Consider the following 41408-nt stretch of genomic DNA (forward strand, 5'->3'; position numbering starts at 1 on the left):
TTCTGCTGCACGCTGCTCGGCGGGTGGATGGCGTCGACGGGCGCGGGCGGCTGAGGGCGCTCGCCGGTGCGTTGGGCCGAGGACGCTCGCGTCGGTGACGAGGTGGGCACGATCGTCGACGCTGACGCCGGAACGCGGTCGCCCGCGCCGGCGCCCGCCTCCGTCGCGGGCGGTGAACCGCGCGCCTCAGCGACGGATCAGTAGCTGTCCCAGCCGGGCTCCCAGTCGGGCTCGTCCGGCGGCACCCAGTCGTCCTCCGGCGGCTGCGCGGCGGACACCGGCGGACCGGACGACTCGCGGCCGAACGAGGGCTTCGCCCCTTGCGAGCGGGACGACCCGCCACGGGCGGCCGGCGCGCGGCGGGGAGCGGGAGCCTCCTCACCGGGTTCCGGGACGGCGATCTCGGGGCTCTCCCCCGCGACGACGGCGAGAACGGCCTCGCCGTAGGTGAGCAGCTTCTTCTGGCCGACGCCGCCGATGATGCTGAGCGCGTCCATCGTCGCCGGCTCGGCGGTCGCGATCTCGCGGAGGGTTGCGTCGTTGAAGACGATGTAGGCCGGGACCGCCTGCGCTCGGGCCTGCGCGGCGCGCCACTCCCGGAGCCGCTCGAACAGCGGCTGAGCCTCGCCCGACAGCTCGGCGACGGTGGACCGCCCGGAGCGGGAGGATCCGCTGGAGCGGGCCGGCTTCTCCGGCTCCTGCCGCAGCTCGACCTTCCGCTCGCCGCTGAGGACGGAGCCGGACGCGGGCGTGAGCACGAGCGTGCCGAAGCCGTCGTCGTTCACGCCGAGAAGGCCCTGCGCGAGGAGCTGGCGGGCGACTCCGCGCCACTGGGTGTCGCTGAGCTCGGCGCCGATGCCCCAGGTGGCGAGGCCGTCGTGCTGGTGCTGGGTGGTGCGCGGCGTGGTCTTGCCGCGGAGGACGTCGATGATGTGTCCGGCGCCGAACTGCTGATTGCGCTCGCGCTTGAGGCGGACGACCGTCGACAGGAACTTCTGCGCCGCGACCGTGCCGTCCCAGGAGGCGGGCGGCTCGAGGCAGGTGTCGCAGTTGCCGCAGGCGGTGCTCTCCTGGCCGAAGTAGGCGAGCAGGTTCACCCGGCGGCACTGGACCGTCTCGGAGAGCGCGAGCATCGCGTCCAGGTGCGCGGACATCCGCCGACGGTGCGCCAGGTCTCCCGGCGACTCGTCGATCATCCGGCGCTGCTGCACCACGTCCTGCAGGCCGTAGGCGAGCCAGGCGGTGGACGGCAGTCCGTCGCGGCCGGCGCGACCCGTCTCCTGGTAGTAGCCCTCGACCGACTTGGGCAGGTCGATGTGCGCGACGAACCGCACGTCCGGCTTGTCGATCCCCATGCCGAAGGCGATGGTCGCGCAGACGATGACGCCCTCCTCGCGCAGGAACCGCGACTGGGCGGCGGCGCGTACCCGCGAGTCGAGGCCCGCGTGGTACGCGACGGCGTCGAAGCCCGCCGAGCGCAGCGCCTCGGCCGTCGCCTCGACGCTCTTGCGGGAGAGGGCGTAGACGATGCCCGCGTCGTGCGCGTGCTCGCGCCGCAGGAAGTCGATCAGCTGCTTGCGCGGCTCGACCTTGTTGACGATCCGGTACTGGATGTTCGGGCGGTCGAAGCTCGAGACGAAGTGGCGGGCGGCGCCGAGGTGCAGGCGCGAGGTGATCTCGCGGTGCGTCGCCTCGGTGGCGGTCGCGGTGAGGGCGATGCGCGGGACGTCGGGCCAGCGCTCGGCGAGCTCGCCCAGTGCGAGGTAGTCGGGGCGGAAGTCGTGGCCCCACTGGCTGACGCAGTGGGCCTCGTCGATCGCGAAGAGGGCGATCCGGCCGCGGGCGAGGAACTGCTTCATGCCCTCGTTGCCCAGGCGCTCCGGAGCGACGTAGAGCAGGTCGAGCTCGCCGTCGAGGTAGGCGCGCTCGACGCGGCTGCGCTCGCCCGCGTCCTGGGTGGAGTTGAGGAACTCGGCGCGGACGCCGTTCGCGCGGAGGGCGTCGACCTGGTCCTGCATCAGCGCGATGAGCGGGGACACGACCACGCCGGTGCCGGGGCGCACGATGGCGGGGATCTGGTAGCAGAGCGACTTGCCGCCGCCGGTGGGCATCAGGACGACGGCGTCGCCGCCTCCGATGACCTGCTCGACGATGGCCTGCTGCTCGCCGCGGAAGGAGCCGTAGCCGAAGACCTTCTCGAGGATCGCCTGCGCCTCGGAGGATCCGGAGCCCGCAGCGCCGCTCGCCGCGTCGCTCCGGACGCCGCCGCGGGACTCCGCCGAGGGGTCGGCGAGCGGCGGGGCGGGGAGGGCTGTCGCGGTGGGCTCTGTCACCCGGGGAACTCTACCCGCCGCCTCCGACGCCGCCCCGGGGGTCCGGGGAACTGTGGAGAAGGGCCGCAGGGAGGGACCTGGGGAGGCGGCTGCAAGGAGCGTCGGGGGGCTTCTGCGGCGCCCGGATCAGAGGTCGGTGAGGGTTCGGGTGTCGCCGTCCCAGAAGCGGACGCCCGCGAGGCCGACGGCGAACGGCTCGCCGAGGAGGGGGACGGCGTCGCCGAGCTGCTCGGCGCGGAGGCGGCGCGAGACACTGATGTGCGGCGTCCAGGCGTCCCGGAGCGAGGTGTCGACGCCGCCCGGCACGAGGCGCGTGGCCCGGTCGTGCAGCGCGTCGAGGGCGGGCGAGCGGACCACTCCCCAGGCGAGGACGAAGCGCCCGGCGTGCGGGAAGAGGAGGACGGCGCCCAGGTCGGCCGTCGCCGGAAGCGGACCGAGCGCGCCCGGCTCCGGGGCGGTCAGCTCGGGCCCGGCGACCAGGGTGAGGTGCGGGCGGTTGCTGGCGGACGTGTGCAGCGCGAGGCTCGGGACGCCGGCCGCCTCGAGCGCCTCCCACTGGCCGCGGACGCGAGCCTCCGACTCCGGATCGAGGAGGACTTCGAGGCTGCGCATGTCCACATTCTGCCGCGGCTCCCGTGTGCGGGCCTTCGCGGGCGCGCGGCCACTCGCGGGCGCGCGGTCCTCGTCGGCTCCCGCGAGTGCGCAGGAGTCGTCGCACTCGCAAGCACGCAGGAGTCGTCGCACTCGCAAGCACGCAGGAGTTGTCGCACTCGCCCTCGACTGCGACGACTCTTGGAGACTCGACACTCGTCCACTCGAGCGACCCTCGAGTGCGCAGAAGTCATCGTGCTCGCGCTCGACTACGACGACTCTTGAGTGCTTGGCACTCGGCACTCGGCGCTCCCGCGAGTGTGCAGGAGTTGTCGCACTCGAGCTCGAGTGCGACAACTTTCGCGCACTCGCGGGGGCGAGGAGCGGGGCGGTGACGGGGAGCGGGGCGGGCACCGCCGGCCCCGCGCCCCGCCCCCGCGTCAGCCGATCGTCACGAGGGCGGCGAACAGCTCCGGCGCTCGGCGGTCGACGATCCGACCGCCGACGCGGATGCCCACCAGCGCGAAGACGGTGCCCAGCACGAGGGCGGCCGCCAGTCCGATCAGGCCGAAGGCCGGGTCGCCGCCGATGAGCGAGATCGCGCCGAGGACGATCGACGGGAGCGCCAGCAGGCCGGTCGCGGCCATGCTCCCCAGCATCACGACGCTCGAGATCATCCCGGAGCCCGGCGGCGTCTTCAGCGGGCTGTCCCCCGGCCCGGGCACGGGGTAGACGACGAGCGACGAGGCGACGCTCGACACTCCGAACCCGCTGAGCACGAGGGCCAGCGCCATGCCCAGCACGGCCGGGATCGCGTCGGCGCGTCCCGCGTACAGCGCGGTGCCCACCGCCACGACGACCACCGCAGGGACGCCGATGATCGCGGCGGCGACGACGCGACCGGCGCGGTCGGCCGACCCCGTCACTCCGGAGCTGACGTGCGCCGCCCAGGCGGTGCCGTCGTACGACACGTCGGCGCAGAGGGTCACGCCGAAGATCAGGCCGACGAGCACGGCCGAGAGCAGCACGAAGGTATCGCCGCCGCTGCCGATCGCGGAGTAGAACACCGCGAGGACGACGACGGCGGGGATGACGAGGAGCCCGCGGCTGTAGCGCGGGTCGCGCCACCAGTATCCGAGGGCACGCGCGGCGACGGCGCCGGTCGGGGTGCCGGGGAAGCGCCCGAACAGGCCGAGGCCCGCGGATCCGGAGGCGGAGTGCGCGCCGGACGCGGCGGGCTCCGCGAGCGCGTGCCGCAGCGCCCGGGCCCACGCCCAGACGAGGACGGCCAGCGTCGCGAGCCCGATCAGCAGGCGCGCGATCGCCGCGACCCAGTCGCCCGCGACGACGGATCCGGGGACGGCCCAGATCGCGCCGAGCGGCGACCAGCCGAGGGCGCCCGCGATCACGGGCAGGACGTCCAGGCCGTCGCGGATCACGTTGGTCAGGCCGAAGAAGAGCGGTCCGAGCAGGATGACGACGACGAGCACGACGCCGCCGATCACCTCGCGGTAGCGGCGGCTCGAGCCCAGGCCCGTGGTGAGCGCGCCGATCAGGCGGGACGCGACCACGCAGGTCGCGACGCCGATCACCGCGGCGACGAGGCCGGGCAGGATCCCGATCGGACGGCTCCACCAGGCGGCGGCGGAGGCGAGCGCCCCGAGCGTGGTCACCACGCCGGGGATGCCCGCGAGGCCCGCGGCGGCGAGCCCGAGGAGGAGGGTCCGCAGCGGGATCGGGAACGTCGCGAGGGTGGGCAGGTCGAGGCTCTGGTCGGAGCCGGACAGGAAGATCGGCCCGAGCACCCAGCCGAGGATCAGAGCGGATCCGCCGAGGACGATCGCGACGTTCGCGAACGCCGGGTCCGTGCCTCCGAGCGCGACCAGGCCGGCCGCGACCAGGCCGAGCACCGCGATCGCGTAGAGACCGCCGAGGATCACGCCGATCAGCTGCCACACGTTCCGCGTCAGCGAGTTGCGGAGCAGGAGCAGCCGCAGCCTCAGGAGATGCGCAACCATGCCGGTCCCTCCTGGTGGGTGCGGCCGCCGACCAGCTCGACGAAGCGCTCCTCGAGGCTGGAGCCGGCGCGGACCTCCTCGAGGGTGCCGGAGGCGAGCACGCGGCCGTCGGCGATGACGGCGACCCGGTCGCACATCCGCTCGACGAGGTCCATGGAGTGGGACGACACGATGACCGTGCCGCCCGACGCGACGAAGCCGGTGAGGATGTCGCGGATGTTCGCCGCCGAGACCGGGTCGACCGACTCGAACGGCTCGTCGAGCACCAGGAGGCGCGGGGCGCGCACGAGCGCGCAGGCGAGCGCGATCTTCTTGGTCATGCCCGCGGAGTAGTCCACGACGAGCGTGCGGTCGGCCGGATCGAGGCCGAGCAGGGCGAGGAGGTCGTCGGTCCGCTCGACGACGACGGAGCGCTCGAGCCCGCAGAGCAGACCGTAGTAGGTGACGAGCTGGAGACCGGTGAGGCGGTCGAACAGCTTGACGCCGTCGGCGAGGACGCCGATCAGCCGCTTCGCCTCGAGGGTGTCCTTCCAGACGTCGACCTCGTGGATCGTGACGACGCCGCTGTCGGGGCGGAGCAGGGCCGTGGCCATCGAGAGGGTCGTCGTCTTGCCCGCGCCGTTGGGGCCGACGAGCCCGAAGAAGGACCCGGCGGGGACGTCGAGGTCGATGTCCTTCACGGCCTCCTTGTCGCCGAAGCGCTTGCGGAGGCCGCGGATCCGCAGGGCGACCTCGCCGTGGCGGCCGGAGGCCTCGGGGGCGGCCCACGCGGGGGTCGCGGAGTCGGTGTGCGCGGAGTCGGTGTGCGCGGAGTCGGTGCCGTCGGCGGCGGTGCGCGCGGCGGGGCTCTCGGTGTCCGTGCCGTCCTGGGGAATGCCGGGGGGCGTCGTCCCGTCCATGTGTGTCCCTTCCGGGCCGCGGTGGGCGGCCGCTCCTCCACCCTAGGCAGGCGCTGCGGTCGGGGCATCCGTCCCGCGATGGAGTCGCGCGGAACGCACCGGCGCGGCCCCGGCGGCTCGACGGGGCGGGGCGGAGCACGGCCGCCTACGCTGGCCCCATGCCCACGCTCCTCCTCGTCCGGCACGGACGCACCACCGCGAACACCGCGGGGATCCTCGCCGGACGCACCGCCGGAGTGCGGCTCGACGACGTCGGACGCACGCAGGCGGCGCGCACCGGGGAGCGGCTGGCGGCGGTCGAGCTCGCGACCGTGGTGTCGAGCCCGCTCGAGCGGTGCCGGCAGACCACGCGCTTCGTCCTCGAGCGGCAGACGGGATCGCCGGCGACGGTGATCGACAAGGGCATCACCGAGTGCGACTACGGCGACTGGTCGGGGCGCTCGCTGCGGGATCTCGCGACGGAGCCGCTCTGGGCGACGGTGCAGAACCAGCCCTCCGCGGTGGTCTTCCCCGGCGGCGAGGGGATGCTCGCGATGCAGGCCCGGGCCGTGTCGGCGATCCGCCGGCACGACGCGGCGGTGGCGGAGGAGCACGGGGCCGGCGCGGTGTGGGCGGCGGTCAGCCACGGAGACACGATCAAGGCGATCCTCGCGGACGCGCTCGGCATGCACCTCGACCTGTTCCAGAGGCTCAGCGTCGGACCGGCGTCGGTGTCGATCATCCGCTACGGCGCGGGGCGGCCGGAGGTCGTCTCGATGAACACGGACGCCGGGGACCTGGGCTGGCTGCGGAAGGCGGCCCCCGTGGCGGACGCCGCCGTGGGGGGCGGGGCGGGGCACGAGTAGGCGGGGTTCCGGAGGGCCGCTTCAGGGCTCGATCGAGCGGCAGGGACGCGGGTGCTCGGCGGCGGTGGATCTCGATGCGCCCGCTCCGCGGGGGGCTCGGTCAGCAGAAGAGACGGCTGCTCGATCAGCAGGCCGCCCGAGCCCGACGCGCAGCCACCGCGGAGGCGGGCGCTCGTAGACTGGGGGCATGCCTCCGATCGTGCACGGATTCGACTGGCCCGATCGCGTCGTCGTGGGGACCGTCGGCTCACCCGGCTCGCGCTCCTTCTACCTCCAGGCCAAGACCGGGCCCCGCGTAGTCAGCGTCGGCCTCGAGAAGCAGCAGTCGGCCCTCCTCGCCGAGAAGATCGACGAGATCCTCGACCAGCTGATGACCGCCCAGGGCAACCCGGTCAGCGTCCCCGCCGGCACTCCCCCGGAGCTCGTCGACAACGACCCGCTCGACCAGCCCGTGGAGCCCGAGTTCCGCGTCGGCGGTCTCAGCCTCGGCTGGGACCCGTCCACCGCGCAGATCGTGATCGAGGCCTACCCGCTGACCGAGGCGGAGGACGACTCCGAGGAGGAGCCCGAGCCCACCGAGATGCTGCAGGTGAAGATCCCGGTCGGCACGGCGCGCGCCTTCGCGAAGCGCACCCTCGAGGTCGTCGGCGCCGGACGTCCGCTCTGCCCCCGCTGCGGCGAGCCGATGGATCCCGACGGGCACGACTGCCCGCTCGCATGAGCGACCCGGGCGGGCTCGACGGCGAGCTGGAGCTGGCCGGCCGGATCACGATCGCCTCGAACGCGACGTTCCTCGCGCAGCTCGGCGAGACGTCCGTCGTCTACAAGCCGATCTCGGGCGAGAAGCCGCTGTGGGACTTCCCGGACGGCGTGCTCGCGGGCCGCGAGGTCGCCGCGTACCTCGTCTCGGAGGCGCTCGGCTGGAACGTGGTGCCGCGCACGTGGCTCCGCGACGGTCCGCTCGGGCCGGGCATGGTCCAGCTCTGGCAGGACATCGATCCGGACCAGGACGCGGTCGACCTGGTGCCCGCCGACGCCGTGCCCGACGGATGGCGGCACGTCCTCGACGGCAGCGACGAGGAGGACCGGGACATCTCCCTCGTGCACGAGGACTCGGCGGCGCTGCGCCGGATGGCCGTGTTCGACGTGGTCGCCAACAACGCGGACCGGAAGGGCGGGCACGTGCTCGCGCTGCCCGACGGCCACCGCTACGGGGTCGACCACGGCCTCACCTTCCACTCCGAGCACAAGCTGCGCACGGTCCTCTGGGGCTGGATCGGCGAACCGCTGCTCGAGGAGGAGCTGACGGCGCTGGCGCTCCTGCGCGCGCAGGTCGACGGACCGCTCGGCGAGGCGCTCTCGGAGCTGCTCACCGAGGACGAGGTCGCCGCGTTCGCGAAGCGCTGCGAGCGGCTCGGCTCCTTCGGCCGCTTCCCGGGCCCGCGGGGCGGGATGCCCGCGGTGCCCTGGCCGCTGTTCTGAGCCGGGCGCGGTCGGAGGTCAGGACGAACGCCGCAGGAGCGACGGGGACGCGCTGATCCTCAGCCGCGGGAGCGGATCCCTCCTGCCTCCTGAACCGCTCAGAAGCTCCAGCCGCGGCCGAACAGCTCCTCGCCCGGCGCTCCGCCGCCTCCCGGACCCGCGCCGCGAGCGCCGAGGTAGGAGGAGACGACGGCCGCTCCCAGGTCCTCCGCCTCCGGGTTCACCACCGAGCCGCCGACCCGGCGGGCGAGCGAGTCGATGAAGCGCGCGAGGCCCGAGTCGTCACCCAGGCGGAAGAACGTGGTGTGCGCGCCGAGGCGGAGCGACGCGTCGAGCTCGCGGACCGAGACGGCGACGGTCAGCGGGTCCGGCGGGTAGTCGAAGAAGACGCCGCCGTCGGGCTCGAGGTGCGCGGTCGGCTCGCCGTCGGTGACGATGAGCAGCACCGGCTGCGCGTTCGGGTGCTTGCGGAAGTGCCGGTTGGCCAGCAGCAGCGCGTGGTGCAGGTTCGTGCCCTTGTCCCATTCCGCGTCCAGGCCGACCAGCTGCTCGACGTCCATCACCTCGGCGCGTCGGCCGAAGGCGACGAGCTGCAGCGCGTCGTTGCGGAACCGGCTGCTGATCAGGGTGTGCAGGGCGAGCGCGGTGCGCTTCATCGGCACCCAGCGGCCGTCCATCGCCATCGAGAACGACGTGTCGACGAGGAGCGCGACGCAGGCCTGCGTCCGCGCCTCCGTCTCCTGCACCTCGACGTCGTCGATCCGGATGCGCACACCGGAGCCGACCGGTCGGCCCTCGCCGGCGGTGCGGGTGAGGGCGTTGGTCACCGTGCGGGGGATGTCCCAGGCCTCGGTGTCGCCGAACTCCCACGAGCGCGTCGCTCCGGAGCGCTCGCCCGCCGCGCCCGCGCGCCGGACGTCGCGGGCGCCCTGACGGCCGGAGACGGTCTCGGCGATGTCGCGCAGGAGCGCCTTCCCGAGCTGGCGCATGGCCTTCGGGCTGAGGGCGAGGCGGCCGTCGGAGCCGCGGCGCAGGGTCCCGGAGTCGCGCAGGGCCCGCTCCAGGCGCTTCAGCGTCTGCGCGTCGACCGAGGCGTCCTCGCCGAGGCGCTTCGCCAGCAGGTCGAGGTCGAGGTCGTCGAGGGAGGAGCGGTCCGTCTGCGCGAGCTGGTCGGCGAGGGCGTCGAGGTCGGCCAGCTCCTGGAACACGCCCGTCCCGTCGCCGAGGCCGAGCCCCTGCTCGCCGTCCATCCGCGCGGAGCCGCCCCAGTCCTCGCCGGGACGGAGCCCCCGCAGGGTCTCGTCGAGGCGGCCGAGGGACTGCATGAGCTCCGGCGTGCCGAAGGCCTCCTGGGCGAGGGCGTCGAGCTCGGCGCGCTGCTCGGCGGTCATCGAGTTGCGCATCCGCTGGGCCGCCGCCGCGCGGGCGGCGAGCGCGTCGATCAGCTCGTCCACCGATTCCGGGCCCTCGGGGAAGTACTCGCCGTGCTGCTCCATGAAGGCGTCGAACTGCTCGGGGGTGTCCTCGCCGCGCGCGTGCGCCTCGAGCAGCTCGTTCAGGTCGCGGAGCATCGCGTCGATCGCGGCGCGGTCCTCGTCGCTCGCGTTCTCGAGGGCCTGCTTCATCCCCTCGAAGCGCTGATCGAGCATCTCGCGGCCCAGGAGCTCGCGGATCCGCTCGAAGTCGGCGCGCGCCTCGGGGCTCTGCCAGCGGTAGTCGCGGAGCTCCGAGACGGCCGCGGCCGGCGAGGGCGGGAGGCTGTCGAGCTGGATCTCGGCGAGCGCGCGGTCGCCGTCGTCCATCTGCGTGTCGCGGGCGAGCTGCTTGCGCTCGGCGAGGACGGCCCTGTCGAGGAGCTCGCGGATCTCGCGGAGCGTGCCGTCGAGGTTGTTCCTCTGTGTGAGTTCGCGACGCCGCTCGGCGACGCGGGCGGCCAGGTCGTCCAGGCCCTCGCGGTCGCGGGTGCCCCGGCGGAGGAACTCGCGCAGGGCGCGCTCGGGCGAGGTGCCGCCCATCACGTCCTCGCCGATCGCGTCGAGGGCCTCCTTCAGGTCGACCGGAGGAGCGAGCGGATCGGGTCCCCCGTCGTACTTCGCGTAGCGCGCGTCGCGCTTCAGCCGCCGGTTGCCGCGCGGAGCATCAGCCATAGACGGCCTCGCCCCCGCCCGTCTCCTTGCTCAGCTTGCGCGAGAGGTAGAGGCCCTCGAGGGCGAGCTCGACCGCTCCGGCGCGGCGCCCCTCCCCCACGGCGTCGAGGCGCTCGGCGACCTCGTCGTACACGCGGGCCTCGCCCAGCAGCGGCAGGCCGGCCAGGAACTCGCGGGCGGTCACCTGCTCGCCGGTCGTGATCATCGCGCCGTTCTCGACCGCCTCGACGAGCGGCCCGAGGTCGACGCCGCGCAGGTGGGCGCGGACGGTCTCGGCGGTGGCCTGACGGAGCAGGTGGTCGAGGATCTCGTCCTCGCGGCCCTCCTCCCCCGACTCGAACTCGATCTTGCCGCCGAGCACGTCGACGGCGGTCTCGAGGTCGATGGGGCGGGCGACCGCCTCCTCCTCGCCGCGGCGGGTGGCGCGGTGCAGGGCGGCGGCGGCGATGGTCTCGGCGCCGGCGATGGCGAAGCGGGCGCTGACACCGCTGCGCTGGTCGACGTAGCTCGACTCGCGCAGGGCCCGCGTGAAGCGGGCGAGGATCTCGATGAGCGCATCGGGCACGGTCGCGACGAGGTCCGCCTCCTGACGGATGACGGCGACCTCGTCGACGAGGGCGGTCGGGTAGTGGGTGCGGATCTCGGCGCCGAAGCGGTCCTTCAGCGGCGTGATGATCCGGCCGCGGTTCGTGTAGTCCTCCGGGTTCGCGCTCGCGACGACGAGGACGTCGAGGGGGAGGCGGAGGACGTAGCCGCGGATCTGGATGTCGCGCTCCTCCATCACGTTGAGCATGGCGACCTGGATCCGCTCGGCGAGGTCCGGCAGCTCGTTGATCGCGACGATGCCGCGGTGGCTGCGCGGGATGAGGCCGAAGTGGATGGTCTCCGGGTCGCCCAGGCTGCGGCCCTCGGCCACCTTCATCGGGTCGACGTCGCCGATGAGGTCGGCGACGCTGGTGTCGGGCGTGGCCAGCTTCTCGACGTAGCGCTCCTCGCGGGGCTTCCAGGCGACGGGCAGGTCCTCGCCCAGCTCCTCCGCTCGGCGGCGGCTCTCCGTGGTGATCGGCTCGTAGGGGTGCTCGCCGAGCTCGGACCCCGCGATGACGGGCGTCCACTCGTCGAGCAGGCCGACGAGGGTGCGCAGGAGGCGGGTCTTGCCCTGGCCGCGCTCGCCCAGCAGGACGATGTCGTGGCCGGCGATGACGGCGCGCTCGACCTGCGGGATGACCGTCTCGGCGAAGCCGTGCAGGCCCGGCCAGGGGTCGCGGCCCTCGCGCAGAGCATCGAGCAGGTTGTCGCGGATCTCGGTGCGGAGGCTCTTCTGCACGTGCCCGGAGGCACGGAGCTGGCCGAGGGTCTGGGTCGTCGGGCGCATCACCTCGGCAACGCTACGCCGCAGGTCCGACACGTGGTGGAGGTGCGGCGGATTCGCGGCGCGGGCTTGCGCGGGGGCCGCGCCGCGGACGGCTCAGCGCTCGAGGCGAGGGGCGGCGGCGAGCAGGCGGCGCGTGTACTCCTCCTGCGGTACGGCGAGGAGCGACGTGGCCGGCCCCGCCTCGACGATCCGACCCTCGCGCATCACGGCGATGCGATCGCTCATGTGGGCGATCACGCCGAGGTCGTGCGAGATGAGGAGGAGGGCGAGGCCGTGACGGCGCTGCAGGTCGTCGAGCAGGTCGAGGATCTGCGCCTGCACCGACACGTCGAGGGCCGAGACGGGCTCGTCGCAGATCAGCACGTCGGGGCGCGTCGCCAGGGCCCGGGCGATCGAGACGCGCTGGCGCTGACCGCCGGAGAGGGTCCGCGGCGAGCGCCGCTCCAGGGCGGGGTCGAGCCCCACGCTCTCGAGCAGCGCGGGCACGGAGGCTGTGCCGGCGTCGCGGAGGAGGCGGCCGACGCTCCAGCGCGGGTCGAACGAGGAGAGGCTGTCCTGGTAGACGGCGCCGATCCGCGGGCGGCGGGGACGGCGGGAGCGCTCGGTCGCTGCCGACCACGGCTCGCCGAACAGCTCGACGGCGCCCGCGTCCGGACGCCGCAGCGCCAGCACGAGCCGGGCCACCGTGCTCTTGCCCGACCCGGACTCGCCGACGAGCCCCACGGTCTCGCCGCGCCGCAGCCGGAGGTCGACGTCGTCGACCGCGACCCTCACTCCTCCGCCGGGCAGCGGGAAGCGGGCGGCGAGTCCGCGGGCCGCGACCACGACCTCCCCGGGGGTCTCGGGCGGAGTCGCCGGTGCGGTCGGGTCGGTGAGCCGGGAGCCGCGCGGTCGCCCGGCGGGGACGGCGGCCACGAGCGCGCGGGCCTCGGGGCTGCGGGGCGCGCGCAGCACCTCGGCCGCGGTCCCCTCCTCCACCACGCGGCCGTCGGCCAGCACGAGGATGCGGTCGGCGAGGCCCGCCACCACCGCGAGGTCGTGCGAGACCAGGACGAGCGCCCGGCCGCGCGCCTTCTGCTCGGCGAAGAGCTCGAGCACGCGGGCCTGGACGGTGACGTCGAGCGCGGTGGTCGGCTCGTCGGCGACGAGCAGCGGCGGATCGAGCGCCACGGCCGCCGCGAGGAGGGCGCGCTGGCGGAGCCCGCCGGAGAGGTCGCCCGAGCGCTCCCGCATCCGCTCGGCCGGCTCCGGCATGCCGACGCTCGCCAGGGCCTCGACCGTCCGCTGCGCGCGCTCGGCCGCGGGGAGGCGGCCGTGGAGGCGGAGCACGTCGCCGATCTCGCGGCCGATCGGGCGCAGCGGGTCGAGCGAGAGCAGCGCGTCCTGCGGGACGAAGCCGACGGATCCGCCGCGCAGCCGCCGCAGCTCCCGCTCGCCCGCTCCGACCACCTCGGTACCGCCGACGCGGACGCTCCCGGTCACGGCGCCTCCGCTCAGCCCCAGCAGCGCTCGCGCGGTGACGCTCTTGCCGGACCCGGACTCGCCGACGATCGCGACGCACTCCCCCGGGTCCACGCGGAACGAGACCCCGTGCACCACCTCGACTCCGTCGAAGGCGACCCGGAGCCCCTCGACGACGACCGCGCTCACCGCGCACCCCGCAGACGCCCGCCGAGGATCGTCGTCGCGATCGTGGTCAGCACGATCGCCAGTCCTGGGAACACGGTCAGCCACCACGCGCTCGCGAGGTAGGTGCGGCCCGCCGAGAGCATCGCGCCCCACTCCGGCGCGGGCGGCTCGGCGCCCAGGCCCAGGTAGCTGAGGGCCGAGGCCCAGACGATCGCCTGGCCGACGCCGAGGGTCGCCAGCACGGCGAGCGGCCCGAAGGTGTTGGGGAGGACGTGCCGGACGAGGATGCGGACGGGTCCGTGCCCCAGCACGCGCGCCGCCTCGACGTAGCCGGAGTCGCGGATGCCGAGCAGCTGCGTGCGCAGGATGCGGGCGTACCCCGGCGCGGTCGAGAGGCCGACCGCGATGGTGGCGGGGACGACTCCGGGACCCGTGACCACGATCACGAGCAGCGCGAGCAGGAGCGCGGGGAAGGCGAAGAGCACCTCGAGTACGCGGCCGATCACGCCGTCGACGACGCGGCCGCCGAACGCCGCGACCACCCCGAGCACCGCGCCGAGGACGAGGCCGATCGCGGTGGCGCTGGCGCCGATCAGGAGGGATGCGCCGGCCCCCGCGATGAGGCGGCTGAGGACGTCGCGACCGGACTCGTCGGTGCCGAGCAGGTGCGCGGCACCCGGTGGGGTGAAGGCGTCGCGCGGGGCGACGGCGAGCGGATCGGAGGGGGCGAGCAGCCCGGGCGCGACGGCGGCGAGCAGGAGCAGCACGACGAAGAACGCGGCCAGCACCTCGCCGGCGCGGAGGCGGGAGGGACCCCGGCGGAGCGGGCGGGCGGCGCGCAGCTCGAGCTCGCTCACGCGACCGCCTCCCGCCGGGCCAGCCGCGGGTCGATCACGCGCGTCAGCAGATCGGTGGCGAGGGTCACGACGATGTACGCCAGCGCCGTGACCAGCACGACACCCGTCACCACCGGCACGTCACGGACGGTCACCGCCGCGAGCAGAGTCCGGCCGAGCCCCGGCCTCGCGAAGATCGTCTCGACCACCACGGCCCCGCCGATCAGGTAGCCGAACGCCCAGCCCGAGAGCGAGACCCCTGGCAGCACCGCGTGGCGCAGCGCGTGGCGGGCGCGGACGCCGAGCTCGCCCTCGCCGCGCGCCCGAGCGGCGAGCACGAACGGCGACTCCAGCGCGTCGAGGAGGGAGCGGCGCATCACCTGGCCGAGGAAGCCCGCCAGCGGGATCGCGAGGGTGAGCGTCGGCAGCACCAGCCCGACGGGCGACCCTGTGCTGACCGGGGGCAGCCAGCGCAGCGCGGTCGCGAAGACGGCGATCAGCACGGTCGCCAGCCAGAAGTGCGGGAGCGCGGCTGCCGTGAGCTCGAGGCCGGACCCGACCGCGGCGGCGAGGCGGCCGCCCTGGGTCGACCAGAGGGCGGTCGCGAGCGCCAGGATCCATGCGGCGGTGAGCGCGAGCACGGCGAGCAGGAGGGTGCCGGGCAGCTGCTCGCCGAGGATCTGCGCGACGGGAGTGCGCAGGGAGTAGGAGGTGCCGAGGTCGCCGCGCGCGAGCCTGCCGAGCTGCACCAGGTACTGCACGAGGAGCGGCTGGTCGAGGCCGTACTGCTCCCGCACCGCGGCGAGCGCCTCGGGCGACGCCTGCGAGCCCGGACCGCCGAGGATCGCCTGCGCCGGATCGCCGGGGACGAGGCGGATGAGGACGAAGACGGCGGTCGCGACGGCCCACAGCACCACGAGGGCGCCGCCGAGGCGGAGGAGCACGCGGCGGATCATGCGGGCGGGCGTCCTCTCTGGTCGGGGCGGTGGAGGGGGGCGTCGTCGAGGTCCCTTCCCTCCGGAGCACGCGATGCGCGACCGACGGCGGCTACTCGACCAGCATGGAGGACGGATCCCTGCTGATCGAGCAGCCCGCGGAGCGGGCGCATCGAGATCTGCCCATCCCGATCGCGGGGTCTCGGTGCGCCGCCGCGGCGGCTACTCGACCGCCATGCGTCCGCTCATCGATCGGTGCAGGCGGCTCTGCGGAGCCGGGTCAGACCCAGGCGTCGGCGAACCAGGGGGTCGACACGGTGTCGAGGGCGACGAGGCCCTGGACGGCCGACCGGTGCAGGTAGTGGTTCTGCTGGTCGTAGAGCGGCAGGATCCAGTAGCCCTCGAGGACGATCCGCTGGGCCTGCTCGTACAGGTCGGCGCGGGCGTCCTCGTCGGTCGTGGCGCTCGCCTGCTCGAGCAGCGAGTCGAGCGCGGGGTCGGCGATCTGCGCGTGGTTGGCGAAGTAGCCGCTCGGCGCGGGGGTGATGCCCGAGGAGGAGTAGAGGATCCGCAGCACGTCGGGTCCGACCTTCGTGTACGGGGCGCTCACCAGCTCGTACTCGTTCGACGCGAGCGCGGTGTACCAGCTCGACAGGTCGAGCAGGCTGATCCGCACGTCGAAGCCGAGGGTCTTCGCCGAGGCCTGGATCTGCTCGAACAGCGACTGCTCGGCCGGGATCGACTGGTTGGTGCTGACGGGGAAGCGCAGCGTCAGCGGCGTGCCGTCCTTCTCGCGGATGCCGTCGCCGTCCGAGTCCACCCAGCCGGCCTTCTCGAGCAGGTCCTCGGCGGCGGCCGTCTCGGAGTCGGACCCGGCGTCCTCGAAGAGCGACGGGTCGGAGTACGCGGTCGCCTCGCGGCTGGACAGCGGGGAGTAGGAGCGCTCGGCGGTGCCGAAGAAGAGCGAGTCGATCGCGTCGTTCACGCCGACGCCGCGGACGAACGCCTCGCGGACGGACTCGTCGTCGAACGGCGCCTGGCCGGAGTTGAGCTCGAGGCGGTTGACCGAGCCGGGCCGGGGCGCGTCGAGCTCGACGAGGTCCGTGGCTCCGGTCGCGGCCTTCAGAGTGTCGGGCTGGGCGTTGTCGAGCACGTCGACCTCGCCCGACTGCAGCGCCGCGTAGCGGGTGGCGGAGTCGGGGATGAAGCGCCAGGTGATGCTCGCCAGGTGCGCGGGGCCCTCGTGGCCGTCCCCGGTCGGGCCGGTCGACGCGTCGTAGGCCTCATTGCGGGTGAGGGTCACGTGGTCCTGCTTGACCCACTCCGAGACGGTGAAGGGGCCGGTGCCGACGGGCGCCTCGCAGTTGGCCGCCTCGCCGCGGGCGATGCCGGCGGGCGACTCGATCGCGGTCCACGGCTGCGCGAGCGACTCGAGCAGCGCACTGTCCGGCGCGGTCAGGGTGAAGCGGGCGACGGTCGGCGAGACCGCGGTGACGGAGGCGACCTTCGCCACGGCGAGGTAGCCGGTGGAGGACTTGGTCGCCGGGTCCTGCAGGTGCGCGATGTTCGAGGCGACCGCCTCCGCGTCGAGGGCGGTGCCGTCGGTGAAGGTCACACCCTCGCGCAGGGTGAAGTCGTAGCTGAGCGCGTCGTCCGAGACGGTCCACGACTCGGCCAGCCACGGCGTGATGGTGCCGTCGGCGTCGCGCGAGACGAGCGACTCGAGCACCTGCGTCGCGAGGAGCGCCTGCGGGTAGTTGCCGCCGACGTGCGGGTCGAGGCAGGTGGGCTCGGCGTCGCCGGACGCGTAGGTCAGGGTCCCGCCGTCGACGGGGGTGCTGGAGGCGTCGGACGTCTCGGCGGTGCAGCCGCTGAGCAGGAGCGCGGCGGCCGCGACGGCGGCGGGGAGGGCGAGGAGGCGGGAGCGCAGCGGCATGACGTCTTTCGTGGAGGGGTCGGGGGTGCACGCGTTTCTTGGACGCGACCCAGGAAACGCTAGCAGGGCGTGGAGGCGGCGGGCGGGGATCGCTCGGATCCGTGGAGGACCGCCCGGATCCCGCGCTGGGGAGGGACGAATCGCGCTGGCGGAGATCCCCGACGCGCCTGTCGGTGGGGATCGGCCTCCGCTCTCCTACTGTCGACGCATGACCTCCGCCGTGCTCGCCCTCCTGTTCGGCTCCGCCGTCGCCCTCGTGGGCCTCGTGCCCTGGGCCGCCCTGCAGTACCGGCGCCGCGGCGTCCTCGGGATCGGCAACGCGGTGCTGGCCTTCGCCGCTGTGGTCTACGCGCTCGCCCTCGTCACCTACACGCTCCTCCCCCTGCCCGACGAGGCGACGGTCGCCGCCGCCTGCCGCACCGGATCGGGTCCGCAGCTGCGCCTGTTCGCCTTCGTCGGCGACATCGCGAAGGAGGGCGGGATCGACGGGCCCCGCGCGCTGCTGACGAACCCCGCGTCCGCGCAGGTGCTCCTGAACGTGGTCTTCTTCGTCCCCCTCGGGATGCTCGTCCGCCACCTCGCTCTGCGCGGGCGCCTCGTCGCCGGGCTGATCGGCGGCACCGTCGTCGGCTTCGCCGTCTCGCTCCTCATCGAGGTCACGCAGCTCACGGGCGACTGGTTCCTCTACCCGTGCGCCTACCGGCTCTTCGACGTCGACGACCTGCTGGCCAACACGGCCGGCGCCCTGCTCGGCACCCTCCTCTCCCCCGTCCTCCTCCTCTTCACCCGCCGGACCGAGGGCGCGGTGCCGGAGCTGGCCCGCCCGGTCACGATCCGCCGCCGCGCGTTCGGCATGTTCTGCGACGTTCTCGCGCTGAGCCTCATCACGGGCACGCTCGTCTCGATCACCGGGGTCGGCCTCGTGCTCGCGGGGGTGGACACGCGCTCGAGCCCCGGGGACGTGGTTGTCGGAGCCCTGCCGTTCGTCGCTCCGCTGCTCCAGCTGGTGATCGTGCTGCGGTCCGGACGGACCCTCGGCGAGACGGTGGTGCGCCTGCGTCCCGAGCCGCGACCGCTCCTCTGGCAGCGGCTCGTGCGCTGGGCGGCGGGATCGGGCGGCTGGTCGACCCTGCTCGCCGTCGAGGGCGGGTTCTGGTCGCTGCTCGCCTTCGTCCTCGCGGCGGCCGCGATGATCGGCCTGGTCGCGACACGGGGCCGCCGAGGGACGGCGAACGCGCTGGCTCGCCTCGACGTCGTGGACGAGCGGGCGGCGGCGCCGTCCGCCGTCCGGAAGACGGACTGAGAGGAGCCTGCCGGACGCCCGGGCGAGCCTCCGATCAGACCGCCGCGCGGAGCCCCTCGACCAGGTCGTGCTGCGCCTCGCGGCCGGCCCGCGTGGGCACGAGCGGGTACACGTGGACCTGCCCGACGGCCTCGTGGAGCTCGAACGGGACCCCGGCGGCCGCCGCCCGCTCGGCCAGCACGTGGGCGTCCGGATTGAGGACGTCACGCGTGCCCGTGAAGACGGTGAGGGGGCCGAGGCCCGCCAGGTCGCCGAACAGCGGGCTGACCACGGGATCGAGCAGGTCGAGGGCGCCGCGCCAGCTCTCGGCGAGGACGCGACCGCCCGGGGTGCCGAGCCAGGGATCGGTCGGCTGCACCTCGGGGATCCGCGGGTTGCTCCAGGAGAGGTCGAGCGCGGGCGAGACGAGGGTCGTGCGCGGCAGGACCACCCCCTCGTCGCGCAGGGCGAGGGCCGTCGAGAGGGCGATCTGGCCGCCCGCAGAGTCGCCGGCGAGGCAGGTCGCCCCGTGCCGCTCCAGACTCCGCAGCACCAGGGCGCGGACACCATCGCGCGCCTCGAGCGCCGTGCCGAAGGGCACGAGCGGGTAGATCGGGAGGGTCACCGCGACGGAGGCCTCGTCGGCGATGCGGGCGGCGAGCCACCAGTGCTGGGGCGCGATCTCGTTCACCCAGCCGCCGCCGTGGACGTAGACGACGCCGCCGCGGATCACCCGCGGGCGGATCGTGTAGACCGTCCAGGAGCCGACCTGCTCCACGTCGACGCGCACGCCGGGCCGGAGGCGGGGCGGCGGGCCGTAGGAGGCGGGACGGAGCGCACGCTCCCGGATGCGGCGACGGGCTCCCTCCGCGCTGACGAAGGTGCGGTTCGCACGGGCGAGCCGGAGCGCGAGCGGGACGAGGGCATCGGGGACGACGAGCGGCATCGCCCGAGCATCGCGCACCCCGGTGCGCAGCGGCTGGGCGGCGACGGACTGCGCGGCTGCGGACTCTGCGGCGACGGCCTCGGCAGCCACCGACGCGACAGCCACGGACTCCGCCGCTGATCCGCGGAGGTCGGAGGACGCGGCGCGGGCTCCGCGGACGGAGCGTCGGAACCCGCGGACGCCGCGTCGGAGACCGCGGTCGACGCCCGGGCACCCCGCGGACAGCACGACGGCCCGGCCCGTGGAGGGAGCCGGGCCGGGGCCGCCGGTCAGCGTGGTGCCTGCACGCCCGCGGAGCGCGGGTCGGCAGCGACCTCGCTGTCGCCGTGCGCTGCGGGTCAGCGGCGCGCGGCGGAGCGGCCGGCGAAGCGGGTGTAGACGAGCAGGACGATGATCGCTCCGATGATCGAGCCGATGATGCCGGCGGGCTGGAAGAAGCCGTCCATCGGGTCGTGCTGGAAGATCAGGAAGCCGAGGAAGCCGCCGACGAACGAGCCGACGATGCCGAGCACGATGGTCATGCCGATGCTGATGCTCTGCTTCCCGGGCACGATGAGGCGGGCCAGCGCTCCTGCGATGAGTCCGACGACGATGAGGCTGATGATGAGACCGAGCATGGCGGTCGTCCTTCCGTTGTGCGGGCGGGGGCCCGCTGATCGGTTCCGCGGTTGCGGGACCGGTGGCTACGCAACCACCCCGGAGGAGGCGGCGGTACACCCCTGGGGGTGTGCTCGCCCCGACGAGCCGTGCGGTAGCGTCCGACCATGACCCGCCGTGCGCCCCTCACCGTCGCGCTCGTCGACGACTACGACGTCGTCCTCACGGGCCTCGCGCACATGTTCGACCACTACCGCGACCGGGTGGTCGTCGCCGAGATCGACGCGAACGCCTCCCTCTCCGACCGGATCGACGTCGTCCTCTACGACTCGTTCGCCCAGCCGGAGTCGGACCACCACGAGATCGCGGAGCTGGTGCGCAACGAGCGGGCCGAGCACGTGGTCGTCTACACCTGGAACTTCGCGCCGACGCTCGTCGCGGACGCCCTCGAGCAGGGCGTCCACGGCTACCTCTCCAAGACCCTGCCGGCGCGGGAGCTGGTGGCCGCGCTCGAGCGGGTGGCGGCGGGCGAGGTCGTCGTCAGCGATCCTCCGCGGCGGGCGGGCAGCGCACCGGGCCTCGACTGGCCGGGCCGCCACGAGGGCATCACCGACCGGGAGTCGGAGATCCTCGCGCTCATCACGCAGGGCAAGAGCAACGCCGACGTCGCCGCGCTCACCTACCTCAGCCCCAACACGGTGAAGTCCTACATCCGCAGCGTCTACGGCAAGATCGGCGCGACCAGCCGCACGCAGGCCGTCCTCTGGGGCGTCGACCACGGCTTCACCCCGGACCACCACCGCATCGACCACTGGCTCGGCGGCCCCTGACCCGCGCCCGCGGGACGCCGCTCCGGTACGCGACCCGCCGACGAACGCGCACCCGGGAGGCGTCTCGCGGGAGGGGGCGGGGTCGCACGCACCGCTACGGTGTGGCCATGCCCCTCGACCGCGCGCCGACCATCCGCGACGTCGCGGTGCGGGCCGGAGTGTCGTACCAGACGGTCTCGCGCGTGCTCAACGACAGCCCCCAGCTGCGGCCGCGCACCCGGGAGCGCGTGCTCGCCGCGATCGAGGACCTCGGCTTCCGCCCCAGCGCCGCCGCTCGCGCCCTGGCGACGAGCCGCTCCGGCCTGATCGGGATCCTCGCCGCCGAGAGCCACAGCTTCTACGGCACCGCCACCGCGATGGCCGCGATCGAGCAGGCGGCGCGCGACGCGGGCTACCGGGTCCCGGTCGTGAACGCGGCGCCGGACGCGGAGTCGCTGGCCGACGGCCTCGCCCACCTGCAGCGGGAGTCGGTGGAGGCGATCGTGGTCCTCGCCCCGCAGGAGCGCGCGCTGGAGGCGATCGAGAGCCTCGCGATCGGCGTCCCCTCGGTGACGCTCGGCGCGACGGACCGCGGCGCCGACTCCCTGCTCCTCGTCGACCAGGCGGCCGGAGCGCGACTGGCCACCGAGCACCTCGTCGGCCTCGGCCACACCCGCATCGCGCACCTCGCCGGTCCGCAGCACTGGGTGGAGGCGCAGGCGCGGCTCGAGGGCTTCGGCGCCGGGATGAGCGCGGCCGGCCTCGACCCTGTCGCCGTCGTGGAGGGCGACTGGAGCGCCGAGTCCGGCTACCGCGCCGGCCTCCGCCTCCTCGACTCCTCGCCCCGGCCGACCGCGGTGTTCGCCGGCAACGACCAGATGGCCCTCGGACTCCTGCACGCCTGCACCGAGCGGGGACTGCGCGTGCCCGAGGACCTCAGCGTCGTCGGCTTCGACGACGTGCCCGAGGCGGCGCACTACCAGCCGCCGCTGACGACCATCCGCCAGGACTTCGCGGAGGTCGGCCGCCGCACGATCGGGGTCGTGCTCGCGGAGCTGCGCGGCGAGGAGCCCGCCGTCGACCGCCCGGTGCCGCCGGTGCTGGTGGAGCGGGCGTCGACGGCTCAGGCCTGAGCAGCACCGGCCCCCGCCTCACCCCGCGTGCGGCAGCAGCACCTCCACGCGCCCCTCGCGCACCCGCGTCTCGAACCGCGGCTGCGGCGAGGTGGCCGGCCCCCGCAGCACCTCGCCGGTCTCGAGCGAGAAGGCGCTGCCGTGCCACGGGCAGGCGACGCACGCCTCCCCCGAGCCGTCCGCCGAGACCTCGCCCTCGTCGAGCGGGCCCGAGAGGTGGCTGCAGACGTTCGAGAGCACGTCGATCCGCTCGCCCCGCCGGAAGGCGAGCAGGGGGAGGCCCGCGACCTCCCTCCTCACCGGCGTGCGCTCCGGCAGGTCCGCCAGGGCGCCGAGCTCCTGCCAGCCCGAGGGGAAGCGGTGCGGCACGTCCTCCGCGTGGTTCGCCCCCGCCGCCTGCCGGTAGCTGAGGTGGCCGCCCAGGTAGCCGCCGCCCGAGACGACGGCGAGCCCGAGCATCCCGAGCACCTTCCCGCTCGTGGTGCGCCCGCGGCGGCGCTGCACCCACGACGCGGCGTAGAGGCCCGTCGCGACCACGTTGGCCGCCGAGTGCACCAGCCCGACGCGGGTCTGCTGCTCGTGCAGCTCCGACCAGTCGGTGAAGCCGGAGGCGGCGGTCGGCAGGACGCTGATCACGCCGACGCCGACGAGGGTCCGCGCCGCCCGCTGGTTCCCCGGCAGCAGGTCGAGCACCGCCGCCGACACCCAGGCGCCGGTGGGCACGAGGACGAGCAGCGGATGGACGGGGTGGCCGACCGGGACGCCGTGCAGCACGTCCCGCACCGGCTGCGGCCGGACCACGGCGTTCACGGCCCGCTTCACCCGGCCGACGAGCGGATCGAGGGCGGCGGCGTTCTCGAGGCGGGTGACGAGTCTGACGAGTCTGATCTCACGCATGCCTCATGCGACCAAGCGGGCGGCCCCGGCGGAAGGGGCTTGCGGCGGAGGAGGAGCAGTCGGACCCCGTCGGGCGGCCCCTCGCTTGCCGACCCCGAGCCGTTTCGCCTACGCTGACCCGGGGCTTTGTGAACGGTCACATCGCCCGAGCGAGGAGCATGATGGACCAGCGCAGGCCCACCCCCGCCGACGTGATCACGAGCGGCGCCACCGCCCTCGGCATCGAGCTCGGCTCCACCCGGATCAAGGCGTGCCTGGTCGACGCGGCCGACCCGTCCGTGGTCCTGGCCGTCGGCAGCCACGAGTGGGAGAACCAGTTCGTCGACCGCCGCTGGACCTACTCCCTCGACGCCGTCCACGCGGGCCTCCAGGCCGCCTACGCGGACCTCGTCGCCGACGCCTCGTCGCGACACGGCGTGCAGCTCTCCTCCGTCGGGGCGCTCGGCGTCTCGGCGATGATGCACGGCTACCTCCCCTTCGATGCGGACGGCGGGCTGCTCGTCCCCTTCCGCACCTGGCGCAACACCAGCACCGGGCCCGCGTCGGCCGAGCTCACCGAGCTGTTCGGCGCCAACATCCCCCTGCGCTGGTCGCTCGCGCACCTGCACCAGGCGGTCCTCGACTCCGAGCCGCACGTCGAGCGGATCGACTTCCTCACCACCCTCGCCGGATACGTGCACTGGCGCCTCACCGGCGAGAAGGTCCTCGGAGTCGGCGACGCCTCCGGCATGGTCCCGACCGACCCGGCGACCCGCGACTACGACCAGCGCGTCGTCGACCTCTACGACGAGCGCGCGGCCGGCGCCGTGAAGCCGCTGCGCGAGCTGCTGCCCGCCGTGCTCCCCGCGGGCGCCGACGCCGGCTCGCTCACCGCCGAGGGCGCGCTTCTGCTCGACCCCACCGGCTCCCTCCGGCCCGGCGCCCCGGCCTGCCCGCCCGAGGGCGACGCCGGCACCGGCATGGTGGCGACCAACTCCGTCGCCCCGCGCACCGGCAACGTCAGCGCCGGCACCAGCATCTTCGCCATGGTCGTCCTCGAGGGCCCGCTCGAGAGCGTGCACCACGAGCTCGACCTCGTCGCGACCCCCGCCGGCGACCTCGTCGCGATGGTCCACTGCAACAACGGAGCCAGCGAGCTCGCCGGCTGGGTCGGCCTGTTCTCGCGGTTCGCCGCCGCGTCCGGCGGACCCTCCGACAGCGACGCCGTCTACGGCACCCTCTTCGCCGAGGCGCTCGAGGGCGAGGCGGACGCGGGCGGACTGCTCGCCTACAACCACCTCGCGGGCGAGCCGATCGCCGGGCTCGTCGAGGGCCGCCCGCTCGTCGTGCGCACCCCCGACTCGCGCCTCACGCTCGCCAACTTCATGCGCGCGCAGCTCTACGGCGTGTTCGGCACCCTGGCGCTGGGCATGCGCGTCCTCGCGGGCGAGGGCGTCCGGATCGACGAGATGTTCGCGCACGGAGGCATGTTCCGCACCGCAGGGGTCGCCCAGCGCTTCCTCGCCGGCGCGCTCGACGCCCCCGTCTCGGTCGCCGCGACCGCCTCCGAGGGCGGCCCGTGGGGCATGGCGGTGCTCGCCGCCTACCGCCTGCAGAGCGGCGTCGCGCTCGACGCGTACCTCACCGATCAGGTCTTCGGCGACTCCGGCTTCGAGACCGTCGCCCCCGACGCGGACGACGTCGCCGGCTTCTCCGCCTACCTCGAGCGCTACCGCGCCGGCCTCGCCGTCGAGCAGACCGCCGTCGAGACCCTCACCGACCCGCAGAACCAGGGAGCCACCGCATGACCACCCAGACCCCCGCCGTCGAGGAGGCGATCGCCCGCGTCCGCGAGGACGTCGCGCGGCTGCACTCCGAGCTCGTCCGCTACGGCCTCGTCATCTGGACCGGCGGCAACATCTCGGGCCGCGTGCCCGGCGCCGACCTCTTCGTGATCAAGCCCAGCGGCGTCTCCTACGACGACCTCGCGCCCGAGAACATGATCCTCTGCGACCTCGACGGCAACGTCGTCCCCGGCACCCCCGGCAGCGACCGCAGCCCCTCCAGCGACACCGCGGCGCACGCCTACGTGTACCGCGAGATGCCCGAGGTCGGCGGAGTCGTGCACACGCACTCCACCTATGCGACCGCGTGGGCGGCCCGCGCCGAGTCGATCCCCTGCGTCATCACCGCGATGGCCGACGAGTTCGGCGGGGAGATCCCCATCGGCCCGTTCGCGATCATCGGCGACGACTCCATCGGCCGCGGCATCGTCGCGACCCTCAGCGGCCACCGCTCGCGCGCGGTCCTGATGCAGAACCACGGCGTCTTCACCATCGGCAAGGACGCGAAGGACGCCGTCAAGGCGGCCGTCATGGCCGAGGACGTCGCCCGCACCGTGCACCTCGCGCGCCAGGGCGGCGAGCTCGTCCCCATCCCGCAGGAGTCGATCGACGCCCTGTTCGACCGCTACCAGAACGTCTACGGACAGAACCCCACCGGAGCCATCGCATGAGCGTGTACCAGAGCATCATCCCCGACCTCGCCACCCGCACCGTCTGGTTCCTGACCGGCAGCCAGGACCTCTACGGCGAGGACACCCTCCGCCAGGTCGCCGAGCAGTCGCAGGCCGTCGTCGCGCAGCTGAACGAGGCGGGCGCGATCCCCGTGACCGTCGAGTGGAAGCCGGTGCTGAAGAGCTCCGACGCCATCCGCCGCACCATGATCGAGGCGAACTCCGACGACTCCGTGGTGGGCGTCATCACCTGGATGCACACCTTCAGCCCCTCGAAGATGTGGATCCACGGCTTCGACGCGCTCGCCAAGCCGCTGCTGCACTTCCACACCCAGGCGAACGTCGCCCTGCCGTGGCAGGACATCGACTTCGACTTCATGAACCTCAACCAGGCCGCGCACGGCGACCGCGAGCACGGCTACATCCTCAGCCGGATGAGCGTGCCCCGGAAGACCGTCGTCGGCCACGCGAGCGACGCCCGCGTCACCGAGGCCATCGGCACCTGGTCGCGCGCGGCCGCCGGCTGGTCCGCCTCGCAGAGCATGAAGGTCGCCCGTTTCGGCGACAACATGCGCAACGTCGCCGTCACCGAGGGCGACAAGACCGAGGCCGAGATCCGCCTCGGCGTCAGCGTCAACACCTGGGGCGTGAACGAGCTCGTCGAGCGCGTCGACGCCGCCACCTCCGAGCAGATCGACGCCCTCGTCGCCGAGTACCTCGAGAGCTACGACGTGGTCCCCGAGCTGCTCCCCGGCGGCGAGCGCCACGAGTCGCTCCGCTACGGCGCCGCGGTCGAGATCGGCCTGCGCTCGTTCCTGGAGGAGGGCGGCTTCGAGGCGTTCACCGACAGCTTCGAGGACCTCGGCGGGCTCCGCCAGCTCCCCGGACTCGCCGTGCAGCGCCTCATGGCCGACGGCTACGGCTTCGGCGGAGAGGGCGACTGGAAGACGGCCGTCCTCATCCGCATCGCCGCCGTCATGGGCGCCGGCCTCCCCGGCGGCACCAGCCTGATGGAGGACTACACCTACGACATGACGCCCGGCGAGGAGCTCATCCTCGGCGCGCACATGCTCGAGGTGTCGCCGTCCCTGTCGTCGAAGCGCGCCTCGCTCGAGATCCACCCGCTGGGCATCGGCGGCCGCGAGGACCCGGTGCGCCTGGTCTTCACCGCCGACGCCGGCCCCGCCGTGGTGGTCGCCCTGAGCGACGTCCGCGAGCGCTTCCGCCTGGTCGCGAACAAGGTCCAGAACGTCGAGCCGCCCCAGACGCTGCCGCACCTGCCCGTCGGCCGCGCCGTCTGGCAGCCGGCCCCGGACTTCGGCACCAGCGCCGCCGCCTGGATCACCGCCGGTGCCGCGCACCACACGGTGATGACGACGCAGATCGGCCTGGAGGCGTGGGAGGACTTCGCCCGCATCGCCGGCGTCGAGCTCCTGGTGATCGACGAGTCGACCACCCTCCGCGGCTTCGAGTCCGACATCCGCTCGAACGCGGCGTACTACCGCCTCTCCCAGGGCCTGTAGATCCTGCGAGGCCGGACGGCCGGCTCCCTGCGGGGGGCCGGCCGTTCCGTCGTTCCCGGCGAGCCGCCGGGTCGGGGCGGGGGGCCCGCCGCCGAGACCGACCTGGATCACGTCCGCGATCGAGGGCGGATCGCCCGCTCCGGCCCGTTCGGCGCCCGCTGCAGCGTCCCGGCCCCGGTTGCGGACGCGCTCGCAGCACGACGGAGGCAGGGAGGCCCGGACGGCCCTCGCGGGCAGTCGGTCCTTCCGGCCTCCGGGATGCAGGCGTGCGGCGGGCGGTCAGTCGCGCGAGGTCGAGAACGCCGCGTCGAAGGCGTCGGCCGGCGGCGTGATCGCGTTGAGCTTCCGCACGAAGGCCAGGGCCTCGGGGGCGCCGTCGAGGCGGTCCATGCCGGCGTCCTCCCACTCGACGCTGGTCGGGCCGGTGTAGCCGATCGCGTTGAGCGCGCGGAACACCGGCTCCCACGGGACGGCGCCGTGCCCGGTCGAGACGAAGGTCCACCCGCGGCGCGGGTTCGCCCACGGCAGGTGCGAGCCGAGGACGCCGTTGCGGCCGTCGAGGTTGGTGACCGACTCCTTCACGTGAACGTGGAAGATGTGGTCGGCGAAGTCGAGCACGAACGCGACGCTGTCGAGCTGCTGCCAGACGAAGTGCGACGGGTCGAAGTTGAAGCCGAACGAGGCGCGGTGGCCGATCGCCTCGAGGGTGCGCTTGGCGGTCCAGTAGTCGTAGGCGATCTCGCTCGGGTGCACCTCGAGCGCGTAGCGGACGCCGACCTCCTCGAAGACGTCGAGGATCGGATTCCAGCGGTCGGCGAAGTCCTGGTAGCCGGCGGCGATCCACTCGTCGGAGGCGGGCGGGAACATGGCCACGCCCTTCCAGATCGACGAGCCGGAGAAGCCGTTGACCTGCGTCACGCCGAGCGCGGCGGCGAAGCGGGCGGTGTCCTTGAGGTCCTGGGCGGCGCGCTGCCGGACGCCCTCGGGGTCGCCGTCGCCCCAGACGCGGTCGCTGAGGATGTCGCGGTGGCGCTCGTCGATCGGGTCGTCGCAGACCGCCTGGCCGGTGAGGTGGTTCGAGATCGCGAAGACCTGGAGGCCGTTGCGCTCGAGGATGTCCTTCCGGCTCTGCACGTACTCCGCGTCGTCCCAGCGCGCCACGTCGATGTGGTCGCCCCAGCAGGCGATCTCGAGGCCGTCGTAGCCCCACTCCCCCGCGAGGCGCGCCACCTCCTCGAAGGGGAGGTCCGCCCACTGGCCGGTGAAGAGGGTGATCGGTCGCGTCATCGCGGATTCCTAACTCTCGACTCCCGCGCGCCGTCGCACCGGGAGAGGTAATTTGAGGGTTCACGCAACATATCAGGCACTCCCGCGAGCCCGAAAGGAACCGATCATCGCCCCGATCGCCGGCGCACTGTCGCGCACGCCCACCCTCGTCACCGCCACTGCGGCCCCGACCTGGGAGGAGGGCCTGATCGTCGGCAGCGGCCGCGTCGGCGCCGTGGTGCACGGCCCGGCCGACGCGCTCACCGTCTCGCTGGCGCACGAGCGCTACTTCCTCCCCGTCAATGCGCGGCCCGCCGCCCCGGACCTCGCTCCGGTGCGGGACGAGCTGCGGAGCGCCCTGCTGACCGGGGACGCCGATGCGGCGAGCCACCTGCTCGAGCACGGGGCGCGGGCGAGCGGCTACGACGGCGGCCTGATCTGGACCGATCCGCTCGGGCTGTGCGCGACGCTGTCGATCCGCACGGCCGGCGGGGTCGCGTCGAGCCGGCGCCTGCTCGACCCGCTGCTGGGCGAGGTCGCGGTCGAGTGGACCGACCTCGACGGCGGGCGGCACGCGGTGCGACTGATCGCTCCGCACGGGGGCGAGAGCGTCCGGCTGCGGGTGGAGTCGGAGCGCGACGGCGAGAGCACGGTCGAGCTCGGGCTGGGCGCCGGGGACGCGACCTCGTTCGACACGGGCGTGCCGGACGCGTCGGCCGTGGTCGAGGCGACGGTCGAGGGCGGTGCGGTCGGGCGACTGCTGGCCGTCGCCGGGACCGGGAGCGCCGAGACCGGGGGCGAGCGGATCCGCGCGACGGTCACCGCGGCGACCGGGGCGCCGTGGGACGTGGAGGGCGTCGTGACCCGCTCGACGGTGCCGGTCGCGGCGGGGGCGGGCGCGCTCCTCCGCGTCAATCTGTCGCTGGCGGGCGACGAGCCGGGGGGCCGGGAGCGTGCGGGCGGCGAGCCGACGGGCGGCGACGCCTCGTGGGCGGAGCTGCGCGAGGCCCAGCGCCACGGGCACGGCCGGCTGGTCGGCGCCTCCTCCCTCGATCTCGCCGGAGCCTCCTCCGCGGTGCTCACCGAGGGCCTCTGGGAGGAGGCCCGCGCCGGCGACGAGGGCGCGCGCCGCCGCGTCGTCGAGCTCGCGTACCTCAGCGGCCGCGCGAACATCGTCGCGTCGACCGGCGAGCTGCCGCCGACGCTGCAGGGCGTCTGGCAGGGCACCTGGCGGCCGGCCTGGTCGGCCGACTACACGCTGAACGGCAACGTGCAGAACGGCGCGATGGCGGGGATGATCCCGACCGGCACGCCCGAGCTGGCGCTGTCGATCCTGGAGCTGGTGCTGCCGCACCTCGACGACTACCGCGAGAACGCGCGCCTCGTCTACGGGGCGGAGGGGATGCTCCTGCCGTCGCGGATGTCGACGCACGGCCGCGCCGACCACTTCGCGGCGAGCTTCCCGCACCTGTTCTGGACCGGCTGCGGCGGCTGGGTGCTGCGCCTCGCCGCCGACGCCGTCGCCGCCACGGGAGACCGCGGCATCGTCGACGACCGGCTGTGGGAGCTGGCCGAGGGCGTGCTGCGCTTCGCCGAGACCGGGACGACCGTGGTCGACGGGGTGCGCCGGATCGTCCCCTCCTACTCCCCCGAGAACACACCGGGTGGTGCGCGCTCGCCGATAGCGGTCGATGCGACGATCGACGTCGCCGTGCTGCGGGACGCCGCGCGGGCGACGGCGCTGCTCGGCCGGGCCCGCGGCGACGACTCGCTCGACGAGCGCTGGGCGCGGGTGGTCGCGGAGCTGCCGGAGTACCGGGTCGCCGAGGACGGCACGCTGGCGGAGTGGATCGACCCGCGGTTCGCGGAGGAGATCGCGCACCGGCACGCGTCGCAGCTGTACCCGCTCTGGTACGCGGGCGACGCGGCCTTCGAGGGCCCCGGCGCCTCCGCGGTGCGGATGCGGGCCGCCGCGGCGGCGACGGTGGCGGCGAAGATCGCGTGGCGGGCCGAGGCGCCGACCGCTCCTCCCGGGCGGATGGAGATGGCGTTCGGGCTGGTGCAGGTGGGCGTCGCGGCGGCGGCGCTGGGTGACGGGGAGGCGGCGCTGACCTGCGCGGAGTGGCTCGCGGTCGAGCACTGGTCACCGACGCTGACGACCCTGCACGACGCGGGGCGGATCTTCAACCTCGACGCCAGTGGCGGACTGCCGGGGCTCGTGGCGGCGATGCTGCTGGGATCGGATGACGAGACGCTGACGGTGCTGCCGGCACTGCCGTCCGCGTGGGCGCGGGGTGCCGTGACGGGGCTGCGCGCGCGCGGCGGGGTGGTCGTGGACCGGCTGGAGTGGTCGCCGGGGCGGGCGACGCTGTGGGTGCGGCGGGTGCCGAGCGCGGAGTGGCTGGCACCGGCGGGCGGGACGCGGGTGCGCACGCTGCGCGACGCGGTGCTGCGCGTCGACGGGCGCGAGGTGTCGGGCGGGCTGGAGCTCGGTGCGGAGGCGGTGCGCGTCGACGTGGAGTGGCGCGGCTGAGGGCGCTGCGGAGGGTCCGGCTGCGGCACGCGGAACGAGCTCCGGTCCGCCGACGGAGGCGGAGCAGCGCACCGGGTGTCGTCCCCGCAGGCCGGCGGACCCGCCGTGTGGCCGCGTCGACGTGAGAACGAGACGCGAGCAGGATGCGGTGGGGGTCGGGTCAGCTCCGCGAGTGCCCGTAGCGGTCGTAGACGCGATTGCGGGCCGCCCGCTCGGCGGCGGGCAGGCGCTGCGCGTCGGCGATCTCGTAGACGCCGAAGGTGTCGCGCAGGCGCGAGGCCGGGTCGACCTCGACGAAGGTGCACCAGGGCAGCCAGTGGTGGTGGCTGCCCAGGGTCTGGGTCGCGAAGTCGCCGCTCTCGTGGCCGAGGCCGGGCATCGCGTAGCCGATGCTGCCGTCGACGTCGGTCGACTGGCGGGTGTTGCGGTGCAGGAACTCGGCGAAATCGAGGTAGTGCTCGTCGCCCGTTATCAGGTGCAGTCGGTAGTAGCTGTACGAGCAGGCCGCCATGTAGACGTCGGCGCCGCCGCCGAGGGTGATGATGCTCTGTCCGCTGATCGAGTACCGGTTGAAGGGATGCGCCCAGGGCGCGCGGACCGGGAAGGACCACGCGTAGGTCCAGGTCTCCGTGTAGTCGGCGGCGCGGACGGCGCCCTCCAGCCAGCGCGGCTCCTCCGTCAGGTCGTACAGCGCGAGGAAGCCGAACAGCCCGTAGATGCCCGCCTCCTTGTCCTGGATGTCGGCGCTGTCGCAGGTGCCGCCGCGGTACTCCAGCGTGCGGTGGATGTTCGCGAACGACCACTCGCCGGCGCGCACGGCGGACGCGCGGTAGCGCCCCTCCCCCGTCACGAGGTGCAGCTGCACGAGGAAGCGGATCACGCTCGGGGTGTTCGAGCGCGAGTCCATCCGCACCGAGCCGTCGGCGTTGTAGGCGCGGTGGAAGCTGCCGTCGGCGTCCTGCACCTCAAGCAGCCAGTCGGCGGTCCGCCGGCAGAACTCGAGCCAGAGCGGGCGCTCGTCGCCGAGGTCGCGCAGGTGCAGGTAGGCGTCGAGGATCGCCTCGACGCCGTCGGCGAGCATCCGCAGGTAGTGCGGGTACGGCTCGAAGCCGCCGAGCGAGGGGTTGAAGCACATCCGCGGCGGGCCCGACTCGGGCAGCGCGGTCCGCGCCCAGAAGTCGACGATGCCGACGCCCTGCTCGAACGCCTCCGGCACGCCCTCGCGGTCGCCATAGCGCAGCAGCTGGTAGCCGATGCCCGGCTGCTGCCCGACGAAGCCGAACTGGAAGGAGACGCTCGAGACGTCGAGGTCCGGCAGCTGACAGGCGAACGGCAGGCCCCAGGAGTCGCCGTAGCGGCGGGTGAGCCGCTGGAGGATCGCCATGCCGTGGTGGAAGTGCCGCTCGTTGTCGACCTCGAACAGGTCGTCGCGGAGCCGGGCGTAGGTGCTGCGCCAGGTGGCGCGCATCATCGTTGCGAAGTCGTCGTACCGACCGAGGTCGACCGCGACGGCGTAGCGCTGGCGGAAGCCGACCTCGACCGGGTGGTTCACCCGCTGCAGGGCCTTCGGGGCGGCGTCGTAGTCGAGGCCGGAGTAGGGGTTGTCGATCGTGCGCTCGCCGTCGGCGCCCGGGTGGACGTAGTCGATCGACAGGCCCGCGGGCGGCACGTCGAGCGGGGTCCGCACGCCGAAGCCGTAGTAGAGGTAGTTCAGCGTCGTGCCCTGCGGGCGGCTCAGGCCGATCGAGCCGACGGTGCACTCCGGGTCGGTGAAGTTCTCCGAGCGGACCACGTCCAGGCGCGGCAGCGTCGCGTCGGCCGCCCAGCGCGAGAGCGCCACGGTCTCGCCGGTCGCGAGGCTCTGCGCGGCGAACAGCGGCAGCGCGTAGTGCGTCTCGGTGCGCCAGAAGTACTCGCTGCCGGGGTCGCGGCCCATCGCGTCCGCGGGCCCGAAGGCGTTGTCGCGGTACCAGGCGCCGGGGGCGAAGCACTCGTAGTCGCGGAGGTCGTCGGACCCGGTCAGCCCGAGCGAGACGGCGGTGGAGAAGCCGAGGTCACCGCCGGCCGCCAGCACCTCGACGTCGCGGTGCACGGAGAAGCCGTCGCCCGCGACGCGCCAGACGTCGGTGACGGCGAAGGCCGACCCGGAGCGGACGGTGATCGTCCCGCTCGCGGTGATCGCCCCCTCCGACAGCGAGACGTCATCGTAGGGCGCGCCGGAGTACTCGCTGATCGCGGCGACGGTCTTGACCGTGACGCGCAGCGGCCGGTCGTTCGCATAGAGGACGCGCTCGCCCGCGAGCACCTCGAGGCCGCCCGCCTCGACGCGGAGGGTGTAGTCGCCGGAGCGCAGTTCCACGGTGGTCCCTTCCCGGAGGGTCATCTCAGCTCTTCTCGTCGTGCGCGCGGGGGCCGGCCGATGGGGCGGCCCCCGCCCGCTCGTCCTCGAGCCGCTGCGCCCCGGGATCGAAGCGCCGCGAGCCCGACCGGAACAGCAGCGCCACGCCGCCCTCGACCAGCCCCGCGAGCAGCAGCAGGATCGCGAACGGGATCAGCGAGATCTCGGCCCACGCGCCCATCACCGGCATCACCAGTCCGGCCGCTGTGAAGCTGACCGTGCCGAGGATCGCCGTGACGCTGCCCGCCTCGCTCGACGGGCCCTGCAGCGAGAGGTACTGCACCGGGGCGAAGCCGAGCGAGCGGCCGGCCAGCGCGAACGTCAGCGCGCCGACGACGACGAGCAGCGGCTGCGTGCCGGTGAGCGCGAGCACCGCGACCACGACGGCGCCGAGCGCCGTGACGATCGCCGAGGCGGACATCGCGAACCGGGGTCCGAACCGCGGCACGATCACCCGTCCCGTCGTCTGCCCGACCGCGATCGTCACGAGCGAGGTGACCAGGAACAGCAGCCCGTACAGGTCGGGCCCGACCGCGTAGACGTTCGTGTAGAGGAAGGGAGCGGTCGCGAGATACGCGAAGCCGACCGACCAGCCCGCGGCCGAGGCGGCGGCGAGCGCCAGCACGCGCGGCCGGCGGAGCATCCCGAAGGAGTTGCGCAGCGACGGGCCGAGCCCGCCCTGGTGCCGCCGCTCGCGGGGCAGCGTCTCGGGCAGCACCAGGAGCGCGATCACGGTCGCGAGCGCTCCCCAGGCGGCGACCGCGAGGAAGGAGCCGCGCCAGTCGATCACCTTGGTCAGCTGCGCGCCGACGGAGGGCACCAGGATCGGGAAGACCGAGACGATCACGGCGAGGTTCGCGAGCATCGTGACGAGCCGCTTGCCGCTGTAGAGGTCGCGGACGATGGCGGTGACGACGACGCCCGCAGCGGTGCAGGCGGCGCCCTGGACGAAGCGGGCCGAGAGCAGCACGGCGGTGTCGGAGGTCATCGCCGCGACGAGGCTCGCCGCGATGTGCAGCGCCGCCGAGACGCCGAGCGGCCACTTGCGGCCGACCGCGTCGCTGAGCGGTCCTGAGATGAGCTGGCCGGCCGCGAAGCCGAAGGTGGCGCCGGTGACGACCAGCTGGGCGGTCGCCACCGAGACGCCGAGATCGTCCTGCAGCGTCGGCAGGAACGGCAGCACCAGGTCGATGGTGAGCGGCCCGAAGCCGACGAGCATCGCGAAGATCGGCAGCAGGAGGCGGCCGCGGGGCATCGCTTGGACGGCGGGGGAGGCGGTGGAGGCGGTCATGAGCGCGGAGCGCAGGTCACGGAGGGGATCCTGTCCATCAGCTCCCGGCCGAGACCGGGAAGTAGAGCGAGAAGGGTTCGTCGACGACCTCGTGCAGAGGCCGGAAGCGGACGGCGGCGGGCTGGCCGACGGCGCGGTATCCGCGCAGCCACTGGGTCCACTGCCGCTCGTTGTCGGGGGCGAGCAGGGCGGGGGCGTCCTCGAGGCGCCCCCGCAGCGCGATCTCGCGGTCGACGATGCCTGCCAGCACGATCGGGCCCTCGACGAAGGCGACCGTGCCCGGCTCGTCCGGGATCGGCACGGCGCGGATCTCGGTGCCGAAGGCGAGGTCGACGCTCGTGCGGCCGCCGGGGTGCTCGATCAGGAGCGCGCCGTCGCCCGCCCGGACGCGCTCGGCGTCGCCCGCGACCCCCGGCTCGCCGACGGTCCACTCCGGCACCCGCAGCCGCACGTGCAGCGCGACCCCCTCCTCCGAGACGATCTCGACCCGGATCCGCGAGGCGGTGGGGCGGTGCACGTCGCCCGCGTCACCCGCGTTGGCGTCCGGGCCGACGTAGCCGGCGGTGTCGAGCACCTCGACCCGCACCGCCGCGTCGCCGGCGGCGGACGGCAGGCGCAGGCTCGCGTCGACGTGCTGCGCGATCGTCAGCTCGGCGTCGCCGCCGCGGTAGAAGACGAGCCCGGAGTGGCGCGTGTGCGCCTGCACCAGCGTGCCGTGGCAGCACCAGAAGTCCTCGGTCGGGCTGCCCCAGTCCTTGCGGGCGCCGCCCTCGAGCGGCAGGAAGTAGGCGACCATCCCGGTCCGCGGGTTCTGCTGGGCGAGGAGGCCGTTCCAGAGGTTCCGCTCGATGTAGTCGGCGTAGGCGAGGTCGCCGGTCCAGCGCAGCAGCACGTCGGCCAGCCGGATCATGTTGTAGACGACGCAGTGCTCCTGCGTCTTCTCGCCGCGGCGAGCGGCGAACGCGAAGGGCGGCGTCCAGATCTCGCCGGAGGTCTGACCGCCCGTGCAGAAGGTGCCGCGGAGGGTGACCGCCTGCTCCCAGTAGGCCTCGACGATCCTCCGCCAGCGCTCGTCGCCGGTGACCTCGTAGGCGCGGGCGGCACCGAGCACCTCGGGGATCGTGGTGTTGGCGTGCATGTTGGTCAGCACGTCGCGGCCCTCGAGCAGGCCCTCGAAGAGGGAGCGGCGGTCGTAGCGGCCGAGCAGCTCGGTGTAGACGGGGTCGCCGGTGATCGCGAGGAGGTCGGCCCAGACCTCGAGCATGCCGCCGGTCTCGACCTCGAGGATCTCCTGGAACGCGGCGTCGTCGAATCCGCGGACCCACTCCAGCAGCGGGACCGTGGCGGCCCGCGCCATCCGCAGCGCCCGCTCGTCGCCGAGGTCGAGGTGCAGGTCGACGAGGCCCATCAGCAGCTTGTGCATCGCGTACTGCGGCGCCCAGATGGGGCGGCCGGTCGCGAGGCGGTCGAGGTAGCCGCGCGGGATCGCCCAGATCCAGCCGCCGCCGTTCTCCTCCTGGCAGCGCTCGAGTCCGTCGAGCACGGAGTCGATCCGGACGCGCAGCAGCGGGTCGCCGGTGACCGCGACCTCGCGGGCCGCGGCGGAGAGCCAGTGGCCGAGGAAGTGCCCGCGCAGCTGGGAGCCCGGCGTCTCCCAGCCCCAGTGCCGGTCGAGGCCGCGGGCCTCGCGCGAGTCCTGCGAGGGGTGCAGGTGCCAGCCCTGGTCGCCGATCCCGGCCTCGATCAGGAAGTTCTGCAGCAGCCCCTCGTCGGTGAGCGAGAGGAGGTAGTCGCGGTTGAGCCGCCGTCGCGCGTCGAGCACCCCGCGCTCCAGGCGGGTCTCGTGCGGGGCCGGGTGGGTCAGCGGCATGGGTGCTCCTCGTCGAGGCCGTGGGTGGTGGGGGTGAGCGGTGCGAGCGGTGGTCGATCGGCGCGGGTCGATCCGCGCGGTGGTCCATCCGACCGAGGGTCGAGATCGATCTCTCGCTGTACTCAGACCAGGATCGACGATAGGAATGGGGACATGCAATCCCCGAGAGTGATCCATCTCGTCGCCGATGACGTGTCCGCCCTCCTCACTCAGTCGGGAGGCGACCTGCCCGTGCTGCTGCACTGGGGTCCGCGACTCGACGCGAGCGACGACGATCTCGCAGCTTTCGCAAGAACTCCCGTGCGGACGGGGATCGAGGGCTCCTCCGACGTCCCCTACGAGCCCGGGATCCTGCCCGAGCACACCTTCGGCTGGGCCGGCCTGCCGGGTCTCCGGGTGCACCGGGAGGGCGCCGGCTGGTCGCCGAGGCTGACCGTGGACACCGTCTCGGTGGACGGGGAGGCCCTCGCGGAGGGCGCGGTCGCGCAGGCCGGCAGCGCCGCCGTGACCGTCGAGGCGCACGACGCGCAGGCCCGGATCGGGGTCGTCCTAGAGATCGTTCTCTCCCCTGCCGGACTGCTCAGGACCCGCGTCTCTGTCCGCAACGACGGCGCCGGGCACCTCGAGGTGATCGGCGTCGACCCCGCCCTCCGGATCCCGACCGAGGCCCGCGAGATCCTGGACTTCTCCGGCCGCTGGGGCACCGAGAAGATCCCCCAGCGCCACCCCGTCGTCACCGGCACCCACTCCCGCTCCTCGCGGCGCGGCCGCACCGGCCTGGACGCGACGACGGTCGTCGCGGTCGGCACCCCCGGCTTCGACTCCGCCGACGGGCGGGTCTGGCTCTGCCACGTCGGCATCGGCGGCAACCACGAGCACGCGGTGGAGCGCGGCGACGGCTGGCTCGCCTTCCGGGGCGGCGAGCTGCTCCTGCCCGGCGAGGTGCGCCTCGCGAGCGGCGAGAGCTACTCCTCCCCCTGGATCTCCGGCAGCTTCGGCCACGGCCTCGACGCCGCGGCCGCGCGCTTCCACGCCCACCTCCGCGGGGTCTCCCGCTCCTCGCGCCGGCCGCGCCCGGTGACGCTCAACGTCTGGGAGGCGGTCTACTTCGACCAGGACCTCGCCGTCCTCGCCGAGCTGGCCGACCGCGCCGCCGCCCTCGGGGTCGAGCGCTACGTGCTCGACGACGGCTGGTTCCTCGGCCGCAGCGACGACCGCGCCGGCCTCGGCGACTGGACGCCCGACCCCGTCGCCTGGCCCGACGGCCTCCTCCCCCTCGCCGAGCACGTCCGCGGCCTGGGCATGGAGTTCGGCCTCTGGGTCGAGCCCGAGATGATCAACGAGGACTCCGACCTCGCCCGCGCGCACCCCGACTGGATCCTGCGGGCCCGCGAGGAGCTGCCGCCGCGGTTCCGCTTCCAGCAGGTGCTCGACCTGACGAACCCCGACGCGTTCGCGCACATCCTCGGCGTGCTCGACGGCCTGGTCGCCGACCTCGGCGTCGCGTACCTCAAGTGGGACCACAACCGCGACCTGATCGACGCGGGCCACCCCGCCACCGGGACGGCCGCGGTGCACGAGCAGACGCTCGCGCTGTACCGGCTGATCGACGAGCTGCGCGCCCGGCACCCGGAGCTCGAGATCGAGAGCTGTGCCTCCGGCGGCGGCCGGGTCGACCTGGGGATCCTCGAGCGCACCGACCGCGTGCACACCTCCGACAACCAGGACCCGCTGGACCGCTCGCGGATGCTGCGCTGGACCGGGCTGCTCGTGCCGCCGGAGATGCTCGGCTCGCACGTCGCCTCGCCGGTCAACTCCGTCACCGGTCGCACCAGCGACCTGCACACCCGCTGCGCGATCGCCTTCCTCGGCCACTTCGGGATCGAGTGGGACCTCCGCGAGCTGGACGCGGAGGAGGAGCCCGTGCTGGCGGGCTGGATCGCGGCGTACCGCGAGCACCGCGGCCTGATCGCGACCGGCCGGGTCGTCGGGGGCGACGACTCCGACCCCGACGCGCCGTCGCTGCGCGGCGTCGTCGCGCCGGACGGCTCGGAGGCGCTGTACACGCTGGTCACGCCCGCGCTGACCGCGGACTCGCGCCGCCGCACCCGCCTCCCGGGCCTGGATCCGCGGGCGCGCTACCGGATCGAGACCGCGCGCCCCGGCTCGCTCGGCCCGCCCTGGCAGAGCCCGCACTGGCTGGAGTCGACGGTGCCGCTGGACTCCGACGCCCCGGCCCCCGCCTACCCGGGGAGCCTGCTGGGCGAGGCGGGCCTGGACCTGCCGACCTTCCACGCCGACCGCGCGATCGTCCTGCGGCTCGTCCGCGAGACCGCGTGAGCACCGCCGCCGACCCCGGCGTCCTCGACACCGCCGCCGCCGGAACCACCGCCGCCGACCCGTCCGCCACCACCCCGGAGCACCCCGTGAACAGCACCGTCACCGTCGACCTCGACCGCCCCGGCGCCACCATCAGCCGCCACCTCTACGGCCACTTCGCCGAGCACCTCGGCCGGTGCATCTACGACGGCTTCTGGGTCGGCGAGGACTCGCCCGTCCCGAACGAGGGCGGGATCCGCCTGGACGTCGTCGAGGCCCTCCGCGCCCTCGACATCCCCAACCTCCGCTGGCCCGGCGGCTGCTTCGCCGACCGCTACCACTGGACCAACGGCATCGGCCCGCGCGAGGAGCGCCCCGGCCTGATCAACACCCAGTGGGGCGGAGTCGCGGAGGACAACTCCTTCGGCACCCACGAGTTCATGGCGCTCTGCGAGCTGCTCGGCGCCGACGCCTACATCTCGGGCAACATCGGATCCGGCACCGTGCAGGAGATGGCGGACTGGGCCGAGTACCTCACCGGCGCGGGCAAGTCGCCGATGGCCGATCTGCGCCGCTCCCACGGCCGGGAGGAGCCGTGGACCGTCCGCTTCTGGGGGCTCGGCAACGAGACCTGGGGCTGCGGCGGCAACATGCGCGCCGGCGCCTACGCCGACCTGGCGCGGCAGTTCGGGACCTTCGTGCAGAGCGGCAACGACACTCCGCTCTACCGCGTGGCCGCCGGAGCCGACGGCGCCGACACCCACTGGACGCAGACGCTGATGGAGGTGATCCCCGAGATCGAGGGGCACCCCTTCTCCTCCGTGCCGTGGGAGTCGGTCTCGGTGCACTACTACACGATCGGCGGCAGCTGGCACGCGAAGGGCAGCGCGACCGACTTCGACGCCGACACCTACTGGAGCACGATCGTGGCCGCGCAGGGGATCGAGGAGCTGCTCCGCTCGCACGCCGCGGTGATGGACGTCCACGACCCCGAGAAGAAGTACGGGATGGTGCTCGACGAGTGGGGCACCTGGTGGGACGTGGAGCCGGGGACCCACCCGGGCTTCCTCTTCCAGCAGAACACGATCCGCGACGCGATGGTCGCGGCCTGGCACTTCGACGTCTTCCACGGCTTCGCCGACCGCCTGACGATGGCGAACATCGCGCAGACGGTGAACGTGCTGCAGGCGATGCTGCTGACGGACCCGGACGGCGGCGAGATGGTCCGCACGCCGACCTACCACGTGTTCGAGATGAACAAGGGGCACCACGACGCGACGGTGCTGCCGACCACGGTCGCCGGCCCGACGCACGCGGTCGACGGCCGCGAGATCCCCGTCGCCTCCGCCTCCGCCTCCACGAAGGACGGCCGCGTCCTGGTCTCGCTGACGAACGTCGACCTGGAGGAGCCGCTCGAGGTCTCCCTCGACTTCCGCGGTGGGACCGTGACCGGCGCGACCGGCCGCCTCCTCACCGCCGACCGCCCCGACGCGCACAACCGGCCCGGCGCCGCCGACGAGGTGAGCCCCGTCGCCCTCGAGGGCATCGAGACCACGGCGACAGGCCTGCGCGTCACGCTGCCCCCGCACTCCTTCGCGACCGTGACGCTGGAGCTGTCGTGATCGCCGCGCGCACGGAGGCCGCCCGCCGCCCGCCGATGGGCTGGAACAGCTGGGACTGCTTCGGCGCCTCGGTGACGGAGGAGGAGGTGCTCGCGAACGCCGAGTACCTCGCCGAGCACCTCCTGCCGCACGGCTGGGACACGGTCGTCGTCGACATCCAGTGGTACGAGCCCGATCCCGGCACGAGCGACTACCAGGAGGTGTCGGAGCCGGTGCTCGACGACTGGGGACGCCCGCAGCCCGCCGTCGGCCGCTTCCCCTCCGCGGCGACGGGCGGATTCACGGCGCTGGCCGCGCGCGTGCACGCCCTCGGCCTCCGCTTCGGCGTGCACCTGATGCGCGGCGTCCCCCGCCGAGCGGCCGAGCTCGGCCTGCCGGTGCTCGGGGCGGAGGCGACCTGCGCCGACATCGCCGACCGCGGGAACGTCTGCCCGTGGAACCCCGACAACTACGGAGTCGACATGAGCGCGCCCGGCGCGCAGCAGTACTGCGACTCCGTGATGGCGCAGCTGGCCTCGTGGGGCGTCGACTTCGTGAAGCTCGACGACGTGCTCTACCCGCCGATCCAGGCGGAGGAGATCGCCGCCCTCTCCCGCGCGATCGACGCGACCGGCCGCCCGATGGTGCTGAGCCTCTCCCCCGGCAAGCAGCTCTCGCTCGAGAACCTCGAGCTGCTGCGCTCGACCGCGCAGATGTGGCGGATCTCGGACGACTTCTGGGACGACTGGGCGCACCTGCACGAGCAGTTCCAGCGGGCCGCGCGCTGGGCGCCGCACCAGCGCCCCGGCGCGTGGGCCGACGCCGACATGCTGCCGCTGGGGCGGATCGGCGTGCGCGCGCACGTGGGCGAGGACCGGCTCTCGCGGTTCACGCCCGCGGAGCAGCGGACGCTCGTGACGCTGTGGTGCCTGCTCCGCTCGCCGCTGATCATGGGCGGGCACCTCCCGGACACGCCCGCCGACACCCTGGCGCTGCTGACGAACGACGACGTCCTCGCGCTGCTCGGCAGCGACGGCAGCCGCGAGATCGTCCGCGACGGCGACCTGGTGGTGTGGTCGGCGTGGCGCGGCGACGAGCAGTGGCGCGGAGTGTTCTGGCTGGGCTCGTCGGCGCGGTCCTACTCCGCTCATCTGGCCGACCTGGGCTGCTCCGGCGCGACCTCGGCCGTCGATGTGTGGAGCGGCGCCGAGCTGCCGATCGTCGGCGGCGCCGTCGAACTCGAGCTCGAGCCGCACGGCTGCCGCCTGCTGCGCCTGGCCTGACGCGCGGGCGCCGGGCGGGGCGGGCGGCAGGGAGGTGAGGGCGGCGGGCAGCGTGTCGGTGAGGGAGAACGTCGCCAGCGGGTCACCGGCGGCGAGCACCGGCACGTCCGAGGCGATGGCGCAGCGGATGAGGTCGGGGT

The 41408-nt window shown here is 74.0% G+C and carries 31 protein-coding genes (1 of these 31 cut by a window edge); 14 read left to right on the forward strand and 17 right to left on the reverse strand.

Annotation, left to right across the window (positions count from 1 at the left end; all coding sequences use genetic code 11):
- On the forward strand, positions 1 to 54 hold the 3' end of the coding sequence (locus C5C63_RS17260) for a DUF6264 family protein (protein ID WP_219812269.1). It extends 447 nt beyond the left edge of the window; only the last 54 of its 501 coding nucleotides appear in the window; the start codon falls outside the window, past its left edge; its stop codon occupies positions 52 to 54.
- 143 nt (positions 55 to 197) lie between these two features.
- Here the strand turns inward: C5C63_RS17260 and recQ are convergent, their stop codons facing one another.
- The 4 genes from recQ to C5C63_RS08790 form a co-directional block, all read right to left on the reverse strand.
- Complete coding sequence (recQ, locus tag C5C63_RS08775) at positions 198 to 2333, reverse strand: DNA helicase RecQ (RefSeq protein WP_104287760.1); 2136 nt, start codon at positions 2331 to 2333, stop codon at positions 198 to 200.
- A 126-nt stretch (positions 2334 to 2459) separates the two neighbouring features.
- The gene (locus tag C5C63_RS08780) at positions 2460 to 2945 is read right to left on the reverse strand and encodes a 2'-5' RNA ligase family protein (RefSeq protein WP_104325875.1); all 486 of its coding nucleotides are present in this window, start codon (positions 2943 to 2945) and stop codon (positions 2460 to 2462) included.
- 419 nt (positions 2946 to 3364) lie between these two features.
- Positions 3365 to 4942 carry a transporter gene (locus C5C63_RS08785; RefSeq protein WP_104291761.1) on the reverse strand — a complete coding sequence of 526 codons (1578 nt, stop codon included), beginning with the start codon at positions 4940 to 4942 and terminating at the stop codon, positions 3365 to 3367.
- A complete protein-coding gene (locus C5C63_RS08790; RefSeq protein ID WP_104314997.1) occupies positions 4924 to 5841 on the reverse strand; it encodes an ABC transporter ATP-binding protein in 918 nt (305 codons plus the stop codon). Before C5C63_RS08790 ends, C5C63_RS08785 begins: the two co-directional genes overlap by 19 nt.
- Before the next feature lie 158 nt (positions 5842 to 5999).
- Here C5C63_RS08790 and C5C63_RS08795 point away from each other — a divergent pair, with 158 nt between their 5' ends.
- The 3 genes from C5C63_RS08795 (at position 6000) to C5C63_RS08805 (ending at position 8168) form a co-directional block, all read left to right on the forward strand.
- The gene (locus C5C63_RS08795; protein ID WP_104238837.1) at positions 6000 to 6686 is read left to right on the forward strand and encodes a histidine phosphatase family protein; all 687 of its coding nucleotides are present in this window, start codon (positions 6000 to 6002) and stop codon (positions 6684 to 6686) included.
- Between the two features lie 187 nt (positions 6687 to 6873).
- Positions 6874 to 7407, forward strand: coding sequence for a DUF3090 domain-containing protein (locus C5C63_RS08800; RefSeq protein WP_104225051.1), 534 nt, complete (start codon positions 6874 to 6876; stop codon positions 7405 to 7407).
- Positions 7404 to 8168 carry an SCO1664 family protein gene (locus tag C5C63_RS08805; protein ID WP_104325876.1) on the forward strand — a complete coding sequence of 255 codons (765 nt, stop codon included), beginning with the start codon at positions 7404 to 7406 and terminating at the stop codon, positions 8166 to 8168. The genes C5C63_RS08800 and C5C63_RS08805 overlap by 4 nt, the downstream gene beginning before the upstream one ends.
- Before the next feature lie 98 nt (positions 8169 to 8266).
- Here the strand turns inward: C5C63_RS08805 and C5C63_RS08810 are convergent, their stop codons facing one another.
- The 6 genes from C5C63_RS08810 to C5C63_RS08835 all read right to left on the reverse strand — a co-directional run bounded on the left by C5C63_RS08810 (position 8267) and on the right by C5C63_RS08835 (position 17026).
- Complete coding sequence (locus tag C5C63_RS08810) at positions 8267 to 10315, reverse strand: VWA domain-containing protein (RefSeq protein WP_104325877.1); 2049 nt, start codon at positions 10313 to 10315, stop codon at positions 8267 to 8269.
- Positions 10308 to 11690, reverse strand: a complete 1383-nt coding sequence (locus C5C63_RS08815) for a magnesium chelatase (RefSeq protein WP_104325878.1) — start codon at positions 11688 to 11690, stop codon at positions 10308 to 10310. The genes C5C63_RS08810 and C5C63_RS08815 overlap by 8 nt, the downstream gene beginning before the upstream one ends.
- A 93-nt stretch (positions 11691 to 11783) precedes the next feature.
- Entirely contained in the window at positions 11784 to 13340 is a 1557-nt protein-coding gene (locus C5C63_RS08820) for an ABC transporter ATP-binding protein (protein WP_104325879.1), read from the reverse strand.
- Positions 13337 to 14176 carry an ABC transporter permease gene (locus C5C63_RS08825; RefSeq protein WP_104295976.1) on the reverse strand — a complete coding sequence of 280 codons (840 nt, stop codon included), beginning with the start codon at positions 14174 to 14176 and terminating at the stop codon, positions 13337 to 13339. Before C5C63_RS08825 ends, C5C63_RS08820 begins: the two co-directional genes overlap by 4 nt.
- Positions 14173 to 15111, reverse strand: a complete 939-nt coding sequence (locus C5C63_RS08830; RefSeq protein ID WP_104325880.1) for an ABC transporter permease — start codon at positions 15109 to 15111, stop codon at positions 14173 to 14175. The genes C5C63_RS08825 and C5C63_RS08830 overlap by 4 nt, the downstream gene beginning before the upstream one ends.
- 259 nt (positions 15112 to 15370) lie before the next feature.
- Positions 15371 to 17026: an ABC transporter substrate-binding protein gene (locus tag C5C63_RS08835; protein ID WP_104317136.1), complete on the reverse strand. Its 1656-nt coding sequence runs from the start codon at positions 17024 to 17026 to the stop codon at positions 15371 to 15373.
- 208 nt (positions 17027 to 17234) lie between these two features.
- Here C5C63_RS08835 and C5C63_RS08840 point away from each other — a divergent pair, with 208 nt between their 5' ends.
- Positions 17235 to 18329: a VanZ family protein gene (locus tag C5C63_RS08840; RefSeq protein ID WP_181110584.1), complete on the forward strand. Its 1095-nt coding sequence runs from the start codon at positions 17235 to 17237 to the stop codon at positions 18327 to 18329.
- 34 nt (positions 18330 to 18363) lie between these two features.
- On the opposite strand, the gene C5C63_RS08845 is transcribed toward C5C63_RS08840, so the two are convergent.
- Both C5C63_RS08845 and C5C63_RS08850 read right to left on the reverse strand, forming a co-directional pair.
- A complete protein-coding gene (locus tag C5C63_RS08845) occupies positions 18364 to 19359 on the reverse strand; it encodes an alpha/beta hydrolase (protein WP_258065420.1) in 996 nt (331 codons plus the stop codon).
- Positions 19360 to 19592: 233 nt separating this feature from the next.
- Complete coding sequence (locus C5C63_RS08850) at positions 19593 to 19871, reverse strand: GlsB/YeaQ/YmgE family stress response membrane protein (RefSeq protein ID WP_104225042.1); 279 nt, start codon at positions 19869 to 19871, stop codon at positions 19593 to 19595.
- Positions 19872 to 20018: 147 nt separating this feature from the next.
- Between C5C63_RS08850 and C5C63_RS08855 the strand changes: the two genes are divergently transcribed.
- Entirely contained in the window at positions 20019 to 20681 is a 663-nt protein-coding gene (locus C5C63_RS08855) for a response regulator transcription factor (RefSeq protein ID WP_104325882.1), read from the forward strand.
- A 107-nt stretch (positions 20682 to 20788) separates the two neighbouring features.
- Positions 20789 to 21793, forward strand: a complete 1005-nt coding sequence (locus tag C5C63_RS08860; protein WP_104225040.1) for a LacI family DNA-binding transcriptional regulator — start codon at positions 20789 to 20791, stop codon at positions 21791 to 21793.
- A gap of 18 nt (positions 21794 to 21811) precedes the next feature.
- Here the strand turns inward: C5C63_RS08860 and C5C63_RS08865 are convergent, their stop codons facing one another.
- The gene (locus C5C63_RS08865; RefSeq protein ID WP_104226053.1) at positions 21812 to 22690 is read right to left on the reverse strand and encodes a Rieske 2Fe-2S domain-containing protein; all 879 of its coding nucleotides are present in this window, start codon (positions 22688 to 22690) and stop codon (positions 21812 to 21814) included.
- 161 nt (positions 22691 to 22851) lie between these two features.
- Here C5C63_RS08865 and C5C63_RS08870 point away from each other — a divergent pair, with 161 nt between their 5' ends.
- Genes C5C63_RS08870 through araA form a run of 3 tightly spaced genes read left to right on the forward strand, consistent with a single transcriptional unit; the run spans position 22852 to position 26707 of the window.
- Positions 22852 to 24477, forward strand: a complete 1626-nt coding sequence (locus C5C63_RS08870; protein WP_104248018.1) for a xylulokinase — start codon at positions 22852 to 22854, stop codon at positions 24475 to 24477.
- Positions 24474 to 25184, forward strand: coding sequence for an L-ribulose-5-phosphate 4-epimerase (locus C5C63_RS08875; RefSeq protein WP_104224687.1), 711 nt, complete (start codon positions 24474 to 24476; stop codon positions 25182 to 25184). The genes C5C63_RS08870 and C5C63_RS08875 overlap by 4 nt, the downstream gene beginning before the upstream one ends.
- On the forward strand, positions 25181 to 26707 hold the full coding sequence (gene araA, locus C5C63_RS08880; protein WP_104249666.1) for an L-arabinose isomerase: 1527 nt from the start codon (positions 25181 to 25183) through the stop codon (positions 26705 to 26707). The genes C5C63_RS08875 and araA overlap by 4 nt, the downstream gene beginning before the upstream one ends.
- Positions 26708 to 26986: 279 nt before the next feature.
- Here araA and C5C63_RS08885 read toward each other — a convergent pair whose 3' ends face one another.
- Positions 26987 to 27994 (reverse strand): sugar phosphate isomerase/epimerase, encoded by a 1008-nt coding sequence (locus C5C63_RS08885; protein WP_104226056.1) that lies wholly within the window; start codon positions 27992 to 27994, stop codon positions 26987 to 26989.
- A 52-nt stretch (positions 27995 to 28046) separates the two neighbouring features.
- Here C5C63_RS08885 and C5C63_RS08890 point away from each other — a divergent pair, with 52 nt between their 5' ends.
- Positions 28047 to 30506: a glycoside hydrolase family 95-like protein gene (locus tag C5C63_RS08890; RefSeq protein ID WP_104325883.1), complete on the forward strand. Its 2460-nt coding sequence runs from the start codon at positions 28047 to 28049 to the stop codon at positions 30504 to 30506.
- A gap of 160 nt (positions 30507 to 30666) precedes the next feature.
- On the opposite strand, the gene C5C63_RS08895 is transcribed toward C5C63_RS08890, so the two are convergent.
- From C5C63_RS08895 to C5C63_RS08905, 3 genes are read right to left on the reverse strand one after another with little or no spacing between them, the layout of a single operon-like run.
- On the reverse strand, positions 30667 to 32889 hold the full coding sequence (locus C5C63_RS08895; protein WP_219815286.1) for a hypothetical protein: 2223 nt from the start codon (positions 32887 to 32889) through the stop codon (positions 30667 to 30669).
- A gap of 1 nt (position 32890) precedes the next feature.
- Positions 32891 to 34195, reverse strand: a complete 1305-nt coding sequence (locus C5C63_RS08900) for a multidrug effflux MFS transporter (protein WP_104291781.1) — start codon at positions 34193 to 34195, stop codon at positions 32891 to 32893.
- Positions 34196 to 34232: 37 nt separating this feature from the next.
- A complete protein-coding gene (locus C5C63_RS08905) occupies positions 34233 to 36065 on the reverse strand; it encodes a beta-L-arabinofuranosidase domain-containing protein (RefSeq protein ID WP_181068314.1) in 1833 nt (610 codons plus the stop codon).
- A gap of 153 nt (positions 36066 to 36218) precedes the next feature.
- On the opposite strand from C5C63_RS08905, the gene C5C63_RS08910 reads away from it, so the two are divergent.
- From C5C63_RS08910 to C5C63_RS08920, 3 genes are read left to right on the forward strand one after another with little or no spacing between them, the layout of a single operon-like run.
- Entirely contained in the window at positions 36219 to 38405 is a 2187-nt protein-coding gene (locus C5C63_RS08910) for an alpha-galactosidase (RefSeq protein ID WP_104249663.1), read from the forward strand.
- Positions 38402 to 40006 (forward strand): alpha-L-arabinofuranosidase C-terminal domain-containing protein, encoded by a 1605-nt coding sequence (locus C5C63_RS08915; RefSeq protein WP_308470782.1) that lies wholly within the window; start codon positions 38402 to 38404, stop codon positions 40004 to 40006. Before C5C63_RS08910 ends, C5C63_RS08915 begins: the two co-directional genes overlap by 4 nt.
- Entirely contained in the window at positions 40003 to 41268 is a 1266-nt protein-coding gene (locus tag C5C63_RS08920) for a glycoside hydrolase family 27 protein (protein WP_258062972.1), read from the forward strand. The genes C5C63_RS08915 and C5C63_RS08920 overlap by 4 nt, the downstream gene beginning before the upstream one ends.
- The last annotated feature ends 140 nt before the right edge of the window (positions 41269 to 41408 follow it).

Source organism: Rathayibacter sp. AY1B8 (assembly GCF_002932775.1).
Taxonomy (GTDB): domain Bacteria; phylum Actinomycetota; class Actinomycetes; order Actinomycetales; family Microbacteriaceae; genus Rathayibacter.

Bases quoted from the DNA above. Each gene is read 5' to 3' on its own strand.
- C5C63_RS08780 (WP_104325875.1), bottom strand. From the start codon at position 2,945: ATGCGCAGCCTCGAAGTCCTCCTCGATCCGGAGTCGGAGGCTCGCGTC.
- C5C63_RS08785 (WP_104291761.1), bottom strand. From the start codon at position 4,942: ATGGTTGCGCATCTCCTGAGGCTGCGGCTGCTCCTGCTCCGCAACTCG.
- C5C63_RS08790 (WP_104314997.1), bottom strand. From the start codon at position 5,841: ATGGACGGGACGACGCCCCCCGGCATTCCCCAGGACGGCACGGACACC.
- C5C63_RS08795 (WP_104238837.1), top strand. From the start codon at position 6,000: ATGCCCACGCTCCTCCTCGTCCGGCACGGACGCACCACCGCGAACACC.
- C5C63_RS08800 (WP_104225051.1), top strand. From the start codon at position 6,874: ATGCCTCCGATCGTGCACGGATTCGACTGGCCCGATCGCGTCGTCGTG.
- C5C63_RS08805 (WP_104325876.1), top strand. From the start codon at position 7,404: ATGAGCGACCCGGGCGGGCTCGACGGCGAGCTGGAGCTGGCCGGCCGG.
- C5C63_RS08810 (WP_104325877.1), bottom strand. From the start codon at position 10,315: ATGGCTGATGCTCCGCGCGGCAACCGGCGGCTGAAGCGCGACGCGCGC.
- C5C63_RS08815 (WP_104325878.1), bottom strand. From the start codon at position 11,690: ATGCGCCCGACGACCCAGACCCTCGGCCAGCTCCGTGCCTCCGGGCAC.
- C5C63_RS08830 (WP_104325880.1), bottom strand. From the start codon at position 15,111: ATGATCCGCCGCGTGCTCCTCCGCCTCGGCGGCGCCCTCGTGGTGCTG.
- C5C63_RS08835 (WP_104317136.1), bottom strand. From the start codon at position 17,026: ATGCCGCTGCGCTCCCGCCTCCTCGCCCTCCCCGCCGCCGTCGCGGCC.
- C5C63_RS08840 (WP_181110584.1), top strand. From the start codon at position 17,235: ATGACCTCCGCCGTGCTCGCCCTCCTGTTCGGCTCCGCCGTCGCCCTC.
- C5C63_RS08850 (WP_104225042.1), bottom strand. From the start codon at position 19,871: ATGCTCGGTCTCATCATCAGCCTCATCGTCGTCGGACTCATCGCAGGA.
- C5C63_RS08855 (WP_104325882.1), top strand. From the start codon at position 20,019: ATGACCCGCCGTGCGCCCCTCACCGTCGCGCTCGTCGACGACTACGAC.
- C5C63_RS08860 (WP_104225040.1), top strand. From the start codon at position 20,789: ATGCCCCTCGACCGCGCGCCGACCATCCGCGACGTCGCGGTGCGGGCC.
- C5C63_RS08865 (WP_104226053.1), bottom strand. From the start codon at position 22,690: ATGCGTGAGATCAGACTCGTCAGACTCGTCACCCGCCTCGAGAACGCC.
- C5C63_RS08870 (WP_104248018.1), top strand. From the start codon at position 22,852: ATGGACCAGCGCAGGCCCACCCCCGCCGACGTGATCACGAGCGGCGCC.
- C5C63_RS08875 (WP_104224687.1), top strand. From the start codon at position 24,474: ATGACCACCCAGACCCCCGCCGTCGAGGAGGCGATCGCCCGCGTCCGC.
- araA (WP_104249666.1), top strand. From the start codon at position 25,181: ATGAGCGTGTACCAGAGCATCATCCCCGACCTCGCCACCCGCACCGTC.
- C5C63_RS08885 (WP_104226056.1), bottom strand. From the start codon at position 27,994: ATGACGCGACCGATCACCCTCTTCACCGGCCAGTGGGCGGACCTCCCC.
- C5C63_RS08895 (WP_219815286.1), bottom strand. From the start codon at position 32,889: ATGACCCTCCGGGAAGGGACCACCGTGGAACTGCGCTCCGGCGACTAC.
- C5C63_RS08900 (WP_104291781.1), bottom strand. From the start codon at position 34,195: ATGACCGCCTCCACCGCCTCCCCCGCCGTCCAAGCGATGCCCCGCGGC.
- C5C63_RS08905 (WP_181068314.1), bottom strand. From the start codon at position 36,065: ATGCCGCTGACCCACCCGGCCCCGCACGAGACCCGCCTGGAGCGCGGG.
- C5C63_RS08910 (WP_104249663.1), top strand. From the start codon at position 36,219: ATGCAATCCCCGAGAGTGATCCATCTCGTCGCCGATGACGTGTCCGCC.